Below are 55,037 nucleotides of genomic sequence, written 5' to 3'. Positions count from 1 at the left end.
GTGGTGGGCTCACCTGCCTACTTCGCGGCGCACGGCCGGCCGCAGACACCTGTCGATCTGGCAAAGCATCGCTGCATCCGAGCCCGCATGCCTGCCGGGCATATCTACCACTGGGAATTCGAACGCCACGGCGAGGCGGTCAGCATCGACGTGGAGGGGCAGGTGACGCTGGGCCAGCCCGACCTCATGCTGGAAGCCGCCCGCGCCGGCCTGGGGCTGACCTACCTGACCGAGTTCAACGTGGCGGAGGATCTTGCGGCCGGCACGCTGGAGCGCGTCCTGGAGGACTGGAACCCTCCCTTCGACCGGCTGTGCCTGTATTACCCGGGCCGACGCCACGTGCCGGCCACGTTGCGTGCGCTGATCGACCTCATCAGGGAGCGTGACTGAGCGCATGGGCCAAGGGTCATGGCAAACCTTTGCGAAGCGGGCGGCATCCTATCCGCAAGATTCCACGTCCCGGATGACCCATGCATCGCCGCTTCGCCCTGTTCGCCACGCTCTGCCTCGCTGCTTGCTCGGTCCACGCCGAGGTAACGATCGACGGCCACATCGACCCGACGGAATGGGCGGGCGCGCAACACATCACCGACTTTCGCGACACCCAGCCCAAGACCGGTAAGCCTGGCAGCCAGCCGACCGAGGCCTGGGTGCTGTCCACACCGAAAGGCCTCGCCGTGGCCATCCGCGTCACGCAGTCCGCCGATGTTCCACGCTCGAAGCAGCAGACGCGCCGCGACGAGGATGCCCTCGTCGACCGCATCAACGTCATGGTCGACTTCGACGGCGATGGCCGCGTCGGCTACGACTTCGAAGTGCGCTCGCAGGGCGGTGTCGCGGACGAGGTCATCACCAACGAATCCGACTTCAGTTACGACTGGGACGGTCGCTGGGACCACGCGGTCAGCGAAGACGCGGAAGGCTATTCGGTGGAAATCCTGATTCCCTGGTACATCGCGCCGATGCGCCGCGCCGAGGGCGACAACCGCCACATCGGCCTCTATATCGACCGGGTCATTGCTGCGACGGGTGAGCGCATGGCATGGCCGGCGATCAGCTTCGACCAGGGCCGTTTTCTTTCCAGTTTCCAGAAAGTTTCGTTGCCCTCCTACTCGCAATCGCTTTTCGCGGTGACGCCTTACCTGGTCGGACGGGTGGACCGTGGCCACGGCGGCGCATCCTTCCAGGAAGGTGCGGACATCGTGTGGAAACCGAACGGACAGACGCAGCTGACGGCCACGATCAATCCCGATTTCGGTCAGGTGGAGAGTGACGACCTCGTCGTGAACTTCTCGCCGGAAGAAACCTTCTTCACCGACAAGCGCCCGTTCTTTACCGAGAACCAGGGTATTTTCGACTTCAGCCTGCTCGACGATTACTCGCAACTGGTCTATACGCGGCGTGTCGGTGGCGAGTCCGATGATGGCCATGGTCCGGCGGATATCTCGGCTGCAGTAAAGGTTAATGGCAGCGTGGGCGACACCAGCTATGGCATCCTCACCGCGCAGGAAAAGGGTGATGACGGCCGCACGTTCGGTGCCTTGCGGCTCACCCAGACCGAGGGCACGCAGACCTTCGGCATGCTTGCCACGCGGGTGAATCATCCCTTCCTGGATCGTGATGCAAATGTCCTTGGTTTCGATCACCGCTGGCAACCGAGCGAGACGTTTACCCTTACCAGCAACATCGTCGGCAGCAAGATCGACCAGCCGCAGGCGAACGCATCCGGACTGGGCGCGACCAGCATCGCGTTCTGGGAGATGACGCCGGTATGGAGCCAGCAGTGGCTGGGCATGTACTTCGGGCATCGGCTCGACATCGACGACTTCGGCTATCTCCCGCGTAACGACATGGCATACCTGCATTGGGAAGTGCGGCAACGCGTGACCGATCTGCCGGCGGACTCTGCGTATGCTTCGCATCTGTGGCGCTACCGCGTCTCCGCGCAGGACAACACGGAAGGGCGGCGCATCTCCCGCCGCTTCCGCATCCAGCGTGACAGCCGGCGTCGCGATGGCGGTGATGAAGAGTGGCGGCTCGACGCGTTCACCGCAGCCTACGATGACCTGCTCACCCGCGGCGGTAACCCGTTGCATACGCCGCCAACCGCCAAGCTCACCTATGAGCGCGAGAGTCCGCGTATCGGCCACTGGAGCTGGAAGGACGAGGGCTTCATCGGTGGCAACCAACTCACCGGATACCACCGTCTCTCCTACTACTTCAAGTTCACCCCGACGTACTTTATTACCGATGCCTTTAGCGTCTTCGCCGGTGCAAGCTACGAGTGGGACCCGAACTGGTTGATCTGGCAGGACCGCGGTTCACAGGTGTCGAACCTGGTTGGCTCGTTCGACGGCCGGACCGTCGGCATCGACAGCGGTGTGAACTGGAATTTCGGCAACAAACAGGAGCTGCGCGTGAAGCTGCAGACCCTGGCCGTCGGCGCAAAGTTACGCCAGGCCTACGAGATCGACCCGGAAGGGCGTGCCGTGCCTTCAAACGAGCACGTAGACGGGCTGGGCGTGGCCAACCTTGGCTTCCAGATCCGCTACCGTTACGAGATCGCGCCACTGTCCAACCTCTACATCGTCTACAACCGTGGTGGTTATCAGCAGGACACGGAGGACGAGCTGGGCTCGCAGTTCCGTCGCGGCTTCGGACTGAAGGACATCGAGGAAGGCCTTGTGAAGGTGGCCTACCGGCTGGAGTTCTGACGTTCTTCACGTGGGCTATGGCATTTCTCCGCCATGCATCAGTCCAGCACCCGTGCCGCGCGCGATCCGCTCAATCCTGTGCCCGGCCGTAGCATCGGCGAGCACGGGATCATCGGCAACCTCGACACCACGGCGCTGGTCGCCAGCGACGGGACCATCGATTTCATGTGCTGGCCCCACATGGACAGTCCTACGGTTTTCGCGGGTCTGCTGGATCCGGAGAAGGGTGGCGAGTTCACGGTAACGCCCGATCTGGCCGACGCACGCACGATGCAGCTGTACGTGCCGGAGACGAACATCCTGATGACCCGATGGATGGCGGCGGCGGGTAGCGTGGAGCTCACCGACTTCATGCCGCATCCGGCGACCGATCCACGCGTGCCGGTAAGCGTGCTGCGCTGCATCCGCGTTCCGCGCGGCAACGTGCGCATCCGCGTGAACTGCCGTCCACGGCTTGGCTATGCCCGTAGCGTGCCGCAGGTGGGAGTTTACGGCGACACGGTCGTGTTCCACGACGGCCCGCAATCGCTGCGCCTGGGGTCGTCGGTGCCGGTCATGATCGATGACGACCAGGGCGGCGCACACGCCGAAGTTGAACTGGGCCCGGGTGACGAGGTGTGGTTTGTCCTTTGCGACGAGGCCCATGATCCGCTCGATGCCCTGGAGTGCAGGGCGGCGTTCGACGACACCGCTGAGGCATGGCGACGCTGGACGCGAAAATCCAGTTATCGTGGACGCTGGCGCGAGCGCGTCGATCGTTCGGCCCTCGTCCTCAAACTGCTGACGTCGCACCAACACGGATCGATCGCTGCAGCGGCGACGTTCGGTCTGCCGGAAGCGACGGGCGAAGGGCGAAACTGGGATTACCGCGCCACCTGGATTCGCGACGCGTCGTTCACCGTTTACGCCTTCATGCGGCTCGGCTATATCGAGGAGGCGGAGCACTTTCGCCGATGGGTCGAAGCGCGTCTGACGGATCTGGACGAGCACGCCGAGCTGCGCATCATGTACGCGATCGATGGTAGCGAAGCGGCCGACGAGGACGTCCTGGATCATCTCTCCGGCTATGCGGACTCCCGGCCCGTGCGGATCGGCAATGCGGCGCGCAGCCAGACCCAGCTCGATATCTTCGGCGAGCTGATGGATAGCCTTTACCTGGCCAACAAATACGGCCGGGCGATAAGCCGCTCCGGCTGGTTGCACGTGGTGCGCATGGTCGATCACGTGCGTCGCCATTGGAAGGAGGCCGATGAGGGCATCTGGGAGATCCGCGACGCGAAACGTGAGTTCCTGCATTCGCGGCTGATGTGCTGGGTGGCGCTCGATCGCGCGGTGCGTCTGGCCAGCAAACGCTCGCTGCCCGGTCCCATCGTCGAATGGGCGGCCGAGCGCGACCGTATCGCTGAGGACATATGGACCCACTTCCGGCATCCCGAACACGGCCACTTCGTGCAGGCGAAGGGCGGCACCGACCTGGATGCCTCCCTGTTGATGATGCCGCTGGTTCGTTTCGTGTCTGCCACCGACCCGGTCTGGCTCGCTACCCTGGACGCCATCCGCGACCAGCTCACCGACGACGGCATGGTATTCCGTTACCGCAACGACGACGGGCTGGAGGGCGGCGAGGGCGCGTTCACCACGTGCACGTTCTGGTACGTGGAATGCCTGGCGCGCGCCGGTCGTCTGCACGAGGCGCGCGAGATCATGGCGCGCGGCGTGCTGTATTCGAACCACCTCGGGCTGTTCTCCGAAGAGCTGAGCCTGCGGGGCGAACAGCTCGGCAATTTCCCTCAAGCCCTGACGCATCTTGCGTTCATCAGCGCGGCGTTCTATCTGGATCGCCAGCTGACGGACCCCGACGGGCAGACCTGGCAGCCCTAAACGAGCTGCAAGTCGCGTGGCTTCGCTCCCGGGAACACCTTGGCGAGGTCGGCATCGGACAGCCCGTACGTGCGGCGCATCAGACCGCCGAGCACATCGCGGTAGTTGTTGAGCACGGGGTAGTCGCGGTTCTGCAACAGGCTCCCTGCGTTCACCGCGACCTGTTGACCGGCGACACGGCCGCCGTTGACCTTGCCGCCGAGAACCCAGTACGTCGTGCCGTGACCGTGATCGGTGCCCTTGTTCCCGTTCTCGCGGAAGGTGCGCCCGAATTCAGATACGACGACGACGACGGTGTTGTTCCACTCGGCCTCACCGAGGCCATCGGCAAAACTTGCAAGTCCCTGCCCGAGATTGTCGAGGTTGTTGGCGAGCTGACCATCGGCTCCGCCCTGGTTCACGTGGGTATCCCAGCCGCCCACATCCACGAAGCCGAGCCGGAAGCGATCGCGCATGAGCGTGGCCATGCGCTGGCCCTGCTGCGCGAAGCCGCGTGCGTTAACCGCGCCGCGGCTGGCAGCGACCATCTCGGTCTGCAGATCCTGCGACACCTGCTGGCGAAGTTCCAGTCCGTCGGTAGCCGCTGCCTGCAACGACGTGCCCTCGTACATGCTGGCAAGAATCTTCGACTGGCGGTCGTCGAAAACCGCCTTGCTGCCGCCCTTGAGTGAGATGTTCGGAATGTCGCCGGCACCGCGGAACGATAGCGGCAAGGCATCCGTGAAGGCGATCGGCGGCGAGCCGCGCAAGACGCCCGAAAGACGGCCCATGAACCCCGAGCCGTAGTTGCGCGCATCTCCCGCTTCGCCGGCTTCGATATTGTCCTGGGTCTCGAAGTGACTGCGTGAGAGATCGTCTGTGCCCGAGAACGGAATAAAGGCGAGCTGTCGCTTATCCCACAAGGGGCCCATGGATGCGGCGAGTGCCGGCGTGAGGCCCCAGTTCGCATCGAGCGCACGAACGGCTTTCGGATTGCCCGTATCGGGCTTTGCCAGCGCGATGCTAGGCCGCGATTCGTAATAGAAATCGCTTGAATAGGGCACGAGCATGTTGTTGGCGTCGTAGCCACCGCGGAGGAATACCAGCAGGAAACGCGGTGACGATGCGGGCGCGGCAAACACCTTGCCACCCAGCATGAGGGCGGGCACGGTAGCGGTGGCGGCTAGCAGGAACTGGCGGCGATCCATGGGAGGCCTCAGCGGTAGTTGAAGTCGGGGGACGAGAGCAGGAAGGTGTTCCATTCCTGCTGAGATGTGGCCTGGGTGAGCGCATCGCGCGTCTTCGGTGCCAGGTACGGCTCGATGGTCGCGTAGTACGTCGGTGTGGTCAGCTGCGGAAAACCGCCGCGAGCATGGGTGCCGGCTTCGTCAAGGTCGAACAGGTGATTCGCGCCGCTACCGATCGATCTCGCGATCTCGAAGCGCTTGGCCACCTGGCCAGAACTGGACCATTCCGAATCGTTGGTCGGCCAGCCATCCGGCGTGATCCGGCCGAACGGCGCCTGGCCGAGCTGGCTGATCCAGTTCACCAACGGGCGCGGGTTAGCGACGGGCTTGCCGTCGTAGGCCAGGCGCATCGTCGAGACAAGGAACTGGGTCGGATCCTTATAGCGCTTGCCAAGCGACGCCGTGAACGCCTTCGACGTCAGCATCGTGTCCATGACGGCGGCGATATCGCCGTCCGTGTGACGAAACGTCTTGGCCATGGCCTTGACGAGCTCGGGCGGCGGATCGTTGGCGACGAAGTACTGCGCCAGCTTCGTCGAGATGAAGGTCGCGCACGCCGGCTGGCTCACGATGAGGTCGACGGCCTTCTCCACTTCGTCGAAGCCGCCGCCCTTGATCGGCTTGCCGAGCAATAGCTTGTCGCTGAAGTCGTGACGGTTCGGATTGAACTCGAAGACGCCTTCCTGCACGTAATACGCTTGCATGTCGGGCTTGAGCTTGCGCGGCTGGCCGTCGAAGTTCACGCCCACGCCCGTGAGGATGCGTGCGAGGTTCTGCACGTCGTCCTGGCTGTAGCCGCTACCAACGCCAAGCGTATGCAGCTCCATCAGCTCGCGCGCGTAGTTTTCGTTGATCTTGTCGCGTGCGTTCTGCACGTTGTCCAGATACTCCAGCATGGCGGGGCTCTTCAGCGTGGCCATGACCAGGTCGCGGAATTTGCCCAGTGCATGCGGCCGGATGGTGTTCTGCGCATAGTCGGCGACCGCCCAGCGCACACGACCCTTTTGCTGGAATACGCTGAAGTGGTTGAGCCAGAACCAGACCATCTGCTCGCGCAGCTGGTTCTCGTCGTAGATGGCGTAGAGCAACTCGGTCGCCTGTGCTTGCTGCGCGTACTCGTTGCCCTGTTTCTGCAGGGCCTTCTTCGCTTCCTGTTTTCCATCGCCATCGGGCATGGCGTTGATATCGCGGTACTGGTCGCGTACCTGCGCCACCAGGGTCGCCATGGGTGTCCTGGTGACATCGAAGCCGTCGATCTGCGCGCGCACGTCGGCAGGAAGGCCATCCGCTTTGGGATGCAGTTGCCGGTCGAGGAAACGCCGCCGACCGAGGTCGCGGTAGCTCGCGATGGTTGCCGAGTCCACACCAAAGGTCACCCGGTCCAGCCAGGCGACGTCTTCCTTCGACAGGGCATCGTCGCGCGCCGCGGCAGGCAAGGCGACGAAGGCGAAAAGTACGGCAGCGGCCAACGCTCGCATGGAACCTCCGGTTTCGGTGTCGCTACACCTTAAACGGGTGCCGGCGCCGAAGGTTTACCGCCACCTGACCGCAAGAACCTGTGACCTGGCCCGCTGCTGCGGGATCGCCGATGAATCGGCTCCTACATTTCTATTTCGTCGTCGCCGATGAATTCGATGGCGGCCTCGCGGTTGCCGGCCGTTTCCTCGGCGACCTCACGCACGCGCTCGCCGACTTTATCGTTCGGCACTTCGACCTCAACGGTGAAGGTGCGGGAACCGACATCGTCGGATAGTTCGCTCGAGCTGGAATCGTCGCGGACGCCCATGCCGAAGTCGTCGATCTCTTCCACGCGTTCCACGCGGTCGATGCCGTGGATGGCGGTGACGACGTCGTCGAAGATGTCGCGGTCGCCGGTAATGCGGAGCTGGATGCGGGGCATGGGGTTCTCCTCGATCAATGACCTCCGATGCTGCGGCCGGGCATGTATGCCCGAAGTGTAGGCCCGGCTAACATGGGCGTTTTCGGCGGCTGTACACCATGCCCAAGTCCTACGACCAGGCCTATTTCGACAAGTGGTACCGGAGTGCGGACCACGCCGTGGGCTCGCCCGCCGAGCTTAACCGCAAGGTCGCCATGGTCCTCGCCCAGGCCGAGTTCTATCTTGGCCACCCGGTACGCAATGTTCTCGACATCGGTTGCGGCGAGGCACCCTGGCGGGCCGTCCTGCGGAAGATGCGGCCCGGGATCGAATATCGCGGGCTCGAGGCAAGCGAATACGCCGTGGCGCGTTACGGCCGCTCGCGAAACATCGGCTATGCGCGTTTCGGCCAGCTCGCCGAGTTGCGCTTCGATACCCGCTTCGACCTGATCGTCTGCACCGATGTGCTGCATTACCTCAAGCCCGCGGAAATCCGCGCCGGCCTGACCGGTATCGGCGAGATGCTCGAAGGCCTGGCCTTCCTGGAGCTCTATACACGCGAGGACGATCCCGGTGGCGATCGCGAAGGTTTCCTGTCACGACCGGCCCGCTGGTACCGGGCCGCGTTCAACGAGGTGGGGCTGCTTCCCGTCGGTTCACAGTGCTATGCCGGGCCGCGTCTGTCTCGCCACGTGGCATCGCTCGAGACGCTCTGACCCCTCAGGTACTGAAGAACCAGCCTGCCGTCGCCAGCGCATTGTTGGCGGCGTGGGCCACGAAGCCGGGCCAGATCGACCCGCTGCGCACCCGTAGCCATGCGCAGAAGACACCGACCAGGATCAGGTTGGGCACCGCATACCAGAGCCAAGCCAGATCGGGCAGGTGCACCGCGCCGAAGACGATGGCGGAGATCGCGACGGCCCAGCCGTCACCGAGGCGCGTGCGTAGCACCGAGAGCAGCGCACCGCGGAAAAGCACTTCCTCGACCAGCGGGCCGACCAGCACGACGGCCGGGAGCAGGGCGACCCGCATGCCGACGTGCGCGCGATCCGCGATGTCGGTTACTGTCTGGCTCACGTCGTGGTCGCCCGCCAGGAACTGGGTGAGCAGGCCGCCCAGCAGCGGCGCGAGGATGCCGAGCGCCGTGCCGATCACCACGTAGCGCCCCGGCGGCTCGGTGAAGCCGAGACCACCGCGGCCGCCGTCGACCGTTTTTGCCGCCCAGCGTCGCACAATCCATGTTACGACCACCCCCGCGGCGCACAGGAGCGTAAGGATCACCACCACGATCAGCCGATCGGGCTGGTCCGGCACGGCCGTGGGGAAGGTCCGGGCGATCAGCTGGGAGGCGCCCCCGAACGCGCCGCCGAAGCCCGCCTGCAGCGCGAAGTAGGCAAGGATGGTCAAGGCCGTCTCGATCGTCCCGGGCGTTCGTGCCGGCACGTCGGAGGGGGTGGGGGCGGTGTCCAGGGGAGCGGAGGAAGGCGAGAGATCGTGAGGCATGAGCCACCGTAGCCGACGGCATGGGCGACCGCAACGGCGCTTCTGGCACAGACCGTCATGTGCCCCCTGTATAGTGTTGCGTCCCTTCCGGAGGAAACCGGGCGCCTTCCGCGCCGACCCATGTTCGCTTTCGACTGGCTTGCCGACCCTTCGGCCTGGGCGGGTCTTCTCACGTTGATCGTGCTGGAGATCGTTCTCGGTATCGACAATCTCGTCTTTGTCGCGATCCTCGCCGACAAGCTTCACGCCCGCCAGCGCGACCAGGCGCGGCTCATGGGTCTCGGCCTGGCGCTGGTGATGCGCCTGTGCCTCCTCGCCGCCATGTCATGGCTGGTCACGCTCACCCGCCCGTTGTTCAGCTGGAACGGCTTCGGCCTGTCCTGGCGCGACCTGATCCTCGTGATCGGCGGCGCCTTCCTGTTGTTCAAGGCGACCCTGGAACTGCACGAGCGCCTCGAAGCCGACGATGACAACGACGGCAAGGCCGCGCGCCGCGCCAGTTTCTGGCTGGTCGTGGCGCAGATCGTCATCCTCGATGCCGTGTTCTCGCTGGATTCGGTGATCACCGCGGTCGGCATGGTGGACCACCTGTCGATCATGATGATCGGCGTGGTGATCGCGATGGGCCTGATGATTACGGCGAGCAAGCCGTTGACCGTGTTCGTCAACGCGCGCCCGACGATCGTCATCCTCTGCCTGTCCTTCCTGCTGATGATCGGCTTCAGCCTGATCGCCGAAGGCTTCGGTTTCCACATTCCCAAGGGCTACCTGTACGCCGCGATCGGCTTCTCGATCATGATCGAGGCGTTCAACCAGACCATGCGGCGCAATCGCCGGCGATCGCTGCTGGTGGGTGGCCGGATCATGCGTGACCGCACGGCGAAGGCCGTGCTGCGTCTGCTGGGCGGTGCGCCGGACGACGAAGGCGACAACGGCAAGAGCACGCCTGCCACCGAGACCAACGACACGAGTGTGTTCGGCAAGGACGAGCTGGAGATGGTGCAGGGCGTGCTCGACCTCTCGCAGCGTCCGGTCCGCTCGATCATGACACCGCGTACCGAAATCGTCTGGGTCGATCCTGGCGAGGACCTGCAGACCTTGTTGACCGAGGCACGCGAGTCGTCACATCACTGGATGCTCGTCGCCAACGGCGATCTCGACCAACTGGTCGGCGTCGTATCGTCGCGCGACCTTCTCGCCAGCCTTGCCGACCACGGGCGCCTGGAAACCGAACGCGTCGTGCGCAAGCCCATCACGGTGCTCGAGTCGCTCAGTGTCCTTCGCCTCATCGACGAATTCCGTCGTGCGCCCCTGCAGGTGGCCCTGGTGGTCGACGAATACGGCAGCATCCTCGGCCTGGTGACACCGGCCGACGTGCTTGAAGTGATTGCGGGTGAATTCCCCGACGAGACCAGCGAGGGCGATCCGTCAGCGGTGAGTGAGCCGGACGGCGCGTGGCTGCTCGACGCAAGCCTGGATGTGCGTCGTGTGGAGCACCTGCTCGGCCACCGGCTGCCGGGAGCCAGTGACGGCAACTTCTCCACCCTTGCCGGTTTCGTGCTGCAGCAGCTGGGCCGTCTGCCCAGCGCCGGCGACCGCTTCGAAACCGACGGCCTCGCCTTCGAGGTCACCGCGATGGAAGGCGCCCGCATCCAGCGCGTTCGCGTGCTGGCACTGGCCAAAGACGACGAATGAACCGGTCAGGCGGCGGCTTCCTCGGCCGGCGCCGCATTGTTCTCCATGATGGCCATGCCGATCCCACCGGCGGCCATCAGCATCAGCACTGCCCAGGCGATCATCGACACCATGTAGCCCGGGCCGCGGCGCGAGGCTTCGCGTGCATAGGCCCAGGCGTACCAGACGCGGCCGACGAGCCAGATCAGCCCGGCGATGCCGGCCCAGAGCGGGTCGGCGTATTGGGCAGCCAGCCAAAGCGCGGGGATGAACATCACCGCGTTCTCCAGGGTGTTCATCTGTACCCGCCAGGCGCGTTCGAACGCCGGGTCGCCGGAGATGGATGGCGCCTTGATGCCGTAGCGATGACGCGCCCGACCCACCAGCCACACGGTGGCGAACATCAGGAGCAGGGTGAGCAGGGTGACGACGGCGGGGAGCTGACTGGTCATGAAACCTATCCGGAGGAGCGTATTCAGCCGCCGAGTCTAGCGGTTCTGGTCCATGCGATCATGCCGACCGTGTCTCGCTCCGGGGACACACCCATGGGAGGAGGGCGCCATGCTCTGGCAAAAAGGCCGTAGAAGCGACAACGTGGAAGACGCGGGTGAAGGCGGTGGTGGCGGAGGCCCTTCCTTCGGAGGGCGGGGTCTCGGCATCGGCGGCATCATCATCCTGGCTATCCTTGGCATGGTGTTCTACAAAGACCCCACGGCTCTGCTCGGGCAGGGCGAGCCCGGTGCGGCACCCCAGCAGCAAACGCAGTCGGCACCGCACCAGGCGGCGTCCAGCGACCCTCAGGTGGACTTTGTCCGCGCCATTCTCGGCGAGACCGAAGACACCTGGGGTGAGATATTCGCGGCCAACGGCCAGACCTACGAACGCCCGAAGCTAGTGCTGTTCCACGGCGGTGTGCGCACGGCCTGTGGCTCGGCCTCGTCGGCGGTGGGACCGTTCTATTGCCCGGGCGACAAGAAGGTCTACCTCGATCTGGATTTCTTCCAGACCATGCAGCAGCGGTTTCATTCGGCGGGCGACTTCGCCCGTGCGTATGTCATTGCCCATGAGGTTGGCCATCACGTGCAGAACCTCGTCGGCGTGTTCGACAAGGTGAGCGATGCGCGCCGTCGTGGTGCCCGTATGGAAGGTGCCACAGGGCTTTCGGTGAGGCAGGAACTTCAGGCCGACTGCTTTGCCGGGGTATGGGCTAACAAGTCCCAGCAACGCCAGCAGTGGCTGCAGTCCGGCGATGTCGAGTCGGCACTCAACGCGGCCACCGCCATCGGCGACGATACGTTGCAGGAGCAGTCGCAAGGCAGGGTCGTGCCCGACTCGTTTACGCACGGCACCTCGGCGCAGCGCGTGAAGTGGTTCAAGACGGGTCTCGCATCCGGTGACATCGGCAAGTGCAACACTTTCTCCGGTTCGATCTGACACAAGCGACGTATGACCCATCCCTGTCTTCTCTGTGGCGCGTGCTGCGCAACGTTTCGTGTGGCCTTCCACTGGATGGAAACCGATCTCGCCGGCGGCATCGTGCCGTCGGCGCTGACCGAAAACCTCGATCCGCACCGGGTCAACATGCACGGCACCAACGCCTATCAGCCGCGCTGCAAGTCGCTGGTAGGCGAGGTGGGTGTGGCTGCGCACTGCGGCATTTATGAAGTGCGTCCGTCGCCCTGCCACGACCTGAAGCCGGCATGGGAAAACGGCGAGCCCAGCCCGCAGTGCGACAAGGCACGCATCAAGCACGGCATGCAGCCGCTCACGCTCGCTGACTTCGGGCGTTGATCTGGCGCGTTGGAAGCCGCGAGGTTGCGTGTGTTCGAGCAAACAACCAGCACAATGCAGCACCGCTTTTGTAGGAGCCGCTTCAGCGGCGAGCCCTCAGCGGTCATCGTCGCGAACGATAAAAAGGTTCTTCGCGGAATGCCGGGGACGCCGAAGACGGTGAGGCGCAGAGCCTTCGGCGTGTAGACGTGGCGGCGCAGAGCCTTCGGTGCGCAGGCGTAGCGGCGCAGAGCCTTCGGTGCCCACCCTCGCTGCTCAGACACGTCCTCCGCGTTTCGTACCGGAAAGTCCGCTGCGCGGACCATGTTCTTATTGGCCTGCGGCCGCTCCACTTGTGCGGAACTCGCCTCGAGGGTGGGCACCGAAGGCTCTTCCCATCCCTGAGGTTCGTGTGGGTCGAGCCGAAGCAACGCTGCTTCGGCTGCTGGCTCGTCGGCATCGCGGAACGGTCAACCGCGTCGCGCCGGTCGCGATCGTCCGCGCGAGGCGGCGCAGTGGCGAGGAAGGCGCTCCCCGAGCCGGAATGGTCGTACCAGCGCGACTGCCGTGACAGCCGACTTCGGCGGCCACCCCGCCCAACGGCTCTCCTTCCACTGAACCGTATCGTCGTGAGAGACCTTGGTGTCCACCCTCGAGGCGAGTTCCGCACAAGTGGAGCGGCCGTAGGCCAGTTAAGTACATGGGCCGCGTGAGCGGCCTTCCCTTTCGAACGCGGAGGACGTGTCTGAGCAGCGAGGGTGGACACCAAGGTCTCCCCGCGAGACGCCCAAGTGTACGAAGCGACGGCGAAGCCAAGCCCGCGAGGCCGAAGGCGAGCCATGCGCGAGTTGCGAGTTGCGAAAGAATGCCCCGCCCGAAACCCGAGCGCCCGGGCCCCGGTAATCCGCGAAGAACCGCAAAAAAGGCACCCGAAGGTGCCTTTTTTGCGGTTACTCAGTAATCGCGCTTCTTGCGCGGCGGCTTGCCGCCACCGGGACCGGCTGCGCCGCCCGGACCACCGGGGCGTGCACCCTGGGGACGGAAGCTGCGCTGCGGCGGACGCGAAGCGTTGCCGCCGTTACCACTCTGCGGGGCTTCGACGCCGTCCCACTCGGCGATCTTCAGCTGCTGCTGGGCGACCCACACCTTCTTCAGGTGGGTGAAGATCTCCGGCGGCATGCCCTCCGGCAGGTCGATCAGGCTGTAGTCGTCACGGATGCTCACGCGACCGATGAACTTGGCCTCGACGCCGCCCTCGTTGGCGATGGCGCCGACGATGTTGCCCGGCTTGACGCCGTGCTCGTGGCCCACTTCGATGCGGTACGTGCGCTTGCCGGCTTCCGTGGTGTGCGGACGCGGCTGGCGCATGCCTTCGCGAACCGGACGACGGTCGTTGAAGTCACCACTGCCCTCGCTGCGCGGACCGCGATCGCGGTCGAAGTCGCGCTGAGGACGCTCGCGATCGAACTCGCGCGGCGGACGCTCGGTGTATTCGCGCTTGGCCGGCGGCTCGAGCAGCAGCGGCTGGTCGCCCTGGGCGATCTTGGCCAGTGCCGCGGCGATTTCGGTGGCGGGAATGTTGTGTTCCTGCTCGAACTTCTCGACCATCTGCTGGAACAGGCCGAGGTCGCCCTGCGCCAGCGTATCGGTGATCTTCTGGTTGAACTTGTTGATGCGCGTGTCGTTGACCGCTTCGATCGTCGGCAGCTGCATCTGTTCGATCGGCTGACGCGTGGCGCGCTCGATCTGGCGGAGCAGGTTCTTCTCGCGCGGGGTGACGAAGAGGATCGCCTCACCACTGCGACCGGCGCGGCCGGTACGGCCGATACGGTGCACGTACGACTCGGTGTCGTGCGGGATGTCGTAGTTCAGCACGTGGCTGATGCGCTCGACGTCGAGGCCGCGAGCGGCAACGTCGGTCGCGATGAGGATGTCGAGCTTGCCGGACTTCAGGTTGTCGATCACGCGCTCACGCTGCGCCTGGGCGATGTCACCGTTGATCGCGGCGGCCAGGAAGCCCCTTGCCTGCAGCTTGCTGGCGAGTTCTTCGGTGGCCTGCTTGGTACGGGTGAACACGATCATCGCGTCGAAGCTTTCGGCTTCGAGGATGCGGGTCAGCGCGTCGAGCTTGTGTATGCCGCTGACGAACCAGTAACGCTGGCGAATGTTCGCCGCGGTCGTGGTCTTGTTCTTGATCGTGATCTCGATCGGGTCTTTCAGGTAGGTCTGCGCGATGCGACGAATCGGCGCCGGCATGGTCGCGGAGAACAGGGCGACCTGACGGGTTTTCGGCGTGGCCTGCAGCAGCTTTTCGACGTCGTCGATGAAGCCCATGCGAAGCATTTCATCGGCTTCGTCAAGCACCAGGAAGCGCAGGCCGGAAAGGTCCAGCGTGCCCTTGTCCAGGTGGTCGATGACGCGACCCGGCGTGCCGACGATGACCTGCGCGCCGCGCTTGAGACCCTGCAGCTGCGGGCCGTAGCTCTGGCCGCCGTAGATCGGCAGGACCTGGAAGCCGGGCATATAGGTGGCGTATTTCTGGAAGGCTTCGGCGACCTGAATGGCGAGCTCGCGGGTGGGCGCGAGAACCAGCGCCTGCGGCTTGCCGGGTTTCAGGTCGATGCGCGACAGCACGGGCAGCGCGAAGGCAGCGGTCTTGCCGGTGCCGGTCTGCGCCTGGCCGATGACGTCGCGGCCTTCGAGCAGCGGCGGAATGGTGGCGGCCTGGATCGGCGACGGCACTTCGTAGCCGACTTCGGCCAAAACGCGCATCACTTTTTCGTCGAGCGCGAGCGCGCTAAAGCCGGGCTGAGCCGGAGCGTTATCTGTATCGGGGGATGACATGGCGACCTCGAAGAGGGGGCGCGGCGGCGGAAGCGGCGCCGGGCAGTAGCGGTATTGTAGCAGCGATGGGCGCCCGGTGAGGCGGGCCATAGCCACTTGTTGCGTCGGCGTTACACTTCCCGGTCAGCTTTCGTACGGAGAGAAGGGCATGACGACGATCGAGACGGTCTCGGAACAACGCTGCTTCGGCGGCATCCAGGGGTTCTATTCCCATGCATCCGAAGCGTGCGGCGGTACGATGCGTTTTGCGGTTTTCATGCCTCCTGCGGCCGAAAACGGGCCTGTTCCTGTCCTGTGGTACCTCGCCGGTCTGACGTGTACCGCTGAAACTTTTACGATCAAGGCCGGCGCGCAGCGAATCGCTGCGGAGCTCGGCATCGCGCTAGTGATGCCGGATACGAGCCCGCGGGATACGGGCTTCCCCGGCGCCACCGGCGACTGGGAATTCGGTGAGGGCGCAGGCTTTTACCTGGACGCCACCGAAGCACCGTGGTCTTCACGTTTTCGCATGTACAGCTACGTCGTCGACGAACTGCCCCGCGTGGTGGCGGAACGATTCGCATTGGACATGAGCCGGCAGGGCATTTTTGGCCATTCCATGGGCGGACACGGTGCATTGACCATCGCACTGCGCAATCCCGGCCGTTACCGTTCGGTGTCAGCGTTCGCACCTATCGTCGCGCCCGCCAGCGTGCCGTGGGGCGAGAAGGCATTCCCGCGCTATCTCGGTGAGGATCGCAAGGGCTGGGCCCTGCACGATGCCACCCAGTTAATCAGGGACGGCGCCCGTTTCGACGGCCGGATCCTGATCGACCAGGGTGAAGCGGACGGCTTCCTGACGAAGCAACTGCAGCCCCAGCGATTCGAGGCGGCCTGCGAAGAAGCGGGCCAGCTGCTCCAGTTGCGCATGCAGCCTGGCTACGACCACAGCTACTACTTCATCCAGACCTTCGTGGAAGACCACCTGCGCCACCACGCGAAGGCGCTCGCTGCATGAGCGAACCCATCCGCATGCGGACGCCAAGAACGGTGATCCGCCTTCTCGATCCGGAAGAGGCCGAATTATTGCGCCGCTACCGTGTGGAGAATCGCGAGCACCTGCGACCGTGGGAGCCCTTGCGGACCGAAACGCACTACACCGCGGAAGGCTGCCGGCTCGCCATCGAGGCGGGCCTCGAAGCGGCGAGGGCGGATCGCGGATTTCCGTTCGTCGTACTGACGCCCGACGGCAGCGAAATCATCGCGACATTCACACTTGCCAACGTCGTCCGTGGCGTCTTCCAGGCCTGCCATCTCGGCTACGGCATCGCGCGAAAGCACGAAGGCCAGGGCCTCATGGTCGAAGCCCTGGACGCCGCGATCCGTTATGCGTTCGGCCCTCTGGACTTCCATCGCGTGATGGCGAATTACATGCCGCGCAATGACCGGAGTGGCCGCCTTCTCGCGCGTTTAGGCTTCGAGAAGGAAGGCTATGCCAAGCGCTACCTGAAGATCGAGGGGCTGTGGGAAGACCACGTGCTTACCGCGAAGATCAGGGCGCAGGGCTGAGCGAACGATCAGGCCTTGTTGGTGGCCGGACCCGTACGCTGACGACGACGCTTGTGGTTGCCGGTGTTCTCGCCGGTACCTGCGGGCGAATGGCTGTGCGGACGGTGCGACGACGGCCGGCCGGCCGTGCCACCCGCGCTGCCACCACCGGCTGCGCCCTGGCGACCCTGACCGTTCGACGGCGAACGGCCCTGGCCGCCTGCCGAGCGACCCTGACCACCACCCGAGCGGCCCTGGCCGACCTGGTTGCGCGAGGCCTGCGGCTGGCGCGGCTGCTGCTTTGGACGCGGCGCACCGGAATCCATGCGCAGCGGCGTGCTCGGCTCGAAGCCGGGGACGTTGCTGACTTCGAGATCGGTCTTGAGCAGACGACCGATGTCGCGGAGCAGGCCCGACTCGTCATGGCTGACCAGCGAGATGGCCTGGCCTTCAGCGCCCGCGCGGCCGGTCCGGCCGATGCGATGCACGTAGTCCTCGGCCACCATCGGCAGGTCGAAGTTGATCACGACCGGCAGCTGGTCGATGTCGATACCGCGCGCGGCGATATCGGTCGCCACGAGCACGGTGACGCGGCCGGTCTTGAAGTCGGACAGGGCGCGCGTACGGGCGTTCTGGCTCTTGTTGCCATGGATGGCAGCGGCCTTGATGCCGGCCTGTTCCAGGTGGCGTACGAGCTTGTCGGCGCCGTGCTTGGTGCGGCCGAAGACGAGCGTCTGGCGGCGGCTGTCCTGCGACAGGATGTGCAGGAGCAGGTCGCGCTTGTTCGCCGCATCGACCGGGTGCACGCGGTGCGTGACCAGGGTCGCGACGGAGTTGGCCGGCGTGGTCGACACTTCTTTCGGGTCGCGCATGAACTGCTGCGCAAGTGCCTTGATTTCCGGCGCGAACGTAGCCGAGAACAGCAGCGTCTGACGCTGGCGCGGCACGGCGGCGAGGATGCGCTTGAGTGCCGGCAGGAAGCCCATGTCGAGCATGCGGTCGGCTTCGTCGAGCACCAGGATGTCGACCTTGGAAAGGTCTACCGAGCGCTGCTGCATATGGTCGATCAGGCGGCCCGGCGTAGCGACGACAACGTCGACACCGCGGCGCAGTGCCTGCAGCTGGTTGCCCATGCCAACGCCGCCGAAGATGACGGTGCTGGAGAGGCGCACGTACTTGCCGTAGTCGCGCAGGTTTTCCTGCACCTGGGCGGCAAGCTCGCGGGTCGGGGTGAGGATCAGCGCGCGGATCGGGCGACGCGTGTCGCCACGGTCATCTTTGGAAAGCAGCTGCAACAGCGGCAGTGCGAACGCGGCGGTTTTGCCGGTACCCGTCTGGGCGGCGGCCATGAGGTCGTTGCCGGCGAGGACAAGCGGGATCGCTGCGGACTGGATCGGGGTCGGCTTTTCATAGCCGGCTTCGGAAAGGGCGCGCAGCAACGCGGGCGCAAGGCCCAGCGAATCGAAAGACATGGAGTGAAGCTCCTGCGTGACTCGAGCGTTCCCTGGAACCGCACTACGAGTCGATGGATTGGCGGCCGCTAACCATGACGAAGACAGCAGGCTGGCCGGTGTCGAGCGCGCTTCCGAGGGTGGGGGAACGGGCGGGAGATTCTCCACGCCGGGGGTCCGCAAGGGAGTCGGAGCGCAAGCACGACCCGCCGAGTATACCTTATTGCGGCGCACAATGCCCAATGGCGGCTGACCGCCCGATCAGTTCTGCCGGGAAGCCGTCATCAGGTAGCTGTTATAAGGCGTCCGCCCGAACAGCGGCCGGAAATCCACCCGGATCCCCCGCGGCTCCAGCACCCCGCGAATATCGTCTTCGGTCGGAAAATACTGGGCCCCGCCAGGGATCCAGCCCACCGCCTCGATGAATTTCTCCTCCCACACGGTGGCCCGATAGCGCCAGGTACCGTCCCGGATCACGTTGCGCAGGATCAGTACGCCGTCGTCGGCAAGGTGGTCCACGGCGTAGGCCAGCAGATCCGCCTGGCGGTCCTCTGGCAGGTAATGCAGGACATCGAGCATGGCCACGTGCCCGCGGATGGCCTGGGGCGTGGTGGCATCCACCTCGCTGAGGGAAATGCTCGCACCCAATCCTGCCCGGTCCGCGGCAGCCCGCCCCATGGCGATCTTGTCGGGGTCGTGATCGAGCCCGAGGTAGCCATCCAGCGCGTCGCAGGCATGCAGGTAGTGGCCGAGGATGCCCAGGCCGCAGCCGATGTCCAGCAGGGGCAGGCGCCGACCGGCGATGGCGGTCGCCGTGGCGGCATAGACGGGGTCGGTGGCCAGTTTGCCGTGGATGTAGATCCGGTCGCGGCGGCGACTGAACCGCGAGGCGATGCGTCGCCGTGTGCGGCTTTCAGGAGTCATAAGCGTAATTTCCGTCCTGGAAAGAGCCGGGCACGTGTGCCGTACCCGGCCGATTCGGAATAACTAGTGCTTCTGAAGCGGATTATCCTTCGACAGATACGCGTTGTATTCCTTCTCGTCGATCTTCCCGTTGTGGTCCATGTCGTTGTCGCCGATGTGCATGCGAAGCTGCTTCAGGCGCTCGTTATCCTTGGGGATATCGCCGCGCGTGATGTACTTGCCGTCCTTGGAGATATCCGAGAACGCTGGCGCATCGTTGGGGCCGGCGGTGTCCTGCGCAATGGCGGTGCCGATGCCGAGGCCGGCGATCAGGGCGAATGAAACGAGCGAGTACGAAAACTTCATGAGTCCTCCGTCTGTCGTGGAAAGGCGTCCGTCGAGGGACGACGCGCCCCAGTGTAACCACGCCTCGTGGTCCCGTCGTCAAGCGGTCGTTGGATTTTCGCCCGCTGTGTTAACTTCGGCGCCGCCCGAATCCGCGTTGAGGAATATCTGATGCCGCTTCCCGCCGCGCTGCGCGAACTCGATTCGACCCAGCGGCACACCGTCATCGCCAGCTTTCTTGGCTGGACCCTCGACGCGTTCGATTACTTCCTGCTGACCTTCGTCATCCTCGCCGTGGCGACGGAGTTCCATGTCTCCAAGCAGGAGGTCACCTACGGCCTGTTCCTGACCCTGGCCGCCCGGCCGATCGGTGCGCTCCTTTTCGGCCGGCTTGCCGACCGCTACGGCCGCCGCCCCGTGCTCATGTTCGACATCGTGCTGTTCTCGGTGCTCGAGGTAGCCTGCGCGTTCGCGCCGACGCTTGGTGTCCTGCTTGGCCTGCGTTTCCTCTTTGGCATCGCCATGGGCGGTGAGTGGGGTATCGGCGCGTCGCTGGCGATGGAGTCCATTTCGGCTAAATCGCGGGGTTTCGTGTCGGGCCTGCTGCAGAGCGGCTACCCCTGCGGCTTTTTCCTCGCCGCCCTGGCCAACTGGTTGCTGGTCGACCACATCGGCTGGCGTGGCCTTTTCATTGTCGGTGCCGCGCCCGCGCTGCTCGTGCTGTACATCCGCCGCAAGGTGCCCGAATCGCCGGTATGGGAAGGTCGGCGTACCGAGGCCCGCGAAAGCGTGTTCGTCTCCATGCGGGGCAACTGGAAGCGGTTCGTCTACATGATGCTGCTGATGGCGGCCTTCAACATGTTCAGCCACGGCTCGCAGGACATGTACCCGACCTTCGTGCAGGAGACGCTGAAGATCCCGGCTGGCTCAGGTACGGCCTTCATGCTCACCGCGCTGCTCAACCTCGGCGCGTTGTTCGGCGGCCTGACCTTCGGCTCCCTCTCCGAGCGCATTGGCCGGCGCAAGGCCATCATCATCGCTGCCCTGTTGGCTATCCCCGTGATCCCTCTGTGGACCTACGGCGGTTCGTTGCTCTTCCTGGGCCTGGGTGCGTTTCTCATCCAGGTCATGGTGCAGGGCGCCTGGGGCGTCGTGCCCACCCACCTCAACGAGCTCTCGCCGGACGCCGTGCGCGGCACCTTGCCCGGCTTCGCCTACCAGATGGGCAACCTTTTGGCGGCCATCACGGCGACCGCCCAGACCTGGATAGCGGGCCAGCGTGGCGGTGATTTCGCATTCGCCATGTCCACCTGGATCGGCGTGGTGGCGCTACTGCTGGCGCTCCTCACCTGGCTGGGGCCGGAGGCCCGTGGCGTGGGATTCTGAAAGAAGCGTGATCCGGCGTGACGCCGGGCCTCGCGGCCGGTAAAATGCCCGGTTTTCATCCGGTAGAAACGATCATGCAGGCTGGCAAGGACAAGGTCATCTCGTTCCACTACACCCTCACCGTCAATGGTGAGCAGGTCGAAAGCTCGGTGGAGGGTGGTGAGCCGCTCTGGATCCTGCTCGGTCACGGCCAGCTGATCCCGGGCCTGGAAGCCGGCCTCGAGGGCAAGTCCGTCGGTGACACCTTCGACGTCACGATCGAGCCGGAGCAGGGCTACGGTCCGCGCCAGGACGGCCTGACCCAGCGCGTCCCGAAGAAGTACTTCCCGCAGCAGGGCAAGGGCCTCAAGGCGGGTGCGTCGACCGTCCTCTCGCTGAAGGAAGGCGGCAGCCGCGTCGTCGTCGTGCAGAAGATCGGCTCGAGCGTCGTCGACGTCGACCTCAACCACCCGATGGCCGGCAAGACCCTGACCTTCCACGTCGACGTTCAGAGCGTCCGTGACGCGACGCCGGAAGAGATCGAGCACGGCCACGCGCATCCGAACGGCGACGCTGCGCACTGATCGACTCGCTCAGCGCAACACGAAAGGCACCTTCGGGTGCCTTTTTTTTGGGCTCTTCGCGGACTACCGGGGCCCGGGCGCTCGAGTTTCGGGCGGGGCATCTTTCGCACCGCGCACCTCGCACCTCGCGCATGGCTCGCCTTCGGCCTCGCGGGCTTGGCTTCGCCGTCGCTTCGTACACTTGGGCGTCTCGCGGGGAGACCTTGGTGTCCACCCTCGCTGCTCAGACACGTCCTCCGCGTTCGACAAGGAAAGGCCGCTCACGCGGCCCATGTACCTACTGGCCTACGGCGGCTCCACTTGTGCGGAACTCGCCTCGAGGGTGGACACCAAGGTCTCTCACGACGATACGGTCAGCGGGAAGGAGAGCCGCTGGAGTGCGTGTGGCCGCCAACTCGGACCGTTACGGCGGTCGTGCAGATAAGTCATTCCCGGCGCGGCGCGCGTTTTCCTCGCCGCTGCGCTGCCTCGCGCGGACGATCTCGACGGGCGCGCTGGGGGTCGAACGTTTGGCGATGGCGATGGCGACGAGCCAGCAGCCGAAGCGGCGCTGCTTTGTCGGCTCGACCCGCACGAACCTCAGGGATGGGGAGAGTCTTCGGTGCCCACCCTCGAGGCGAGTTCCGCACAAGTGGAGCGGCCGTAGGCCAATAAGAACACGGGCCGCGCAGCGGCCTTTCCGGTACGAAACGCGGAGGACGTGTCTGAGCAGCGAGGGTGGGCACCGAAGGCTCTGCGCCTCCACGTCTGCACGCCGAAGGCTCTGCGCCTCACCGTCTTCGGCGTCCCCGGCATGCCGCGAAGAACCTTTTTTTCTGCCTACGGGTTGGGAGTGAACGTATTCGGCAAAGGAGCCCGATCGGTGCCGAATCGGCCCTTTCTTCAGTCAAACGGGTGCGATTATCGCGCTGCACGCGGAATCCCGCGGGCATATCCCTCAGACAAAGGACACTCCCATGAAAAGCATCCTGCGCGTTGTATCGCTCGTCGTCGTCTCCTTCGCCGCTACGTCCGCCTTCGCAGCCGGCGCTCCGTCCTCCACAGCCCAGCGCATCCAGAACGCCAGCGTGGCCGCGCAGGCAGCGCAGCCGTCGGGCCGCACCGCCCCGGCGGTTCTCGTGAAGTGCACCAATCCGCGCGAGTGCAGCGTGGGCTGAGCGTCAGGTCGTCGAGCGGCGCGACCCACCCTGAATCTGGGTCGCGCCGCTTATTTTCCGGCGTTTACCGCTTGATCGAAGGGTGCGACAGGCTTCGATCCAAAGCCGTGTGCGACCTCTTGATTCCCACGATCAGGCTGCCAGAGATCACCAGGGCAAGGATCACCTGGGTACGGATCATCGCCGGATCCAGGAGCGTCGCCGATGTCGTGGCCAGGGCGATGCTGCTGAGCATTCCTGTGATCGCCGTTCCCTTCCAGCCATGCCGGGCCGTCAGCGCGATGACCGGGACAGCCATGCCGAGGCGCAGTACATCCAGGCTGAGGCCGGACGACACGGAAGCGACCGCCGCAAAGACGAGCAGCAGCGGCAGCGCACCCAGGGCGACGTCGCGGGTCAGTCTGCTTTCGAAGAAGCGTTTCCAGGAAAGGTTCTCGCGGAACCCTTCCCTGAGAACCAGGAGCATCGGTGCCAGGCTGAGCGCCCCGAGGTAGGCGCCGAGGACGTACGCCAGAAGATCGATCAAGGCTTCGGAACGCCATGCGTCCCACCCATCCGGGGTCACGATCAGCGCGGCGAACACGGCCAGATCGGTTCGCACCGCGGTAATCAGGGCGCAGACGAGGGTGGCGAACAGGATCGTGGTCGCGTTGAGCTGCCCGTTGGCGTCATAGAGCGGCATCTTCTCGCGAATGGCCTTGACGAAAGGCATGCACAGCGGGATGAAGGGGATGGAGGAGACGCAGGTCCACGCCCAGCCGAAGTCTGCTTCGTGGAGGAGGGCATTCTGCACGACCGGCAGGGACTCCCCGAGAATCAGGGCGGGCCAGAACCGGTAAGGGACGAGCAGCAGACAGCCCAGGCGAAGCCCGGCGGTGAGAATCCAATGCGAATAGGAGAAATACCGGGTCACCTCGTAGCACGCGGCATACGCGGCGGCCACGGCCAGGATCTGTCCCCATGATGCTCGCTCGCTCGTGGCTCCCTGCATTCTGCTCGCTCCCCAGCGATGTCCTCTCACGTCGTTAATTCGAAATACCCAGCCCCGGGCGCTGCCGGCCCGCGTCATGCCGCATGATGTGGGCGCGCGGAGGGAATGGGAAGGCCGCCCGGCGACAATTCCCCCCGATTGCCGAATTTACATCATCCTAGACCTTCGGCCACCGCCATGCGTGTACGACCACGGCAGCGGTCAGCAGCACCTCGATGACACCAAGAACGAGGTAGAACGCCGGCGCCCCGGGCATGGTCAGCAGCATGATCAGCGTATAAAACAGGCCCAAGACGACGTTCGCCCAGCGGCAGAGGCTGGCTGGCAGCGCCAGGGACCCGAAGATCATCAGCGCCGGGACCGCCATCAGCAGGCTGACGCCCACCAGGATGCCCGGTGTCGTCGGCCCTAACGGGCCGAAGTTGCCGGCGATCATGTCCTGAATCCGGCCGGCGGCGAACAGGCCGAAGTAGTCACCGTAGATGTAGCAGGACATCAACGAGGCCCATAGGCCGGCCAGCTTGATTCGTACAGAGGGTTTGGCGTCTTGCAACATACTCATTGGGTTTTGTTCCCGGTCAGGATGAAACGCCGCGCGCCGAAGACGAGCAGCCAGAGCATGAAGGCGACTTCGCCCAGCTGGAGGGGGAAGCACGCCGTGTCGAGGCTGTCCGAGAGCTGCGGCATGACGAAACCCGCGAAGCTCTGTGCAACGTAGGCAAACGCATTCAGCATCAGCCACACGGCCAGTACGCGCGGAAGGAAACCACAGCGCCAGACAAGGATGGCCAGGGGTATGAGCCACAGTCCCCACAACATTTCGGCAGCGGTGATGACTTCGCGGTGCACGCGCAGGAACAGCATGGCCAGCGATTCGCGCTGCGCCTGGCTGAAGGCATCGAGGAAGGGGGCCCCGCGTACCAGGACCAGAGCCGCGGCATCGTTGGCGGTGTTGATGAAATAGATAGCCGACGGCAGCAGGCCGCCGAAGATCACCATCGTCACGGCTAGCGTAGGCCCCGCGGACTTGAGCAATCGGTGGAGCGCCAGCACAACGAAAATCAGCATGGTTCCGATGAACAGGTCGCCAAACATGCCCCAGCGAAACAGCGTCTCGTGCGCGGCGATGTTCGTAGCGGTTTCAGCCGGGTTACCGCTCACCAGGAGCGCGCTCGGTATATAGATGAGGCGGAGCGGACCCACCAGGCAGATCAGCAGGTACGTGAATCCGGCCAGGCGAGCGTCCCTGTTGAGCGGTGTCATGGCGATCCCCTTCGCGACGGTGGTCCGACCAAGGGAAGGTGCGCTCGTCTGACGTTGCTGCCACGTGCCGGAAGTCGTGCCAGATAACGAAAACGGCGCCCGAAGGCGCCGTCCGTTGAATCGCTTGGCAGAAGGAGCGCTTAGGCGACCGTCTTGCCGTTCACCGAGATATCGACATCGACATTGCCGCGGGTGGCGTGGGAGTAGGGGCAGACCTTCTCATGAGCGGTCTTGACGATCTCCAGCGCGGTGGCGTCGTCGACACCCGGCAGGCTCACTTCGAGCTTCACCTTGATGCCGAAGCCGGAGTCGTTGCGCGGGCCGATACCGACCGAGCTGGCGACCGAGGCGCCGTCGACCTTGACCTTCTGCTGGCCGGCGACGAAGCGCACGGCACCTTCGAAGCAGGCGGCGTAGCCAGCGGCAAAGAGCTGTTCGGGATTGCTGCCACCGCCATTGCCACCCATTTCCTTCGGCAGGCGCAGGTCGAGCTTGATCAGGCCGTCGTCGCTTTCGACGTGACCTTCGCGGCCACCGGCGACCTTGGCGTGGGCGGTGTAGAGGACTTCTTTGAGGTTCGAGAGGTTGCTCATGATCAATGTCCTTGGCGTTCGTGATGGGAGAGGGCGCCGGGTTGCCGGGCCACGAGAGATAGTTAAGCACGCAATTAAATAGCGCGCAATTTAAATCACGTGAAGAATGGGTTCTCGTTGCCGTCCGTTCAGTTTAGGACGCGGCGACCGTAGACGAAGTTTTCCTTCCAGTACGCGCCGTCGAGGTCGTCGAGACGTACGGTACCGCCGGAATTGGGTGCGTGCACGAAGCGGCCCTTGCCCACATAGACCCCCACGTGGGTCACATGTCCGCGGCCGAAGAAGACCAGGTCGCCACTGGCGAGCTGCGACTCGTCGACCTTGGGTTTGTCCAGCGCGGCCATCTCGCCGGAGGTCCGCGGGAGGCGCACGCCGGTCGACGTCAGGTAGATGTAGTTGATCAGACCGCTGCAGTCGAAGCCGCCCTGCGGTGTGTTCCCGCCCCAGCGATACGGTGTGCCAACGAGGCCGATCGCACGAAACAGAACGTCATTGGCCGCGTCGGCGGGCGGCGCCTCGGCCGGGCGGTTGGACCAGGAAAGATTCTTGGCCAGGGGCACGGCGGAGGCCGGATTTCGCTGCTGTGACGATGAACGCCTGGGCGGCGCACTGCTGCATGCCACCAGGAGGCTCATCGCCACCGCGAGCGCGAACGGGGCGAGGAAGCGGGCGGGGCGGAGCGAAGGAAGTGGAGCAGCGGCGAACATCGGGCGTTTCCCCCTGTAGGAGCAGCGCGTCGAGGTTATCAAATCAATAGGTTGCGTGGAATACCTCGCAAAGAGCACGAATTCATCCGGCGGACAGGCCGCGGGGCCGCAGCCGGCCGTTAAACTTCGTGCATGGATAGATCCCGAAGCGACGTTCTGATCATGGGCGGGGGAGTGATTGGCCTGGCCTGCGCGCTGTACCTGCTCAAGGCGGGAGCGAGCGTGCGGGTGTTGGAGCAGGGCTTGCCCGGTAACGGCGCCTCGCATGGCAACTGCGGCACGATCACGCCCAGTCACGCGGGCCCGCTGACCATGCCGGGCATGATTGGTACGGCGCTCCGCTCGCTGCTGCGCCGTGATGCGCCTCTTTACGTGAATCCCCGCCCGGACCCGGCCCGGGCACGCTGGCTGCTCGACTTCGCCCGTCACTGCACCTGGCGCGATTACCACTACGCAGGCGAGGCACGAGGCGCGATTCTCAACCGTTCACGGGCCTTGCTCGGCGAGCTCATCGCCGACGAAGGCATCGTTTGCGAATTCGAGGAAGTGGGGGAGCTATACGTTTACCGCGACGCCCGGACGATGCAGGATGACCGCCCGCACGTGGAACTCCTGCGCCGCCTTGGGATGGATGTGCAGGTCCTGGCAGGCGATGACGTACTCACGCTCGAGCCCGCCCTGCGCGAAGGCGTGGTGGGCGGCCTGCTCCACCCCGGTGATGCCCGGCTGCGCCCGGATCGCTACGTGGCCGAACTGGCCCGGCGGGTGCGTGAGCTCGGCGGAGCGATCGAAACCGGCGCGCGCGTGGACGAGTTCGTCCTGGAAGGCACACGCATTTCGCACGTGCGTACGACCGGCGGCGTGTTCAGCGGAGACCGCGTGGTGATGGCGCTCGGCGCATGGTCTCCCCTGGTCGGCAAGCTGCTCGACATCCGCCTGCCGATGCAGCCGGGCAAAGGCTATTCGCTCACCTGGGACCAGCCGCCCGAGCGCGTGCCGACGCACTCGCTGGTCCTTCGTGAGGCTGCTGTCTGCGTCACGCCATGGGCGTCCGGCTTCCGCCTCGGCAGCACCATGGAATTCTCCGGCTTCTCGGAAGGGCTCAACCCTGTTCGCCTGGATGCGCTGCGGCGCGGTGCCGCGACTTACCTGCACGAACCCGAAGGGCGTGGCGAGATCGTGCCCTGGTGGGGCTGGCGGCCGATGAGTGTGGACGAGCTGCCGATCATCGGTCCGAGCGCGCACTGGTCGAATCTCACCTATGCCACCGCCCACGGCATGCTCGGCATCAGCATGTCCGCCGCCACCGGTGAGCTGGTGGCGAGCCTGCTGTCCGGGCCTGCGCCGGTTCTCGACCCCACGCCCTATTCGCCAGCCCGCTTCGGCCTCTGATCGCCCGCTTCGCCGATGAATCGGCTCCTATAACAGCGGCCGCGTGTTTGCTACGGTGGCGCATTGACCCTGCTGGAGCGATGCATGACCGTGGAAGCCTTCGACCTCATCGTGATTGGCGGTGGCTCGGGTGGTCTCGCCGCCGCGATCCGCGCCTCGAAGCTCGGTGTGAAGGTCGCGCTAATCGAGCCAGGCGAACTCGGTGGCACCTGCGTGAACGTTGGCTGCGTCCCGAAGAAGGCCATGTGGTACGCGGCCCAGATGGCCGAAGCGCAGTACATCGCGATGGACTACGGCTTTCACGACACGCCTGGCAGCCTGGACTGGCCACGCTTCATCGAGCGGCGCCAGGAATACATCGACCGCATCCACGGCAAGTACCAGCAGGCGCTCGACCTGGGTCACGTTACCGTCGTGCGAGAGACCGGGCGTTTCGTCGGCAAGGGAAGGGTGCGTGCGGGCGCACGTGAACTGACAGCACCGCACATCATCATTTCGACGGGATCGAAAGCGAAGCACCTCGACAAACCGGGCTTCCACCTCGCCATGGACTCGGACGGCTTCTTCGACCTGCGAGCCTGCCCGCGCCGCGCCGCCATCATCGGCGGTGGTTACATCGCCGTCGAGCTGGCGGGCGTGCTTCGTGCGCTCGGCTGCGACGTGCACATGTACGTTCGCGGCCGCCTCATGGGAGGCTTCGACGAGGAGATGGCGTACGGCCTTGGCGAGGAGATGGAGCAGCACGGTATTCGCGTTCACTACGAGTGTCAGATCGTGGCAGCGCACGAGGCCGATGGCATGATCCTTCTCGACTGCGATCGCGGGGATCATCCTGGACCCTTCGAGGCCCTCATTGTCGCCATCGGCCGCGAGGCGAATACCGCGGCGCTCGACATCGGGACCATTGGCCTGGCCACCACCGGGGTGGACGGACACATCGCGATCGACGACTGGCAGAACACCAACGTCGAAGGGGTTTATGCCGTCGGCGATGTGACCGAACGGATGGCGCTGACCCCGGTGGCTGTGGCGGCGGCGCGTAAGCTCGTCGACCGCCTGTTCGGCGGCAAGCCGGAATCGAAGCTCGACTACCAGAACATTCCCAGCGTGGTCTTCTCCCACCCGCCCCTGGGCACGATCGGCATGTCGGAGCAGCAGGCTCGCGAGGCCTACGGCGCCGATGTGCACCTCTACAAGCAGTCTTTCGTACCGATGCAGCTGGCACTGGCCCGACGGCCTATCACCACGCGGTTCAAGCTGATCTGCGTGGGCAAGGAATCGCGGATCGTCGGCATGCAGATGCTGGGCCCGGGCGTCGACGAGATCCTCCAGGGCTTTGCCGTGGCGATCAAGATGGGCGCCTGTAAATCCGACTTCGACGATACCCTGGCAGTCCATCCGACATCGGCCGAAGAGATGGTGCTGATGGGCGATCGGGTCCCCGGATGAGCGTTACACTCTGCCCATGATTCCCTACACCCTTCATCGCGGCACCGCGCCGCTCCTGGTCAGCCTGCCGCACAACGGTAGCGCTATTCCCGATGACATGGCCGCCCGCATGAAGCGCCGGGCGCGGGGTTCGGTGGACACCGACTGGCATGTTGCCGAGCTTTACGACTTCGCCCGCGAAATGGGGGCGAGCGTGATCAAGCCCTTCGCCTCCCGTTTCGTGGTGGACCTGAACCGCCCGGCCGATGGCCACCTGCTTTATCCGGGAAAGAACGAGACCGGCCTGGTTCCCACGGTGCTGTTCGACGGTCGCGAGATCTACCGGCCCGGCGCCGAACCCGATGCCGCCGACATTGCCGACCGCGTCGAGCGCTGGTGGAAGCCGTATCACCAGGCCCTGGCCGGTGAGCTGGCCCGCCTCAAGGCCGAGTTCGGGCATGTCGTTTTGTGGGAGGGCCATTCGATCCGCAGCGAAGTGCCCATGCTCTTCGACGGACGCCTGCCCGACTTCAACCTCGGCACCGCCGATGGCGCCAGCTGCTCACCTGGCCTGCAGGCGCGCGTTGCCGCCGTGCTGGAGCGTCAGGAAGACTATTCGTTCGCCGTGAACGGCCGCTTCAAGGGCGGCTACATCACCCGCCATTACGGCCGCCCGGCCGAAGGCGTGGACGCCATCCAGCTCGAGCTCGCCCAGCTCAACTACATGAACGAAGATTCGTTCGAGTATTTACCGAAGAAGGCCGCACAGGTGCAGGTGCTGATCGGCGACATGCTAAGGGTGTGCCTCGAGGGCGCTCGCCGCCCAGTGGCCGATGATGCCCGATAGGGCTCACCAAGGGTCCTAGCCCCGGTCCCTCCTACCGAGCGGGGGCGGGTTGCCGAGCAGAGGGTGCAGGTTACCGAGCGGAGGGTGCTGGCTGCGGTGCATGCGCAACGCACTTCAGTTCGATCGCAATCGGTGTCGGCAGGGCTGTGATCCCCAGCGTCGTACGACACGCATCGACCCCCGCGAACGCCTCGGCGTAAAGCCGATTATATGTAGCGAAGTCACGCGCCATGTCGGTGAGATACACCGTCACATCCACCAGATCCTCAAAGCGCGAACCGCTGGCATGCAACACGGCGCGCACATTCGCGAACACCTGCCGGCACTGCGCCTCGATGTCGTAGGACACCAACTTGCCGTCGGCATCGACGACGTTGCCTGGCACCGCGTTGGTGGCGGGGATGCGCGGACCCACGCCAGACAGGAAGAGCAGGTCGCCCACGCGTCGCGCGTGCGGATAGGCACCTACGGGAGCCGGTGCGCCTTCGGCGCGGATGACATCATTGCCCATGGTCGATGCAGACATTCCTGGCCTCGGTAAAGAAACGCATGGCTTCGAAACCGCCTTCGCGGCCGACGCCCGATTGCTTCGTGCCGCCGAACGGCGTGCGCAGGTCGCGCAGCATCCAGCAGTTGACCCATACGATGCCGAAGTCGAGCTTCGCCGAGAACCGGTGGGCACGTGACACGTCGCGCGTCCACACCGAGGCGGCCAGCCCGTAAGGCGTACCGTTCGCGATGGCCAGGGCATCCGCTTCGGTGTCGAAAGGAATCAGCGTGACGACGGGTCCGAAGATCTCTTCCTGGTTCGTCGCCGCTTCGGGTGCCAGTCCTTCGATGACGGTCGGCTGGACGAACCAGCCTTCGGCGCAGCGGCCCTCGACGACGACGCGTTCGCCGCCCGTCAATAGCGTGCCGCCTTCATCCACCGCGCGCGCGATGCAGCCGATGACCTTGTCGAAATGTGCCTTGGAGACCAGGGCGCCGAGCTGGATCGAGGCGTCCTTCGGGTCACCGACGCGCAAGGCGCGAACGCGCTCGAGATAGGCCTCGCGAAAGCGATCGTAGATGCCGCGTTGGACAAGCAGGCGGGAGCCGCACAGGCAGATCTCGCCCTGGTTGGCAAAGCCGGAGCGCACGATCGTGGCAAGCGATGCCTCGGAGAAATCGAAGTCGTCGAAAACGATGGCCGGGTTCTTGCCACCCAGTTCGAGCGACACTTTTTTCAGTTGCGGTGCCGCGGCGCTCGCGATGGCAATGCCCGTCCGGGTGCTGCCTGTGAATGAAATGGCCTTCACCGTCTCGTTCGTGACGATGGCCTCACCGACGGCGGGGCCACTGCCGTGGACGATGTTGAGGACGCCCGGCGGAAAGCCGGCCTCGCTGACCAGCGTGCCGAGAAGCCATGCCGTATACGGCGTGACCTCGGACGGCTTGGCGACGACGGTGTTGCCGGCGGCGAGGGCGGGTGCAATCTTCCAGGTGAAGAGATAGAGCGGCAGGTTCCACGGACTGATGCAGCCGACGACGCCGAGCGGCAAGCGCAGGGTGTAGTTGATCGCGCCATGCTCCATCGCGTGGGATTCACCGCTCCACTGGCCAGCGGCCGCCGCGAAGAATCGCAGGTTGGCGATGGCGCGGGGGATATCGAGGGAGCGGGCGAGGGCGAGTGGCTTCCCGCTGTCCTGCGATTCGGCTTCGGCGAACGACGCCAGGCGGGCTTCGATGAGGTCGGCCAGTCGGTGCAGGCATCGTCCGCGTGCTTCGGCAGGCGTTTGCGCCCAGCCCGGCGCGGCGCGGGAGGCGGCTGTCACGGCCTCCGCGACATCGGCGGCATCGGAGTCCGGGCACTGGGCGAACGGCTGGCCGATGGCAGGGTCGACGCTGTCGAGGTAACGGCCGGCACGCGGCGCGCGCGACTGGCCATCGATGAGGTTGGCGAGGATATGCATGCTGCGCTTCAGTTGAGGCTGCGCGTGCGCCCGCCATCGACGGCGAGGCTCACTCCGTTGACATAGCCGGCGGCAGGGCTGGCGAGGAAGGCGATGACGGCCGCCACTTCCGCGGGATCGCCGAAGCGCGCCGCTGGCACGCTGGCGAGCAGGCCGCGCTCGACTTCATCACGGCCGCGCCCGGCCTTGACGCTCGCCTCGACCAACGCCTCCAGGCGCGGCGTACGCGTGTAGCCGGGAAGCACATTGTTGACGGTGATGCCGTCGGGTGCGACTTCGGCCGAGAGGGTCTTGGCCCAGCCAGCCACCGCGGCGCGGACCGTATTGGAAACGCCGAGGTTGGGAATCGGCTCTTTCACCGAGGTGGAGATGACGTTGACGATGCGCCCGTAGTGCGCGGCACGCATGCCGGGCAGGCAGGCCCGCGTGACGACCTGCGCGCCGAGGAGGTGTTGGCGGAAGGCCACCAGGAAGGCCTCGGGCTCGGCATTCCATGCCGGACCGGGCGGCGGGCCGCCACTGTTATTGACCAGCACGTGCACGGCGTTGAGATGCGCCGCCTCGGTGACGGCCGCGGTCAGGGCTTCGGTGTCGAGCATGTCGACGGCGATGTGGCGATGTTTCTGGCCGGGGTGAGTCGCCGGCAATTCGGCCGCCAGTGCGATCAATGCATCGGCGGAGCGGGAGAGCAGCGTGACGCTCGCGCCGAGCTCGGCCAGCTCGAAAGCGGTGGCGCGGCCGATGCCCTGGGAGGCGCCGCAGACCAGCGCGTGACGACCGGTGAGGCGAAGATCCATGCGTGCTCCCTGGTTGGGTGGCGGCCTTTCAGGCCTGTCTCATCGCCCACCACTGTAGCGCCATCGCGGCGAACCAGCACGGCCAGGCGAACCAGGGCGCACGACGCCACCAGCGCTGCCAGCGGTTGAGGTCGTCGTCGTTGAACAAGGCAGGTGCGTCGGAGCGCAGCACGCGTCGCATGCGCAGCCAGTTGGCCATGCCGTTCGGCCGGCCGGTGTCGGCCTCGGTGATGGTCTTCCACTGGTCCGGATAGCGCTGCCGCAGCAGTGACGTGAAACGCCACTGCGCGATGAAGTGGAAGACGAAAGCGGCCACGGCGCCGAGCAGCAAGAGGAGATACAGAAGGACGGCGGTCTGCATGCTGGCTCAGCTGTCCTTTTCTTTCTTCTTCTGGTCCTGGCCGAGGATATCGGTCGTGACCACCTGGCGGATCGTGGAAATCACGCCATTGCCCGGCTGGGCCTTGTCGCAGACGGCGTTGCTGATGGCTTTCTTGTAGGTATCGTTCTGCATGCCGACGAACAGCACGCCGTCCGGGCCGTGTGGAATCTTGAAGCTGCCCGCTGCGGCCATCTTCACCGGCGCCTCCGCCGAGAAGTTGCTGGGCGATTGCTCCCAGTAGGTCTGGCTCTTCTGCTGCTTGGCCGACGAATAAACCACGATGTACCGCGCCTTGTCGTCCTCGACCTTGAACTTGCCGAAGGCGCCCGTCGTCTCGTTGGTCCAGCCCATGTATTCGCAGAGCTGGATGTCTTCGGCATGGAGCGGCTGGAACGCGTCGTCGAGCACCACGACCGTGGGCGCGAACAGGTAGCTCGAGCTCAGCCAGCGGCCGTTGAGTTCGGCCTTCATCGCGACGGTATAAGGCATCTGCGCGCCTGCCGGCAGGCGGAACGCCAGGAAGTAGCTGCGGTCGCCGTTGAGGTTGGCGACCGGGCTGTCTTTGTCCAGCGAGAAGCGCTGCGGCTGCCAGGGCAGCATGTCCTGATAGGACAGGTCGGCAAAGCTGCCGCAACAGGGCGTGGCGTTGTCGAGTGCCTTGCGTGCGACATCGACCGCGTTCGACGGGTTTTCCGGCGGACGGAAGTTCGGCGGCACGATGGCTTTCATCGTATGGCAGGCCGCGAGCGTGAGCATCGCGGCGGCGAGGAGCAGGGAACGGAGCAGGGAAGGGGGCATAAGGGTTGTGGTTCTTAGAACTCGGCACTCCCTGCCGCGCGGGGATAGGGGATGGCGTCGCGAATATTTGCGAGGCCGCAGACGTAGACGAGCAGGCGCTCGAAGCCAAGGCCGAAGCCGGCATGCGGCACGGTGCCGTAGCGGCGCAGGTCGCGGTACCAGTTGTAGACCTCCTTATCGAGGCCGAACTGGTCCATGCGGCGGTCGAGGTAGTCCAGGCGCTCTTCACGTTGCGCACCGCCGATGATCTCGCCGATGCCGGGCGCGAGGACGTCCATGGCCGCCACGGTCTTGCCGTCGTCGTTGAGGCGCATATAGAACGCCTTGATCTCTTCGGGGTAGTTCATGACGACCACGGGGCGGCCGATATGTTCCTCGGCGAGGTAGCGCTCGTGCTCGGTCTGCAGGTCGATGCCCCAGGCGACCGGGTGTTCGAACTTCTTGCCCGACTTCTGCAGGATCTCGACGGCCTCGGTGTACTGGATGCGCTCGAACGGCTTGGCGATGAACGCTTCCAGGCGCGAGATCGCGTCCGGCTGGATGCGCTCGGCGAAGAAGGCCATATCGTCGGCGCGCTCGTCGAGCACCGCCTTGAAGATGCCCTTGAGGAACAGCTCGGCCAGGTCGGCCATGTCGTTGAGGTCGGCGAACGCGACCTCGGGCTCCACCATCCAGAACTCGGCCAGGTGGCGGGTGGTATTCGAGTTCTCGGCGCGGAAGGTGGGGCCGAAGGTGTAGACCTTGCTCATCGACAGGGCGTAGGCCTCGACGTTGAGCTGGCCGGAGACGGTCAGGAACGCTTCGCGGCCGAAGAAATCCTTGCGCCAGTCGATGCCGCCCTTGTCGTCGCGCGGAAGATTGGCCAGGTCCAGGGTGGACAGGCGGAACATGTCACCGGCGCCTTCGGCGTCCGAGGTGGTGATGATCGGCGTATTGATCCAGAAAAAGCCCTGCTCGGTGAGCAGGCGGTGGATCGCCATCATCATGGTGTGGCGTACACGGGTCACGGCACCGAAGAGGTTGGTGCGCGGGCGCAGGTGGGCGACCTCGCGCAGGAACTCCATGGAGTGCTGCTTGGGCTGGATGGGATAGGTGAGCGGATTCTCGACGAAGCCGGTCACCTCGATGCGGGTGGCCTGAATTTCGTAGGCCTGGCCCTTGCCCTGGGAAGGGACGAGCTTGCCCGTGGCGATGATGCCGGCGCCGGCCGAGAGGCGTTTCACGTCCGTCTCGTAGTTGGCCAGGTCGGCGGTGGCGACCACCTGGATCGGGGCGAAGCAGGAGCCGTCGCTCACGTTCACGAAGGACAGGCCGCCCTTGGATTCACGCAGGGTGCGGACCCAGCCGCGTACAGTGACTTCGTGCTCCGCTGCGGTCGTGCCGCCAGCGAGGGCCTGCTTGACGCTTACCACCGTCATCGATTGAAACTCCAGAAAAGGCACCGCACATTAATGAGGGCGCATGGGACGCGACCCTGCATGATAATGTAAGGGCCACGTGAACGGCAGCGTTCTCCCGATATACCACGGTAAAAAAACGTCTTCATGAGCATTCAGATCACTCCCGCCGCTTCCGACCGCATGCGCGCCTTCCTCGACAAGGCCCCCGAGGCCGCGGGCGTGCGCTTTTCCGTCAAGCGGATGGGCTGCTCGGGCTTCGGCTACGTGGTCGATCTGGCCGGCGCCATCGCCGCGGACGACCAGGTCATGGATATCGACGGTATCCGCGTGGTGGTCGACCCCAAGAGCCTGCCCCTGGTCGAGGGCACCCTGATCGACTTCCAGCGCCAGGGCCTCAACGCTTCCTTCGTCTTCCACAACCCCAACGCCACGGGTGAGTGCGGCTGCGGCGAATCTTTCACCGTCGCCTGAATAGGGACATGTGGGAGCCGATTCATCGGCGAAAAGCCTACGAAGCGGTATAGCCGCGCGCCATCGCCGGCATAGCCGGCTCCCACAAAGAGCCGCCTCCAAGCCCTGCACCCTTGCGGCAACCCCCGGTTTCTCCTTACAATGCGCGGCTGGCTCTCCCCAAAGGAGGGTCTTCTTGCCTCACCGCACGTTGCGGGAGGCTGCCATCCCCGCAAGGGGTGCATCCACAAGGAGTCACCATGCGTCATTATGAAGTTGTGTTCATGGTCCACCCGGACCAGAGCGAACAGGTGCCTGCCATGATTGAGCGCTACAAAGCGCTGATCGAAGGCGACAACGGCAAGATCCACCGCCTCGAAGACTGGGGCCGCCGTCAGCTGGCTTACCCGATCGCCAACCTCGCCAAAGCTCACTACGTGATGCTGAACATCGAGGTTTCGCAGAACGCCCTGAACGAGCTCGAGACGGGCTTCCGCTTCAACGACGCCGTCCTGCGCCACCTCGTGGTTCGCCGCGACGAAGCCGACCTCGAGCCGTCCTTCATCCTTAAGAGCAAGGAAAAGGACGAGCAGAAGGGTTCGCGTCGCCGTGACGACGACGACGGCAGCGACGATCGCCGCGGCGGTCGCGATAACGACAACGATCGCGACAGCGACGACTAATCGGGGATCACAGCCATGTCTAAATTCTTCCGCCGCCGCAAGTTCTGCCGTTTCACCGCCGAAGGCGTCAAAGAGATCGATTACAAGGATCTCAACACCCTTCGTCAGTACGTCACGGAGAACGGCAAGATCGTCCCGAGCCGCATCACGGGCACGAAGGCACGCTACCAGCGTCAGCTGGCGACCGCGATCAAGCGCGCTCGCTTCCTCTCGCTGCTGCCGTACACCGACAACCACGACGTCTGATCACCCTGCGCCCTCCCGTTATCGGTGAGGGCGCCCGGGTTCAGGCATTTCGGACAACCGTCCTGGCTGCACGGGGCCCATTCCGTGCTAACGAAAAGTAAGGAAATACCATGGAACTCATCCTCCTCCAGAAGGTGAAGAACCTCGGTGACCTCGGCGACAAGGTCAGCGTCAAGCCGGGTTACGGTCGTAACTTCCTCCTTCCGACTGGCAAGGCCGCTCGCGCGACCGCCGCCAACCTCGAAGCGTTCGAAGCACGTCGTGCCGAGTACGAAGCAAAGGCCAAGGAGCATCTCTCCGGTGCCGAGGCTCGTGCCGCCAAGCTCGACGGCGCCGAGGTCACGATCGAAGTCAACGCTTCGCCGGAAGGCAAGCTGTTCGGCTCGGTCACGCCGCGTGACGTTGCCGAAGCCCTGACCGCGAAGGGTCTGGAAGTCGACAAGAGCGAAGTGATCCAGGCCGAAGGCCCGTACCGCAATGTCGGTGAGTACGATGCAGTTGTCGTGCTCCACGCCGACATCCAGCAGACGGTCAAGGTCAAGGTGGTCGGCGCGTAAGCTCCGAAACCCCCTGAGATCCTCGGAAGCGGGCGCCGAAAGGCGCCCGTTTTCGTTTCGCCCACAGGTTATCCACAGACTTATCCTCTCACCGGGTGAGACATCCCCGCGTATCATGGCCACACGGCCAGGCTGTCCCGGCCAGGGGCGCCGTCAGCAACACGAGGTATTCCATGTCCTTCAATCCCGAGCGCGGTGAGCGCGGAGACCGCAAGCGTCGTCGTGAGCCCACGCCGTTCGACTCGCTGCGTATTCCTCCGAATTCGATCGAGGCCGAGCAGGCGGTGCTGGGCGGCCTCATGCTCTCGCCCGATTCGCTGGACAAGGTGGCCGACAAGCTCACCGACGACGATTTCTATCGTAAGGACCACCGCCTCATCTGGCGCGCCATCAACGAGCTCGCCAACAAGGGCATGCCCTGTGACGCGATCACGCTCGGTGAATGGTTCGTCGCCAACGACCTCTCCGAGATGGTCGGTGGCGCGACCTACCTTATGGAGCTGGCCAACTCGACACCCAGCGCGGCGAACATTGGCGCCTATGGCGACATCGTGCGCGAGAAGTCCGTGCTGCGCATGCTGATCGATGCCGGCACGTCCATCACCGAGGATGGTTTTCGTCCCGAGGGCAAGAGCGTCCAGGAAGTGATGGAGCTGGCCGAGCAGCGCGTGTTCCGCATCGCGGAATCCGGCGCGCGCGGCAAGAAGGACATCGTCTCCGTACGCGAAGCCGTGGGCGAGGCGTTCCGCATGCTGACCGAGCGCTACGAAAAGCGCGGCCAGCTCACCGGTATCTCCACCGGCTTCACCGATCTGGACGAACTGACCTCGGGATTGCAGCCGTCAGATCTCATCATCGTCGCGGCACGCCCGTCGATGGGTAAGACCGCTTTCGCGCTGAATCTCGCCGAAGCCGCGGCGATGCGCGGCAAGAAGGCCGTGGCGGTGTTCTCGATGGAAATGTCCGCCTCACAGCTGGCTTTCCGTTTGATCTCGTCGCTCGGCCGTGTGCATGCGCAGCACCTGCGCAACGGTGACCTTGCCGAGGAGGACTGGCCGCGCGTCACCTCGGCCATCACCATGCTGTCGGATGCCAAGATCTTCATCGACGACACGCCCGCCATGTCGCCGGTGGAAATGCGTTCGCGTTCGCGCCGCCTGCAGCGCGAGCATGGCCTGGGCCTGATCGTGATCGACTACCTGCAGCTGATGCAGGTGCCGGGCAACAGCGAGAATCGCGCGACGGAAATCTCGGAGATTTCCCGCGGCCTCAAGGCGCTGGCGAAGGAACTCAACGTGCCGGTGATCGCGCTGTCGCAGTTGAACCGATCCCTCGAGCAGCGCGCGGACAAGCGCCCGATGATGTCCGATCTTCGCGAATCCGGCGCAATCGAGCAGGACGCCGACGTCATCATGTTCATCTACCGCGACGACTACTACAACAAGGAGTCGCCGGATAAGGGCCTGGCCGAGATCATCATCGGCAAACAGCGAAACGGCCCCACCGACACCGTGAAGCTGGCCTTCCTCGGCCACTACACCAAGTTCGAGAACTGGGCGCCCGACTCCTACGTAGGTACCTTCGACTAAGCGTCGCCTCGGCTCCGATCTCTGTAGGAGCCGATTCATCGGCGAACGGGTGCTCGCGGCACCCTGGCCCGCTGCCGCGGGATCGCCGATGAATCGGCTCCTACAAAAAGCGGCGAGTTTGCTCGGTTAGGCGTACGCTTTCCCTGCCGAAGCGGGGGTGCGCATTGAACACCGACCACTACGATGTCCTGATCATTGGTGCGGGGCTTTCCGGTATCGGGATGGCCTGCCGGCTGGCTACGGCTTGCCCAGAAAAGCGCGTCGGCATCATCGAGCGACGCCACGCCATCGGCGGCACGTGGGACTTGTTCCGCTACCCGGGCGTTCGTTCGGACTCGGACATGTTCACCTTCGGCTACGCCTTCCGGCCGTGGAACGAACTGAAGGTGCTGGCCGATGGCCCGTCGATCCGCGACTACGTCGTGGCGACCGCGCGCGAATACGGCATCGAAGGCAAGATCCGGTTCGGTCTGAGCACGACTCATGCGTCATGGTCTTCCGTCGACTCTCGTTGGACCGTGACCGCCGTCGACGAGCTTGGCGAGAAGCAGGTGTTCACCACCGGCTTCCTTATCGGATGCACAGGCTATTACGCGTACGACCGTGGCTACATTCCGGCCTTTCCCGATCTCGACCGCTACCAGGGACGTTTCGTCCACCCGCAGCAGTGGCCGGAGGATCTCAACTGGGAAGGCAAGCGCGTGCTCGTCATCGGCAGCGGCGCGACGGCCATCACCCTCGTCCCTGCGCTTGCGGCGAAAGCGGCGCATGTCACCATGCTCCAGCGCTCGCCGGGCTACGTGTTTTCCGTGCCTTCGCGTGATGCCATCTCGGCCGCGTTGTTGCGCGTACTGCCGGAACGCGTGGTCTACGCGATGGCGCGCCAGCGCAACATCGCCCTTCAACGGCTGCTTTATCGCGCGGCGATGCGCTGGCCGAAGCGGGTGCGCGCGCTACTGCTGGCCGGTGTGCGTCGACGCCTCGACGGCGCAGCCACGCTTGCCGATTTCTCGCCCGCGTACGACCCGTGGACGCAGCGGCTCTGTGTCGTTCCCGACAACGATCTGTTCGACGCGTTGCGCGCGGGCAGGGCATCGGTGTGGACCGATTCGATCGCCGGGTTCACCGAGACCGGTGTGCGCTTATCGTCGGGAGCGAGCATCGAAGCCGACATCGTCATCTCTGCGACGGGATTTCACTTACAGGTGCTCGGCGGCATGACGCTCGATGTGGACGGTATTGCCCGCGATCCGGGCACGCTGATGACATACAAAGGAGTGCTGCTTGATGGCATTCCCAATGCCGCCGTGTTGTTCGGTTACATCAATGCGTCGTGGACGTTGAAGGTGGACCTCGCCGCGCAATATGTCTGCCGGCTGATTCAGCGCATGGACGAACGTGCCGTCGATGTCGTCGTGCCGCGGGCGCCGCCAGGACAGGCGCTGGATGTGTGCATCCTTGACGCGCTTACATCGGGTTATGTAACTCGGGGAGAGGGTACGTTGCCCAGGCAGGGCAGGGATGCCCCGTGGCGCGTCACACACCGCTATGAAGTCGACCGACGTGTGCTGCTGGAGGACCCGGTCGACGATGCTTGGCTCGAGATGTCCTGAGGCTTCGTGACCATGATTTTGATAGCCGTCACGGTTTCGCTAGGAAACGGCCTGCGCGCTTCTGAAGCAGAGTGACCAGTTCTGGAGCCATATAGTCGTAGTCGTCGGGGATATCCAGGCAAACGACGCGTTTTCCCTTCAGTGCCTGACCGAAGCCGTTACGCAGTTTCGCCTGGTGGCGGCTTTCCATGACGACGATGACGTCGGCCCAGCGCAACTGTTCCGCCGAGACTGGCACCTCGGCGTCCTGGTTTACGCCGGCGGAGTCGGTTTCCACGCCGGCATACGTCGCAAAGACGTGCTCTGCCGTCGGGCTGCGCAGCCTGTTCTTCGCGCAGATAAAGAGAACTCGCGTCATGGCTGGTGCGTCCACTCTGGAGGGTTGCAGGCGGCGGGTCGTTTCGCCGACTATCGGCGCGGGGTGATTTTATCTTCAGGGGATGGAACCATGCGCTGTTTTGCGCGTCGTCGTCGTGCCGCCTGAAAGGCCACCTTCCTTACGAACGGGCCGCTAGCGAGGTAATGACGATGCGTATGGTGATGTTCCTCGCGGCGATGTGCTTGGCGGGGTCCGCGCTCTCGGCGCCGCAGCAGGCTCGGATCTCGCTACCTGACAACCCGACGCCCGACCAGCGCGCCGACATCGAGCAGCGTCTGAATGACTGGCCTTTGCTCGCGCGCTTCGCAAAGGATAACGCCACGTATCCGCCGCCGAAGCCAGGCGAAAAGCGCGTCGTCTTCTTCGGCGACTCGATCACCGATTTCTGGGGAAGGCGGGTCGGTGAGTTCTTCCCCGGCAAGAACTACATCAATCGCGGTATTAGCGGGCAGACGACGGCGCAGATGCTCGTGCGCTTTCGCGCGGATGTCATCGCACTGAAGCCGGCGGTCGTCGTTATCCTCGCTGGCACGAACGACATCTCGGGCAATACCGGCGCATCGTCCATCGAGATGATCGAGGACAACCTTTCCTCGATGACCGAGCTGGCGCGCGTCCATGGCATCCGGGTCGTCATGGCTACCCTCCTGCCGGTGAGCGACTACGTGGACCCGATGCAGTCGAGGCGGCGCCCGCCACCCCGGATTCGTGCGCTCAACGACTGGATTCGTGGATACGCGGAGCGCGAGCACCTGGTGCTTGTCGACTATTACCCTGCCATGGTCGATGCGAGCGCCGCGCTGAAGACAGAACTCACCGACGATGGACTGCATCCGAATGCACAGGGCTACGCCGTGATGGCGCCGCTTGCCCAACGCGCCATTCAGGCGGCGCTCGTGAAAGGCAGACGCTGAGCGAGGGCTCGCCTTACAGCGTGTCAGGGCGAGACCACGTTGCCTTGTTGGGCGAGCGGGCAATTCGTCCTGGCAAGGCCCGACAGACCTGTCTTATGGCTGTCCATAGCATCGTTGGCTCATTCGATCGCCTTCTCCCGCGTACGTCCGGGCTGGGCGAGGGTCGTTCAGGGCCGGACGTATCAGGACAGGATCGACCATGGAAATTTCCTTCAGGCACGCCGCGCAGGCGTCGCTTGCGCTTGGCGCTATCTTTTCGTTGACAGCATGTACCGCCGCGAATCCTCTCGTTACCCGAACGCAGAAGGCGCATGAGGCGAAGGTCGCCGCGATCCCGAAGTGTGCGCGCAAGCTCGGGACGATTTCGGTCATCGAGCCGGAAGGCGACATCCATTGGTGGACGCAGCAGCAGTTGCCGTCGCCGACCAAGCTGATCAAAGTGTTCGTCAATAAGTCCGGCTGCTTCACACTGCTGGATCGAGGCATGGGCATGAACGCTGCCATGCGCGAGCGCGCGCTCGCCGCGGGCGGTGAGCTGCGCGGCGGAGCCAACATCGGCAAAGGCCAGGTCAAGGCAGCGGACTATGTCATGGTTCCCGACCTCGTCTCGACCAATGCCAACGCAGGAGGTAGCGCGCTAAGCGCCCTGGCAGGCGGTCTGATCGGCGGCGGCGCCGGCCGCCTCGTCGGTGCCATCAATATCAGCTCGAAGACCTCCGATGTCGTACTCACCGTGACCGACGTCCGTTCGTCCGAGCAGGTCGCGATGACCGAAGGCCACGGTGAGAAGAACGATATCGGTCTCGGTGCGAGTGGTGCGTTCTTTGGCAGTCAGGGCCTGGGCGGCGCGGGCATCGGCGCATATGCCAACACCACGATCGGACAGGTCATCAGCATGGCCTACCTCGACGCCTACACGAAGCTGGTCAACGAAATGGGCGGGATGCCTGGCAACGCGTCGGCGGCGAACTCGCGTCAGTCCGGCACGGTCCGCGTCGCCACGCGGATGTTTCCGAGCTCCAGCATGAAGGGCAAGGCGGTACGCTCACTCGATCCCGGCATGACGGTGTATCCGACCGGCGACAAGGTCGGCGTCATCTGGGAAATCGAAGACGAGCACGGCAACCGCGGCTGGATCTCGTCGGAGAACTTCGACCTGGCAAGGTGACGCCCGAGGTGCGGACGATTCGTTCGCACCTCGGTACGGGGGCGAGGTGGAACATGTCATCATCCCTTGCTACCATTTGGCACGTAAGGGTTGCGCTCGCAGGGGGGGCGGCTCGACAGGGGAGCATCAGGGATACGACGCGTTGCCGTGAATCGACCGGCTTCATGACAGGGGATGTCCACATGGCGCAGCTTGCAGTCCGAATCCGCAGATCTTCAAACCACGTTTCGTCCACGAGCGCCGCGAAGGCCTGTCCCTTCGTCGTGCCTGTCGTGGTCTTGCGGCTGCTCTTCGTCCCGGTCCGGGGAGAGTGGCGTTCGTTCGACTCACCGGATCACTTAGGGGCTTGATGATATGGAAGGCACGAGAACTCGGCGTATCGCCGGTGTAATGGCGTTGGTGACGATGGCGTTGGCGGTTCCGGCTGCCCAGGCGCAGATCAAGAGCGCGCAGACCCTGCGCGACGAGAAGATGACCGAAATCCCGACCTGCGCGAAGCCGCTCGGCACGCTGGCGGTGGAAGAGCCGGAAGGTGGTGTGAGTTGGTGGACCGCGCAGCAGCTGCCGGCGCCGTCGAAGCTCATCAAGGTTTTCGTGGCCAAGTCGCATTGCTTCACGCTGGTGGACCGCGGCGCGGGCCTGAACCAGGCCATGAAGGAGCGCGAGCTTGGCGCGAGCGGTGAGCTTCGCGTCCAGTCCAACGTCGGCAAGGGCCAGATCAAGGCTGCCGATTACGTCATGGTTCCCGACCTCGTGTCGAAGAATGACGACGCAGCCGGTGGCGGCGTGGGTGGTGTCCTGGGTGGCCTGATGGGCAGCAAGGTCGGCCGCATCGCCAGCAATGTGAGCTTCAAGACGAAGACCGCTGACGTCACCCTGGCCATCACCGACGTGCGTTCCAGCGAGCAGGTCGCCCTGGCGCAGGGCCAGGCCAAGAAGACCGACCTCGGCATCAACGCCTCCGGTGCGCTGTTCGGCAACTCCGGCGTCGGCGGCGCGGGGGTGGGCGGTTACGCGAACACCGAGATGGGCCAGCTGATCACGATGGCTTACCTCCAGGCGTATACGGATCTGGTCGGCCAGCTTGGCGGCCTCAACGGCAACGCTTCGGCGAGCAACGCCCAGCAGGCTGTCACCGTGACCAAGCCGGGTCGCCTGCTGGCGAATGCGAAGGGGACCGGAACGGCCGTGCGCACGCTGGACCCGGGCATGATGCTTTATCCCACCGGCACCAAGGACGGCATGATGTGGGAAGTGCAGGACGAACTGGGCAACAAGGGCTGGGTCTCCTCGGCGCTGATCGAGCTGTCCAAGTAACATCGTGGCGATGACGGGCGCCTCTCATGCGGCCCGTCATCGCCACCCCTGCGCCACACGGTTGCCCGCTGGATGCGGCTAGACTGCGCGGTCAGCCACCGCAGCGTCGTCCGCCACCAAGCTCATGAGCCGTACCACTGTCGCCACCATTCACCTGGGTGCCCTGCGCCATAACCTCGCCCGTGTCCGCGCCCTGGCAGGGGATGCCAGGGTCATGGCCGTGGTGAAGGCCGATGCGTATGGGCATGGCCTGGAGCGCGTGGCCCGGGCGCTCGAAGGCGACGCGGAAGCCTTTGCCGTGGCGGCCATCGCCGATGGTCTGCGCCTCCGTGCGGCCGGTCACCGGCAGCGCATCGTCGTGCTCTCCGGTCCCGATACCCCTTCCGACATTGCGGAAATGCAGCGCCTCCGGCTGGAAGCACTGATCCACCACGACGCCCAGTTGCCCTGGCTGGCCCGGGCCGAGCCGGCGCGCGGGCCCTTGCGTGTATGGATAAAGGTTGACACCGGCATGCACCGGCTGGGCTTCGCGCCGGCGCGTGCCCGCGAAGTCCATGCCGCTTTGTTGGCGATGCCCGCGATCGATGGCGAGATCGGACTCATGACGCATTTCGCCTCGTCAGAAGAGTTCGAAGGGCGCGACACGGCCTTGCAGATCCAGCGCTTCAGGGAGGCAACCGCCGGACTCGACGGTCCGCGTGCGCTTTCGAACTCCGCGGCGGTGCTGGGCTGGCCGGATGCCCGTGGGGACTGGGTGCGTACGGGCGGTTTGCTCTACGGACTTTCCGTGGTGGAAGGGCGCTCCGGCGCGGATTTCGGGTTTCGCCCGGCGATGACCCTGTCGACACGTCTGGTCGCGATCAACCATCTCGCGAAGGGCGAACGGGTCGGCTACAACGGCACGTACGAATGCCCTGAAGATATGGCCATCGGTGTGGCCGCCATCGGCTACGGCGATGGCTACCCGCGCAGTGCCGCGGCGGGTACGCCCGTGTTGGTGAACGGACGACAGGCGCCGCTCGTCGGCCGCGTCTCGATGGATCTCATCACGATCGATCTACGTGGCGTGCCCGATGCCCGCACCGGCGACCGCGTAACCCTCTGGGGCGAAGACCTGCCCGTCGAGACGGTGGCGGCCGCGGCGGGTACGATTTCATATGACCTGACCTGTGGCATGACGCGTCGCGTACTCTTCGTCGAAGACGAAAGCTGAGCGTTCGCGTATCGCTCCGTGCGACACGGTCGCGCTATATAGCTCCCTCACTTCCGGAAGATCACGACACGATGGCCAAGGCCAAGACCGCCTACGTTTGTACCGAATGCGGCGCCGAGCACAGCAAGTGGCAAGGCCAGTGCGCCGAATGCGGCGTGTGGAATGTCCTCTCCGCCTTCGTGGTTGAATCGGCCAAGCCTGCGGCCGTGGTGTCGATCGGTGCCCAGCGGGGTGGCTACGCCGGCGCCGCCGCCGGGTCACCGAAGATCACGGCGCTGACCGAGGTGCTGCTCACGGCGGAGGCGCGCACGCACACCGGCATCGGCGAGCTCGATCGCGTGCTTGGCGGTGGGCTGGTGGAAGGCTCCGTCGTCCTCATCGGCGGTGACCCCGGCATCGGTAAATCCACCTTGCTGCTGCAGATGCTTGGCACCCTGGGTGCGGTATTGCCCAGCCTGTACGTCACCGGCGAAGAATCCCTTTCCCAGGTGGCCGCTCGCGCCCAACGCCTCGACCTGCCGCTCGCCCCGTTACATGCGCTGGCGGAGACCTGCATCGAACGCATCCTTGAGCAGGCGATGACCGCGCGACCGCGTGTGCTCGTGATCGACTCCATCCAGACGATCTGGACCGAAATGCTTACCGCGGCGCCGGGCTCGGTGAGCCAGGTGCGCGAATCGGCGGCAAAGCTCACGCGTTTCGCCAAGGAAACCGGCACGTCCGTTTTCCTGGTCGGCCACGTCACCAAGGACGGCGGCATCGCCGGCCCGCGCGTACTCGAGCACATGGTCGATGCAGTGCTCTATTTCGAAGGCGAATCCGGTAGTCGTTTTCGCGTGCTGCGCGCCTTTAAGAACCGCTTTGGTGCGGTGAATGAGCTCGGCGTCTTCGCCATGTCCGAGAAGGGCCTGCGCGAAGTGTCGAATCCGTCGGCCATCTTTCTTTCATCGCACGCCGGTCCCACGCCGGGCAGCGCCGTCATGGTGACCCGTGAAGGCACGCGTCCGTTGCTGGTCGAAGTGCAGGCACTGGTCGACCAATCCTCGTTGGGCAATCCGCGTCGCGTCGTGCTCGGTCTCGAGCAGAACCGTCTGGCCATGCTGCTGGCGGTACTGCATCGGCATGGCGGTATTGCGGCGTACGACCAGGACGTCTTCGTCAATGTGGTCGGTGGCATCCGCGTGCAGGAAACCGCATCCGACGTGCCCGTGCTGATGGCCGTGCTTTCGAGCCTGCGTGATCGCGCGCTACCGGAGAAATCCATCGCCTTTGGCGAGGTCGGTCTCTCAGGCGAAATCCGTCCCGTGCCCAATGGCGAGGAACGCCTCAAGGAAGCGGCCACGCACGGTTTTCGCCGCGCCGTTGTGCCCGCGGCGAACGCGCCGAAGAAAGGGCGTGTGGGCGACATGGAGGTCATCGGCGTAGAACGCCTGTCGCAGGCCATCGACGCCTGCCGCGAATAACCACGCTTCTGTAGGAGCCGATTCATCGGCGATGGGTGTTAGCGGCAAACTGGCCCGCTGCCGCGGGATCGCCGATGAATCGGCTCCTACAAAAAGCCGGCGTTAGCCGGTGCGGTGCAGGATCAACTCCAGCACCAGCTTGGTACCGAAGAAGGCCAGTAGCAGCACACCCATGCCGATAAGGGTGAGGTTCACCGCGCGCGTCCCACGCCAGCCGTGACGCCAGCGGCCCCAGAGCAGGACGCTGAAGACGATCCAGGCGACGATCGACAGCACGGTCTTATGCACCAGGTGCTGGCTGAACAGGTTGCCGACGAACAGCGTGCCGGTCACCAGGGTCAGCGTAAGCAGCACGAAGCCCACCGCGATGAGGCGGAACAGCAGTACTTCGGTGAGGGTGAGCGGGGGCAGGGCGCGCAGCCAGTGGCCGAACTTGCTCCGCCGCAAGGCACGTTCCTGGATAGCCAGGAGGATCGCCAGGGCTGCGGCGATCGAGAGGATGCCAAATGCGAGCACCGCAATCGTCACGTGCAACTCGATCTGCCAGGTCATGGCTTCCGGCGCGGTACTCGGCGCGATGAACGCGTCCATTGCGAGGAATACCGCCGACAGCGGGAAGATCAGGATGCCAAGCCCCGCCACAGGGCGCGACAGGTTCACCACCAGCGTGAGTGCCGAGGCAATCCAGGCCACCAGGGACAGGGCGGCGAAGAAATGCAGGTCCAGGGTACCCCGGTGGGCGCTCAGCAGGAGTCCGGCGTGGGCCAGCGCGGCCAGAGTCGCCATGGTCATGCCGATGCGCGCCAGCGGCTGGCCACCCGTCATCAGCGGTCGTGCGAGCACGCCTGCAGCGGACAGGTAGAGGGCAATGGCGGCGAGCGCGAGGATGGCGACGATCATGGACGCGCAGTGTGGCATAGCGGCCCTGTATCGTGAATGCGACACGTTGGCATTGCCCGTCGTACGGCAGCGGTCCAGTCCGGCTATAATCCGTCGTTTACAGCATTCATCGACTCGCCATGTTCGAATCGCTCAGCAACCGCCTCTCCGATACCGTCAACCGCCTGCGTGGTCGCGGCCGGCTGACCGAAGAAAACATCCGCGAGACCCTGCGCGAAGTCCGTATCGCCCTGCTCGAGGCCGACGTGGCCTTGCCGGTGGTGAAGGCGCTGATCGAGCGCGTGAAGGTCCGCGCCGTCGGCCAGGAAGTCCTCAAGAGCCTGTCGCCGGGCCAGGCACTGGTCAAGGTCGTCAGCGACGAGCTGACCACCGTCATGGGTGTGGCCAATACCGAGCTGAACCTCGCCGCCACGCCGCCGGCCATCGTGCTGATGGCGGGTCTGCAGGGCGCGGGCAAGACGACCACGGTCGCCAAGCTCGCCCGTTTCCTCAAGGAGCGGAAGAAAAAGCGCGTCATGGTCGTCAGCTGCGACGTGTATCGTCCGGCCGCCATCGAGCAGATGCGCACGTTGGCCGAGCAGGTCGATGTCACCTTCTTCCCCTCGGAAGCGGGTCAGAATCCGGTCGACATCGCAAAGGCCGCGGTCGCCGCCGCCCGTCGCGAGGTGATGGACGTACTGCTCGTCGATACCGCAGGTCGCCTGCATATCGACGAAGCGATGATGGATGAGATCAAGGCGATACACGCCGCGCTCAATCCCATCGAAACGCTTTTCGTGGTCGATTCCATGACCGGTCAGGACGCGGCCACGACGGCTAAGGCCTTCTCCGACGCGATCCCGCTCACCGGCGTGATCCTGACCAAGACCGACGGCGACGCCCGTGGCGGCGCCGCGCTGTCGGTGCGCTACATCACCGGTCGTCCGATCAAGTTCATGGGTGCCGGCGAAAAGACCGACGCCCTCGAGCCGTTCCATCCCGATCGTCTTGCTCAGCGCATCCTTGGCATGGGTGACGTCCTGTCGCTCGTCGAGGAAGTCGAGCGCAAGGTCGATCAGGAGAAAGCCCAGAAGCTGGCCGAAAAGGTCATGAAGGGTAAGCGGTTCGATCTCAACGATATGCGAGATCAGCTCGAGCAGATGTCCAACATGGGCGGTCTGGCCGGTCTCATGGACAAGTTGCCGGGCATGGGTAACCTCCCTGACAACGTCAAATCCAAGGTCAACGACAACGAATTGAAGCGCATGGTCGCGATCATCGGGTCGATGACCAAGAAGGAGCGCCGGCACCCGGATCTCCTCAACGGTTCACGCAAGGCCCGTGTGGCCCGTGGTTCCGGCACCCAGCCCGCCGACGTCAATCGTCTGCTCAAGCAGTTCATGCAGATGGAAAAAATGATGTCCAAGCTGTCCAAGGGCGGCAGCAAAGGCCTCATGCGCCAGATGCGTGGCGCCATGAAGGGCATGGGTGGTATGGGCGGAATGGGCGGCGGTATGCCGCCGATGCGCTGAACCCCTTCCATTTTCTACAACTTTCGCTAAAATGCCGGGTTTACCGCGCCCGCATCTAGCGCGCGCCTGCCGGCATATCGGCAATTCTGGAGCTCGTAATATGGTTAAGATTCGTCTTTCGCGCGGTGGCGCCAAGGGCCGTCCGTTTTATCACGTCGTCGTGACCGACCAGCGCAACAAGCGCGATGGTCGCAACATCGAGCGCGTGGGCTACTACAACCCGGTCGCTTCGGGCGCTGATAAGCGTCTCGAGCTCGACGTTGCCAAGGTCCAGGCCTGGGTGGCGAAGGGTGCACAGCTGACCGATAAGGTGCGTGCTCTCGTGAAGGAAGCCGGCAAGCTGGCTGCTTGATGTCGACAGGGCTCGGTAAGCGCGTCCGGCTCGGACGCATTGTCGGGCTCTACGGCGTGCAGGGTCAGGTCAAGCTCGAGAGCTGGACCGAACCCCGTATTCAGATCTTCCAATACCAGCCATGGCTGCTGACCGCGCCGGGCGTGGAAAAGGAGATCGACGGGATCCGCGGACGCGCGCAAGGTAAGGGCCTCGTGGCCACCCTTCCGGGCATCGAGGATCGCGACCAGGCGACCGCACTGATCGGCTGCGAAATTACGGTTTCGCGTGACGTGCTGCCGCCGCCCGCACCGGGCGAGTTCTACTGGACCGATCTCGAGGGTCTCGAGGTCGTTACCACGGAGAATGTCGTCCTGGGACGGGTGAACCATCTTTTCGCCACCGGCGCCAATGACGTCATGGTGGTGAAGGACGGTGAAAGGGAGCGACTTATCCCGTTTGTCCAGGGCCCCTACGTGCACTCCATCGATTTCGATGGCCAGCGCATCGTGGTGGACTGGGACCCCGAGTTCTAGAGCAACGATTCCAAGTCATGCGTATCGATGTGGTCTCGTTGTTTCCCGATTTCGTCCGCCAGTCGGCCGAGGTCGGGGTGGTCGGCAGGGCGCAGCAGCGCGAGTTGTTACAGGTGGAAACCTGGAACCCCCGCGACTTCGCTCCCGACAGGCATCGCACCGTGGACGGTCGCCCCTTTGGCGGTGGGCCGGGCATGGTGATGCTGATCGACCCTTTGCGAGCGGCGCTCGCGGCGGTTCGTGAGGCGGCACCGGAACCGGTGCACGTGATTTACCTCAGCCCGCAAGGTGCGCGGCTGACGCAGGGTAAGGTCGAGGCGCTGGCAAACATGCCGCGAATCGCCCTGGTCTGCGGACGTTACGAAGGCGTGGACGAACGCCTGCTGCAGCATGAGGTCGACGAGGAGCTCTCAATCGGCGATTATGTGCTGTCTGGCGGGGAGCTTGCCGCAGCGGTGATTATCGATGCGGTGGGTCGTCTTCAGGACGGTGCGTTGAACGACGCGCAGTCCGCCCAACAGGACTCCTTCTCGGATGGCCTGCTGGATTGCCCGCATTACACCCGTCCCGAGCATCACGATGTTTGGGGCGGCGTGCCGGAGGTGCTGCTTTCCGGCGATCACGCGGCTATTCGCCGCTGGCGTCGCAAGCAGTCGCTGGGTCGTACCTGGCTGCGCCGGCCGGACTTGCTAACGCAGCGTGCGCTCGATGATGAATCGAGGGCATTGCTGGATGAATTCCGCCGTGAATACTCACACGGCTAAACGGTGCGGCCGATATCGACCGCCGTAACTGAAATTGACAGGTGTGCCATGAACAAACTTCTCCAACAGTTCGAAGCCGAGCAGATCATCCGCCAGCTGCCGGATTTCGGTCCTGGCGACACCGTGGTCGTCAACGTCAAGGTTAAGGAAGGCGCCCGCGAGCGCGTCCAGGCGTTCGAAGGCATCGTTATCGCCAAGCGTAGCCGCGGCCTGCACTCCGCCTTTACCGTGCGCAAGATCTCGCACGGCACCGGTGTCGAGCGCGTTTTCCAGTCGCACAGCCACGCTATCGACTCGGTCGAAGTCAAGCGCAAGGGCAAGGTCCGCGGCGCCAAGCTGTACTACCTCCGTGGTCTGGAAGGTAAGGCTGCCCGCATCAAGGAAGACGTCGCCGCCGCCGCTGCCGCCAAGGTCGCGAAGAAGGCTGCCGCTGCCGCCGCCCAGTAATCGGGTTGCAGTACGCGCCAAGAAAAAGCCCGCGAGCAATCGCGGGCTTTTTTGTTGTCTGCCCGCCGGTGGCGGGCAGGGTGCTTTTCTGTAGGAGCCGATTCATCGGCGATCCCGCGGCAGCGGGCCAGGTTATCGCAGGCCCATCGCCGATGAATCGGCTCCCACATGGGCCTTATACGGGCATGTATTCCTCGGCCAGCACCTTGGCCGGCTCCTGCAGGAAGTTGCCCTGCACGAAGTCCACGCCGCAGGCGAACAGCAGCGACGTACTCACGGCGTCCTCGACCCATTCGGCGACGGTCTGCTTGCCCGACGCGTGGCCTTCCTTGCAGATCTCAGCGATTTTCTTCTGGTTTTCCGGGTGCTGCGGCAGGTCGGTCATGAAGCTGCGGTCGATCTTCAGGAAGTCGGCCTCGACGTGGTTGAGCATCTGGAACGAGTTGAGGCCCGAGCCAAACTGCTCGATGGCGAACGCGCCGCCCGCCTTGCGCCAGCCGGCCACGAACTCCTGGGTGGGCCGCAGGCTGGTCAGTACCTTGGACTCCGGCATCTCGATGACCAGGGTGCTGCGACGCAGCTTGGCGGTTTCGAGGCGACGGCAGAGCCACGGCAACAGGTCCGGATCTTCCAGCGACTGCAGGGTCATCTTCACGAAGTAGGTCGTGGTGAGCCCGTCGTTTTCGCGGTGTGCCAGCGCATCGATGGCATGGCCCAGCACCCAGCGGTCGATCGCCGGGAGGAGGCCGTTGCGCTCGGCCACGGGGAAGAAGTACGAGGGCAGGACATCGCCCTTCGGACCGCGCATGCGCACCAGGATCTCGTAGAACTCGCCGGCGGCATCCTGCAGGCTGATGATCTGCTGGTGGTACAGCCGCAGGCCATCGGTCGACAGCGCATGGCGAACGAGGTCGAGCCAGTACTGCTCGCGCTCGGCGTCCGCCTTTTCGCGGGCGCTGGGATCGTGCAGCTCGACGCGATTGCCGCCCTGGTTCTGGGCGTTGCGCAGCGCCGCGCTGGCCTGTTCGAGCACCGCCTCGGTGCTGGCATTCTTCTCGGCTATCAGCGTGCCGCCGATGGTGATCGTCACGTTGAGCGAGCGCGTGCCCGCGTCGATGATGTGCTCGGCGATGCTGGTGCGCAGGCGCTCGGTGAGCGCGGCGTGCTCGAGGTCGCCCCGCGGCGCCAGGATCAGGCCAAGGGTATGGTCGCCCAGCACGCCGGCAACGTCTTCCTCATCGATGGATTCGTTGATCTTTGCGGCGATCGCAGCAAGCAGCTTGTCCGCATTGCCGATACCCGCGCTGCCGACGATTTCTTTCCAGTTGTCCGGCTCGAGCAGGAGCATGGCCTGCCCCTCGCGCCCGGCGGCCGCGGCAGCCACGGCCTCGTCGATGTGCTCGAGCGTGCGCGCGCGATTGAACAGGCCGGTTACCGAGTCCCGCTGCAACTGCGCCACGAGGGCAGCGTCTACCATCTGCTGGCGGAACACGATCTGTAGGCAGGCTTCGCCTTCGAACGTGGCGTGTGCGAAGTCGACCAGGGCCTTGAACGTACCCCCGTCGTCGCGACGGGCCAACAGCTCCAGCGGAGGCGGTGCTTTCTCGCCCTTGGACAGGCCGCGCAACACGCCTTTGAAGTCGTCGGCGTGGGTCCCGGCAATCAGGTCCAGGATCGGCAGGCCGAGGATGTCGTCGAACTCGGCGAAGCCGAAGGCTTCGAGGTAGGCCTGGTTCACGCGGACGTGCATGCCCTCGTGGACATAGGCAATGGCGTCACGCGAGGAATCGAGCAGGGAGTCGCACCGGCGCTCGGTCTCGCGCAGCGAGGTTTCCAGACGGCGCACCTGGCGCCGGGTGGAAAGTGCCTCGAACTCGCGCAGGACCACGGCCAGGACCTGGTCGGAGCGTTTGCGCAGCGCCACGCCACGCGTGCCACCGGCGAAGAGGTCGGCCACGCTGTCGTCGCTGAGGCTGTTGACCACGGCGATGAGTGCGAGGTCGCGTCCGCTCGCGTCCAGCTGGCGGGCGACCGCCCCGGCGTCGATGCCCGGCACGCCGGGATTCATCAGCACCAGGTCCGGCACCAGTTCGTCCAGGGCGGCCTGGATTTCCGCCGTGCTCGTCGCGCGTGCGGGACGCACGGCGATACCGCCATTGCGCAGTACGTTGATCAAAAGCTCGGCGTCTTCCACCGAGTCTTCGATGAAGAGAATCCTGATGACGTTGTCGTGTTTCATGCCGTTCCGAAAAGCCGCTTGCTACCCCGCGAACCGTGACGGCCCGCTCCCCCCAACGCGGTCCGGCCAGGTCATGCTGGTCGGATGATGCCCATACTAGCGCGCGAATTCGGCAACGGGGCGTTTGGAAGGATCACCCTGCAGTTCACGCACCAGTTTTGGGACGAGGTAGCCAGGAAGCTTGCCCCGAAGCACTTCCATGAGCGCCAGGGCGCGTTCGTCGGATACCTCGAAATGCGCGGCCCCGGCGACCTTGTCCAACTGGTGCAGGTAGTAGGGCAGCACGCCGGCAGCGAACGACCGCTCGCACAACGCAACGAGGGTATCGGCGTTGTCGTTCACTTCCTTTAGCAGCACCGACTGGTTGAGCAGGGTGGCGCCTGCCGCCCGGAGGCGGGCGCAGGCGGCATCCACCGTGGCATCGAACTCGTTGGCGTGATTGGCATGCAGAACGACCACCTTCTGCAGGGGTAGGGCGGCCAGCCAGTCCGTGAAGTCGTTGTCGATGCGCTCGGGCAGCACCACCGGCAGCCGGGTGTGGATGCGCAGGCGGATCACGTGCGGCATGTCCGCCAGCCCACGCGTGAGTTCCGCGAGCTTGTGCGTGGCCAGCGATAGCGGGTCCCCGCCCGACAGGATCAGTTCCCGGATGCTTGGGTCCGCCTTGACATGGGCCAGGGCGTCACGCCACTGGGCTGCTGCCGCGATTTCCTCGCCGTAGGGAAAATGGCGGCGGAAGCAGTAACGGCAGTTGACGGCGCAGCTGCCGCTGGCGATCAGCAGGGCGCGGCCGTCGTACTTGTGGAGCAGGCCGTGGCCGGCCCGCGAGGCCATGTCGCCCACGGCGTCCACCGTGAAGCCCGCGACCACGTCGTGCTCGGCACGGCGCGGCAGCACCTGGAGGAGCAGGGGGTCGGTGGGGTCGCTGTGGCGCATGCGGGCCACGAAACCCCGCGGGACGCGCAGCGGAAAGCCAGCATCGTCCGGCGGCAGGAGGTCGGTCCGATGGCCGAGACCTACGGCCTGCAGCAGTTCTCGCGCGTCCGTAATGGCGTCCCGCCATAGCTCGCGCCACCCCGTAACGGGCGACGATAGGCGGGAAGTAGGGCTTGCGGTTATCATTGCGGACCTTGGATCGGGCTCTGCAGCCCGTGACAGACCCTATTTTAGCCGCCCAGCGGGGCGGATATAACTCTGGAGCAGATACAGATGGGCATGCTTGGCCTCAACGACGTCAAAACGGGCAAGAAGATCATCCACAACGGCGATCCCTGGATCATCACCGAAGCGGAGTTCGTCAAGCCGGGCAAGGGCCAGGCGTTCACGCGCATTCGTATCCGTAAC

At 64.8% G+C, this 55,037-nt stretch carries 56 protein-coding genes (2 of these 56 running past the window's edge); 32 read left to right on the top strand and 24 right to left on the bottom strand.

The window, feature by feature from the left end; all coding sequences use genetic code 11:
* The 3 genes from HB634_RS09895 to HB634_RS09885 all read left to right on the top strand — a co-directional run.
* Positions 1 to 390 carry the final stretch of a LysR family transcriptional regulator gene (locus tag HB634_RS09895; RefSeq protein ID WP_213948442.1) on the top strand. 498 nt of this gene lie to the left of the window's left edge, so the window shows 390 of its 888 coding nt (coding positions 499-888); its start codon lies off the left edge, out of view; it ends in the stop codon at positions 388 to 390.
* A gap of 80 nt (positions 391 to 470) precedes the next feature.
* Positions 471 to 2,714, top strand: a complete 2,244-nt coding sequence (locus HB634_RS09890) for a DUF5916 domain-containing protein (RefSeq protein WP_213948441.1) — start codon at positions 471 to 473, stop codon at positions 2,712 to 2,714.
* A 33-nt stretch (positions 2,715 to 2,747) separates the two neighbouring features.
* Entirely contained in the window at positions 2,748 to 4,595 is a 1,848-nt protein-coding gene (locus tag HB634_RS09885) for a glycoside hydrolase family 15 protein (RefSeq protein WP_213948440.1), read from the top strand.
* On the opposite strand, the gene HB634_RS09880 is transcribed toward HB634_RS09885, so the two are convergent.
* The 3 genes from HB634_RS09880 to HB634_RS09870 form a co-directional block, all read right to left on the bottom strand.
* Positions 4,592 to 5,782 (bottom strand): DUF1501 domain-containing protein, encoded by a 1,191-nt coding sequence (locus tag HB634_RS09880; RefSeq protein ID WP_213948439.1) that lies wholly within the window; start codon positions 5,780 to 5,782, stop codon positions 4,592 to 4,594. The two genes, HB634_RS09885 and HB634_RS09880, sit on opposite strands and share 4 nt — an antisense overlap.
* 8 nt (positions 5,783 to 5,790) lie before the next feature.
* Complete coding sequence (locus HB634_RS09875) at positions 5,791 to 7,299, bottom strand: DUF1800 domain-containing protein (RefSeq protein ID WP_213948438.1); 1,509 nt, start codon at positions 7,297 to 7,299, stop codon at positions 5,791 to 5,793.
* Positions 7,300 to 7,421: 122 nt separating this feature from the next.
* Complete coding sequence (locus tag HB634_RS09870) at positions 7,422 to 7,721, bottom strand: hypothetical protein (RefSeq protein ID WP_063572435.1); 300 nt, start codon at positions 7,719 to 7,721, stop codon at positions 7,422 to 7,424.
* 98 nt (positions 7,722 to 7,819) lie between these two features.
* On the opposite strand from HB634_RS09870, the gene HB634_RS09865 reads away from it, so the two are divergent.
* Entirely contained in the window at positions 7,820 to 8,416 is a 597-nt protein-coding gene (locus tag HB634_RS09865) for a class I SAM-dependent methyltransferase (RefSeq protein WP_213948437.1), read from the top strand.
* Between the two features lie 4 nt (positions 8,417 to 8,420).
* On the opposite strand, the gene HB634_RS09860 is transcribed toward HB634_RS09865, so the two are convergent.
* The gene (locus tag HB634_RS09860) at positions 8,421 to 9,203 is read right to left on the bottom strand and encodes a CPBP family intramembrane glutamic endopeptidase (protein ID WP_213948436.1); all 783 of its coding nucleotides are present in this window, start codon (positions 9,201 to 9,203) and stop codon (positions 8,421 to 8,423) included.
* A 120-nt stretch (positions 9,204 to 9,323) separates the two neighbouring features.
* Here HB634_RS09860 and HB634_RS09855 point away from each other — a divergent pair, with 120 nt between their 5' ends.
* Positions 9,324 to 10,898 carry a TerC family protein gene (locus tag HB634_RS09855; protein ID WP_063572438.1) on the top strand — a complete coding sequence of 525 codons (1,575 nt, stop codon included), beginning with the start codon at positions 9,324 to 9,326 and terminating at the stop codon, positions 10,896 to 10,898.
* 5 nt (positions 10,899 to 10,903) lie between these two features.
* Here HB634_RS09855 and HB634_RS09850 read toward each other — a convergent pair whose 3' ends face one another.
* Positions 10,904 to 11,329, bottom strand: a complete 426-nt coding sequence (locus tag HB634_RS09850) for an MAPEG family protein (RefSeq protein WP_063572439.1) — start codon at positions 11,327 to 11,329, stop codon at positions 10,904 to 10,906.
* 109 nt (positions 11,330 to 11,438) lie between these two features.
* Here HB634_RS09850 and HB634_RS09845 point away from each other — a divergent pair, with 109 nt between their 5' ends.
* Together HB634_RS09845 and HB634_RS09840 are read left to right on the top strand one after the other, a co-directional pair.
* On the top strand, positions 11,439 to 12,311 hold the full coding sequence (locus HB634_RS09845) for a neutral zinc metallopeptidase (RefSeq protein ID WP_213948435.1): 873 nt from the start codon (positions 11,439 to 11,441) through the stop codon (positions 12,309 to 12,311).
* Between the two features lie 12 nt (positions 12,312 to 12,323).
* Complete coding sequence (locus tag HB634_RS09840) at positions 12,324 to 12,668, top strand: YkgJ family cysteine cluster protein (protein ID WP_213948434.1); 345 nt, start codon at positions 12,324 to 12,326, stop codon at positions 12,666 to 12,668.
* A gap of 933 nt (positions 12,669 to 13,601) precedes the next feature.
* Here HB634_RS09840 and HB634_RS09835 read toward each other — a convergent pair.
* Positions 13,602 to 15,491 (bottom strand): DEAD/DEAH box helicase, encoded by a 1,890-nt coding sequence (locus HB634_RS09835; protein WP_213948433.1) that lies wholly within the window; start codon positions 15,489 to 15,491, stop codon positions 13,602 to 13,604.
* A gap of 148 nt (positions 15,492 to 15,639) precedes the next feature.
* On the opposite strand from HB634_RS09835, the gene fghA reads away from it, so the two are divergent.
* Complete coding sequence (gene fghA / locus HB634_RS09830) at positions 15,640 to 16,488, top strand: S-formylglutathione hydrolase (protein WP_218625448.1); 849 nt, start codon at positions 15,640 to 15,642, stop codon at positions 16,486 to 16,488.
* Complete coding sequence (gene rimJ / locus HB634_RS09825; RefSeq protein WP_213948432.1) at positions 16,485 to 17,039, top strand: ribosomal protein S5-alanine N-acetyltransferase; 555 nt, start codon at positions 16,485 to 16,487, stop codon at positions 17,037 to 17,039. The genes fghA and rimJ overlap by 4 nt, the downstream gene beginning before the upstream one ends.
* A gap of 8 nt (positions 17,040 to 17,047) precedes the next feature.
* On the opposite strand, the gene HB634_RS09820 is transcribed toward rimJ, so the two are convergent.
* From HB634_RS09820 to HB634_RS09810, 3 genes are all read right to left on the bottom strand, one after another.
* On the bottom strand, positions 17,048 to 18,490 hold the full coding sequence (locus HB634_RS09820) for a DEAD/DEAH box helicase (protein WP_213948431.1): 1,443 nt from the start codon (positions 18,488 to 18,490) through the stop codon (positions 17,048 to 17,050).
* 240 nt (positions 18,491 to 18,730) lie between these two features.
* Positions 18,731 to 19,393 carry a class I SAM-dependent methyltransferase gene (locus tag HB634_RS09815; RefSeq protein WP_213948430.1) on the bottom strand — a complete coding sequence of 221 codons (663 nt, stop codon included), beginning with the start codon at positions 19,391 to 19,393 and terminating at the stop codon, positions 18,731 to 18,733.
* A 63-nt stretch (positions 19,394 to 19,456) separates the two neighbouring features.
* The gene (locus tag HB634_RS09810; RefSeq protein ID WP_063573596.1) at positions 19,457 to 19,738 is read right to left on the bottom strand and encodes a hypothetical protein; all 282 of its coding nucleotides are present in this window, start codon (positions 19,736 to 19,738) and stop codon (positions 19,457 to 19,459) included.
* Between the two features lie 150 nt (positions 19,739 to 19,888).
* Between HB634_RS09810 and HB634_RS09805 the strand changes: the two genes are divergently transcribed.
* From HB634_RS09805 to HB634_RS09795, 3 genes are all read left to right on the top strand, one after another.
* Entirely contained in the window at positions 19,889 to 21,103 is a 1,215-nt protein-coding gene (locus HB634_RS09805; RefSeq protein ID WP_213948429.1) for an MFS transporter, read from the top strand.
* Positions 21,104 to 21,177: 74 nt separating this feature from the next.
* Entirely contained in the window at positions 21,178 to 21,666 is a 489-nt protein-coding gene (locus tag HB634_RS09800; RefSeq protein ID WP_063573598.1) for a peptidylprolyl isomerase, read from the top strand.
* A 956-nt stretch (positions 21,667 to 22,622) separates the two neighbouring features.
* The gene (locus HB634_RS09795) at positions 22,623 to 22,823 is read left to right on the top strand and encodes a hypothetical protein (RefSeq protein ID WP_063574382.1); all 201 of its coding nucleotides are present in this window, start codon (positions 22,623 to 22,625) and stop codon (positions 22,821 to 22,823) included.
* 64 nt (positions 22,824 to 22,887) lie between these two features.
* On the opposite strand, the gene HB634_RS09790 is transcribed toward HB634_RS09795, so the two are convergent.
* The 5 genes from HB634_RS09790 to HB634_RS09770 all read right to left on the bottom strand — a co-directional run bounded on the left by HB634_RS09790 (position 22,888) and on the right by HB634_RS09770 (position 26,377).
* Entirely contained in the window at positions 22,888 to 23,814 is a 927-nt protein-coding gene (locus tag HB634_RS09790) for an MASE1 domain-containing protein (RefSeq protein WP_213948428.1), read from the bottom strand.
* Between the two features lie 157 nt (positions 23,815 to 23,971).
* A complete protein-coding gene (locus tag HB634_RS09785; RefSeq protein ID WP_063573836.1) occupies positions 23,972 to 24,376 on the bottom strand; it encodes a DUF6326 family protein in 405 nt (134 codons plus the stop codon).
* A complete protein-coding gene (locus tag HB634_RS09780; RefSeq protein WP_063573835.1) occupies positions 24,373 to 25,077 on the bottom strand; it encodes a DUF4386 domain-containing protein in 705 nt (234 codons plus the stop codon). The genes HB634_RS09785 and HB634_RS09780 overlap by 4 nt, the downstream gene beginning before the upstream one ends.
* 140 nt (positions 25,078 to 25,217) lie before the next feature.
* Positions 25,218 to 25,670 carry an organic hydroperoxide resistance protein gene (locus HB634_RS09775; RefSeq protein WP_063573834.1) on the bottom strand — a complete coding sequence of 151 codons (453 nt, stop codon included), beginning with the start codon at positions 25,668 to 25,670 and terminating at the stop codon, positions 25,218 to 25,220.
* A 128-nt stretch (positions 25,671 to 25,798) separates the two neighbouring features.
* Complete coding sequence (locus HB634_RS09770; RefSeq protein ID WP_063574371.1) at positions 25,799 to 26,377, bottom strand: C40 family peptidase; 579 nt, start codon at positions 26,375 to 26,377, stop codon at positions 25,799 to 25,801.
* A 132-nt stretch (positions 26,378 to 26,509) separates the two neighbouring features.
* Between HB634_RS09770 and HB634_RS09765 the strand changes: the two genes are divergently transcribed.
* The 3 genes from HB634_RS09765 (at position 26,510) to hutG (ending at position 30,044) form a co-directional block, all read left to right on the top strand.
* Entirely contained in the window at positions 26,510 to 27,769 is a 1,260-nt protein-coding gene (locus tag HB634_RS09765) for an FAD-dependent oxidoreductase (RefSeq protein ID WP_213948427.1), read from the top strand.
* Between the two features lie 84 nt (positions 27,770 to 27,853).
* A complete protein-coding gene (gorA, locus tag HB634_RS09760) occupies positions 27,854 to 29,218 on the top strand; it encodes a glutathione-disulfide reductase (RefSeq protein ID WP_157503999.1) in 1,365 nt (454 codons plus the stop codon).
* Positions 29,219 to 29,234: 16 nt separating this feature from the next.
* Positions 29,235 to 30,044 carry an N-formylglutamate deformylase gene (hutG, locus tag HB634_RS09755; RefSeq protein ID WP_213948426.1) on the top strand — a complete coding sequence of 270 codons (810 nt, stop codon included), beginning with the start codon at positions 29,235 to 29,237 and terminating at the stop codon, positions 30,042 to 30,044.
* Between the two features lie 70 nt (positions 30,045 to 30,114).
* On the opposite strand, the gene HB634_RS09750 is transcribed toward hutG, so the two are convergent.
* Genes HB634_RS09750 through asnS form a run of 6 tightly spaced genes read right to left on the bottom strand, consistent with a single transcriptional unit; the run spans position 30,115 to position 35,391 of the window.
* Positions 30,115 to 30,555, bottom strand: a complete 441-nt coding sequence (locus HB634_RS09750; protein WP_063571729.1) for a Rid family hydrolase — start codon at positions 30,553 to 30,555, stop codon at positions 30,115 to 30,117.
* A complete protein-coding gene (locus HB634_RS09745; protein ID WP_213948425.1) occupies positions 30,545 to 31,996 on the bottom strand; it encodes an aldehyde dehydrogenase in 1,452 nt (483 codons plus the stop codon). The genes HB634_RS09750 and HB634_RS09745 overlap by 11 nt, the downstream gene beginning before the upstream one ends.
* An 8-nt stretch (positions 31,997 to 32,004) precedes the next feature.
* Positions 32,005 to 32,793, bottom strand: a complete 789-nt coding sequence (locus HB634_RS09740; protein WP_063571731.1) for an SDR family oxidoreductase — start codon at positions 32,791 to 32,793, stop codon at positions 32,005 to 32,007.
* A gap of 28 nt (positions 32,794 to 32,821) precedes the next feature.
* Positions 32,822 to 33,154, bottom strand: a complete 333-nt coding sequence (locus tag HB634_RS09735; protein ID WP_063571732.1) for a hypothetical protein — start codon at positions 33,152 to 33,154, stop codon at positions 32,822 to 32,824.
* Between the two features lie 6 nt (positions 33,155 to 33,160).
* Positions 33,161 to 33,973 (bottom strand): MalM family protein, encoded by an 813-nt coding sequence (locus HB634_RS09730; RefSeq protein WP_063571733.1) that lies wholly within the window; start codon positions 33,971 to 33,973, stop codon positions 33,161 to 33,163.
* A gap of 14 nt (positions 33,974 to 33,987) precedes the next feature.
* The gene (gene asnS / locus HB634_RS09725) at positions 33,988 to 35,391 is read right to left on the bottom strand and encodes an asparagine--tRNA ligase (RefSeq protein WP_213948424.1); all 1,404 of its coding nucleotides are present in this window, start codon (positions 35,389 to 35,391) and stop codon (positions 33,988 to 33,990) included.
* Between the two features lie 126 nt (positions 35,392 to 35,517).
* On the opposite strand from asnS, the gene HB634_RS09720 reads away from it, so the two are divergent.
* The 6 genes from HB634_RS09720 (at position 35,518) to HB634_RS09695 (ending at position 40,511) form a co-directional block, all read left to right on the top strand.
* Entirely contained in the window at positions 35,518 to 35,844 is a 327-nt protein-coding gene (locus tag HB634_RS09720; protein WP_063571735.1) for an iron-sulfur cluster assembly accessory protein, read from the top strand.
* A gap of 239 nt (positions 35,845 to 36,083) precedes the next feature.
* Entirely contained in the window at positions 36,084 to 36,506 is a 423-nt protein-coding gene (gene rpsF / locus HB634_RS09715; RefSeq protein WP_107915513.1) for a 30S ribosomal protein S6, read from the top strand.
* 15 nt (positions 36,507 to 36,521) lie between these two features.
* Entirely contained in the window at positions 36,522 to 36,752 is a 231-nt protein-coding gene (rpsR, locus tag HB634_RS09710) for a 30S ribosomal protein S18 (RefSeq protein ID WP_029214018.1), read from the top strand.
* 110 nt (positions 36,753 to 36,862) lie between these two features.
* A complete protein-coding gene (rplI, locus tag HB634_RS09705; protein WP_213948423.1) occupies positions 36,863 to 37,309 on the top strand; it encodes a 50S ribosomal protein L9 in 447 nt (148 codons plus the stop codon).
* A 173-nt stretch (positions 37,310 to 37,482) separates the two neighbouring features.
* A complete protein-coding gene (locus HB634_RS09700) occupies positions 37,483 to 38,898 on the top strand; it encodes a replicative DNA helicase (RefSeq protein WP_213948422.1) in 1,416 nt (471 codons plus the stop codon).
* Between the two features lie 164 nt (positions 38,899 to 39,062).
* Positions 39,063 to 40,511: an NAD(P)/FAD-dependent oxidoreductase gene (locus tag HB634_RS09695; RefSeq protein ID WP_213948421.1), complete on the top strand. Its 1,449-nt coding sequence runs from the start codon at positions 39,063 to 39,065 to the stop codon at positions 40,509 to 40,511.
* Positions 40,512 to 40,539: 28 nt separating this feature from the next.
* Here HB634_RS09695 and HB634_RS09690 read toward each other — a convergent pair whose 3' ends face one another.
* Positions 40,540 to 40,869 carry a low molecular weight protein tyrosine phosphatase family protein gene (locus HB634_RS09690; protein WP_213948420.1) on the bottom strand — a complete coding sequence of 110 codons (330 nt, stop codon included), beginning with the start codon at positions 40,867 to 40,869 and terminating at the stop codon, positions 40,540 to 40,542.
* Positions 40,870 to 41,039: 170 nt separating this feature from the next.
* On the opposite strand from HB634_RS09690, the gene HB634_RS09685 reads away from it, so the two are divergent.
* The 5 genes from HB634_RS09685 to radA all read left to right on the top strand — a co-directional run bounded on the left by HB634_RS09685 (position 41,040) and on the right by radA (position 46,965).
* Complete coding sequence (locus HB634_RS09685) at positions 41,040 to 41,804, top strand: SGNH/GDSL hydrolase family protein (protein ID WP_345777478.1); 765 nt, start codon at positions 41,040 to 41,042, stop codon at positions 41,802 to 41,804.
* 199 nt (positions 41,805 to 42,003) lie between these two features.
* Positions 42,004 to 42,972 (top strand): CsgG/HfaB family protein, encoded by a 969-nt coding sequence (locus HB634_RS09680; protein WP_213948419.1) that lies wholly within the window; start codon positions 42,004 to 42,006, stop codon positions 42,970 to 42,972.
* 354 nt (positions 42,973 to 43,326) lie between these two features.
* A complete protein-coding gene (locus HB634_RS09675; RefSeq protein WP_063572369.1) occupies positions 43,327 to 44,289 on the top strand; it encodes a CsgG/HfaB family protein in 963 nt (320 codons plus the stop codon).
* A gap of 124 nt (positions 44,290 to 44,413) precedes the next feature.
* Entirely contained in the window at positions 44,414 to 45,502 is a 1,089-nt protein-coding gene (gene alr / locus HB634_RS09670) for an alanine racemase (RefSeq protein WP_213948418.1), read from the top strand.
* Between the two features lie 71 nt (positions 45,503 to 45,573).
* Complete coding sequence (gene radA / locus HB634_RS09665; RefSeq protein WP_213948417.1) at positions 45,574 to 46,965, top strand: DNA repair protein RadA; 1,392 nt, start codon at positions 45,574 to 45,576, stop codon at positions 46,963 to 46,965.
* A 102-nt stretch (positions 46,966 to 47,067) separates the two neighbouring features.
* Here the strand turns inward: radA and ccsA are convergent, their stop codons facing one another.
* The gene (gene ccsA, locus HB634_RS09660; RefSeq protein ID WP_213948416.1) at positions 47,068 to 47,865 is read right to left on the bottom strand and encodes a cytochrome c biogenesis protein CcsA; all 798 of its coding nucleotides are present in this window, start codon (positions 47,863 to 47,865) and stop codon (positions 47,068 to 47,070) included.
* 119 nt (positions 47,866 to 47,984) lie between these two features.
* Here ccsA and ffh point away from each other — a divergent pair, with 119 nt between their 5' ends.
* The 5 genes from ffh to rplS all read left to right on the top strand — a co-directional run bounded on the left by ffh (position 47,985) and on the right by rplS (position 51,454).
* A complete protein-coding gene (gene ffh, locus HB634_RS09655) occupies positions 47,985 to 49,376 on the top strand; it encodes a signal recognition particle protein (RefSeq protein ID WP_213948415.1) in 1,392 nt (463 codons plus the stop codon).
* Between the two features lie 100 nt (positions 49,377 to 49,476).
* Positions 49,477 to 49,728 (top strand): 30S ribosomal protein S16, encoded by a 252-nt coding sequence (gene rpsP, locus HB634_RS09650; protein WP_063573145.1) that lies wholly within the window; start codon positions 49,477 to 49,479, stop codon positions 49,726 to 49,728.
* On the top strand, positions 49,728 to 50,243 hold the full coding sequence (gene rimM / locus HB634_RS09645) for a ribosome maturation factor RimM (protein WP_063573146.1): 516 nt from the start codon (positions 49,728 to 49,730) through the stop codon (positions 50,241 to 50,243). Before rpsP ends, rimM begins: the two co-directional genes overlap by 1 nt.
* Positions 50,244 to 50,260: 17 nt before the next feature.
* Entirely contained in the window at positions 50,261 to 51,007 is a 747-nt protein-coding gene (gene trmD / locus HB634_RS09640; RefSeq protein WP_063573147.1) for a tRNA (guanosine(37)-N1)-methyltransferase TrmD, read from the top strand.
* A gap of 48 nt (positions 51,008 to 51,055) precedes the next feature.
* Complete coding sequence (gene rplS, locus HB634_RS09635; RefSeq protein WP_046981446.1) at positions 51,056 to 51,454, top strand: 50S ribosomal protein L19; 399 nt, start codon at positions 51,056 to 51,058, stop codon at positions 51,452 to 51,454.
* Between the two features lie 175 nt (positions 51,455 to 51,629).
* Here the strand turns inward: rplS and HB634_RS09630 are convergent, their stop codons facing one another.
* On the bottom strand, positions 51,630 to 53,693 hold the full coding sequence (locus tag HB634_RS09630; protein WP_213948414.1) for an EAL domain-containing protein: 2,064 nt from the start codon (positions 53,691 to 53,693) through the stop codon (positions 51,630 to 51,632).
* A 96-nt stretch (positions 53,694 to 53,789) separates the two neighbouring features.
* On the bottom strand, positions 53,790 to 54,815 hold the full coding sequence (epmB, locus tag HB634_RS09625; protein ID WP_213948413.1) for an EF-P beta-lysylation protein EpmB: 1,026 nt from the start codon (positions 54,813 to 54,815) through the stop codon (positions 53,790 to 53,792).
* 87 nt (positions 54,816 to 54,902) lie between these two features.
* Here epmB and efp point away from each other — a divergent pair, with 87 nt between their 5' ends.
* Positions 54,903 to 55,037, top strand: partial view of an elongation factor P gene (gene efp / locus HB634_RS09620; RefSeq protein WP_213948412.1) — the 5' portion only. It continues 444 nt past the right edge of the window; the window shows 135 of its 579 coding nt (coding positions 1-135); it begins with the start codon at positions 54,903 to 54,905; its stop codon lies beyond the right edge, outside the window.

It is taken from the genome of Luteibacter sp. dw_328 (assembly GCF_018449605.1).
Lineage (GTDB): Bacteria > Pseudomonadota > Gammaproteobacteria > Xanthomonadales > Rhodanobacteraceae > Luteibacter.
Note: the sequence above shows the minus strand (reverse complement) of the source record. Positions and strands in the feature narration are given on the sequence as shown.

Bases quoted from the DNA above. Each gene is read 5' to 3' on its own strand.
- HB634_RS09890 (WP_213948441.1), top strand. From the start codon at position 471: ATGCATCGCCGCTTCGCCCTGTTCGCCACGCTCTGCCTCGCTGCTTGC.
- HB634_RS09885 (WP_213948440.1), top strand. From the start codon at position 2,748: ATGCATCAGTCCAGCACCCGTGCCGCGCGCGATCCGCTCAATCCTGTG.
- HB634_RS09880 (WP_213948439.1), bottom strand. From the start codon at position 5,782: ATGGATCGCCGCCAGTTCCTGCTAGCCGCCACCGCTACCGTGCCCGCC.
- HB634_RS09875 (WP_213948438.1), bottom strand. From the start codon at position 7,299: ATGCGAGCGTTGGCCGCTGCCGTACTTTTCGCCTTCGTCGCCTTGCCT.
- HB634_RS09870 (WP_063572435.1), bottom strand. From the start codon at position 7,721: ATGCCCCGCATCCAGCTCCGCATTACCGGCGACCGCGACATCTTCGAC.
- HB634_RS09865 (WP_213948437.1), top strand. From the start codon at position 7,820: ATGCCCAAGTCCTACGACCAGGCCTATTTCGACAAGTGGTACCGGAGT.
- HB634_RS09860 (WP_213948436.1), bottom strand. From the start codon at position 9,203: ATGCCTCACGATCTCTCGCCTTCCTCCGCTCCCCTGGACACCGCCCCC.
- HB634_RS09855 (WP_063572438.1), top strand. From the start codon at position 9,324: ATGTTCGCTTTCGACTGGCTTGCCGACCCTTCGGCCTGGGCGGGTCTT.
- HB634_RS09850 (WP_063572439.1), bottom strand. From the start codon at position 11,329: ATGACCAGTCAGCTCCCCGCCGTCGTCACCCTGCTCACCCTGCTCCTG.
- HB634_RS09845 (WP_213948435.1), top strand. From the start codon at position 11,439: ATGCTCTGGCAAAAAGGCCGTAGAAGCGACAACGTGGAAGACGCGGGT.
- HB634_RS09840 (WP_213948434.1), top strand. From the start codon at position 12,324: ATGACCCATCCCTGTCTTCTCTGTGGCGCGTGCTGCGCAACGTTTCGT.
- HB634_RS09835 (WP_213948433.1), bottom strand. From the start codon at position 15,491: ATGTCATCCCCCGATACAGATAACGCTCCGGCTCAGCCCGGCTTTAGC.
- fghA (WP_218625448.1), top strand. From the start codon at position 15,640: ATGACGACGATCGAGACGGTCTCGGAACAACGCTGCTTCGGCGGCATC.
- rimJ (WP_213948432.1), top strand. From the start codon at position 16,485: ATGAGCGAACCCATCCGCATGCGGACGCCAAGAACGGTGATCCGCCTT.
- HB634_RS09820 (WP_213948431.1), bottom strand. From the start codon at position 18,490: ATGTCTTTCGATTCGCTGGGCCTTGCGCCCGCGTTGCTGCGCGCCCTT.
- HB634_RS09815 (WP_213948430.1), bottom strand. From the start codon at position 19,393: ATGACTCCTGAAAGCCGCACACGGCGACGCATCGCCTCGCGGTTCAGT.
- HB634_RS09810 (WP_063573596.1), bottom strand. From the start codon at position 19,738: ATGAAGTTTTCGTACTCGCTCGTTTCATTCGCCCTGATCGCCGGCCTC.
- HB634_RS09805 (WP_213948429.1), top strand. From the start codon at position 19,889: ATGCCGCTTCCCGCCGCGCTGCGCGAACTCGATTCGACCCAGCGGCAC.
- HB634_RS09800 (WP_063573598.1), top strand. From the start codon at position 21,178: ATGCAGGCTGGCAAGGACAAGGTCATCTCGTTCCACTACACCCTCACC.
- HB634_RS09795 (WP_063574382.1), top strand. From the start codon at position 22,623: ATGAAAAGCATCCTGCGCGTTGTATCGCTCGTCGTCGTCTCCTTCGCC.
- HB634_RS09790 (WP_213948428.1), bottom strand. From the start codon at position 23,814: ATGCAGGGAGCCACGAGCGAGCGAGCATCATGGGGACAGATCCTGGCC.
- HB634_RS09785 (WP_063573836.1), bottom strand. From the start codon at position 24,376: ATGAGTATGTTGCAAGACGCCAAACCCTCTGTACGAATCAAGCTGGCC.
- HB634_RS09780 (WP_063573835.1), bottom strand. From the start codon at position 25,077: ATGACACCGCTCAACAGGGACGCTCGCCTGGCCGGATTCACGTACCTG.
- HB634_RS09775 (WP_063573834.1), bottom strand. From the start codon at position 25,670: ATGAGCAACCTCTCGAACCTCAAAGAAGTCCTCTACACCGCCCACGCC.
- HB634_RS09770 (WP_063574371.1), bottom strand. From the start codon at position 26,377: ATGTTCGCCGCTGCTCCACTTCCTTCGCTCCGCCCCGCCCGCTTCCTC.
- HB634_RS09765 (WP_213948427.1), top strand. From the start codon at position 26,510: ATGGATAGATCCCGAAGCGACGTTCTGATCATGGGCGGGGGAGTGATT.
- gorA (WP_157503999.1), top strand. From the start codon at position 27,854: ATGACCGTGGAAGCCTTCGACCTCATCGTGATTGGCGGTGGCTCGGGT.
- hutG (WP_213948426.1), top strand. From the start codon at position 29,235: ATGATTCCCTACACCCTTCATCGCGGCACCGCGCCGCTCCTGGTCAGC.
- HB634_RS09750 (WP_063571729.1), bottom strand. From the start codon at position 30,555: ATGGGCAATGATGTCATCCGCGCCGAAGGCGCACCGGCTCCCGTAGGT.
- HB634_RS09745 (WP_213948425.1), bottom strand. From the start codon at position 31,996: ATGCATATCCTCGCCAACCTCATCGATGGCCAGTCGCGCGCGCCGCGT.
- HB634_RS09740 (WP_063571731.1), bottom strand. From the start codon at position 32,793: ATGGATCTTCGCCTCACCGGTCGTCACGCGCTGGTCTGCGGCGCCTCC.
- HB634_RS09735 (WP_063571732.1), bottom strand. From the start codon at position 33,154: ATGCAGACCGCCGTCCTTCTGTATCTCCTCTTGCTGCTCGGCGCCGTG.
- HB634_RS09730 (WP_063571733.1), bottom strand. From the start codon at position 33,973: ATGCCCCCTTCCCTGCTCCGTTCCCTGCTCCTCGCCGCCGCGATGCTC.
- asnS (WP_213948424.1), bottom strand. From the start codon at position 35,391: ATGACGGTGGTAAGCGTCAAGCAGGCCCTCGCTGGCGGCACGACCGCA.
- HB634_RS09720 (WP_063571735.1), top strand. From the start codon at position 35,518: ATGAGCATTCAGATCACTCCCGCCGCTTCCGACCGCATGCGCGCCTTC.
- rpsF (WP_107915513.1), top strand. From the start codon at position 36,084: ATGCGTCATTATGAAGTTGTGTTCATGGTCCACCCGGACCAGAGCGAA.
- rpsR (WP_029214018.1), top strand. From the start codon at position 36,522: ATGTCTAAATTCTTCCGCCGCCGCAAGTTCTGCCGTTTCACCGCCGAA.
- rplI (WP_213948423.1), top strand. From the start codon at position 36,863: ATGGAACTCATCCTCCTCCAGAAGGTGAAGAACCTCGGTGACCTCGGC.
- HB634_RS09700 (WP_213948422.1), top strand. From the start codon at position 37,483: ATGTCCTTCAATCCCGAGCGCGGTGAGCGCGGAGACCGCAAGCGTCGT.
- HB634_RS09690 (WP_213948420.1), bottom strand. From the start codon at position 40,869: ATGACGCGAGTTCTCTTTATCTGCGCGAAGAACAGGCTGCGCAGCCCG.
- HB634_RS09685 (WP_345777478.1), top strand. From the start codon at position 41,040: ATGCGTATGGTGATGTTCCTCGCGGCGATGTGCTTGGCGGGGTCCGCG.
- HB634_RS09680 (WP_213948419.1), top strand. From the start codon at position 42,004: ATGGAAATTTCCTTCAGGCACGCCGCGCAGGCGTCGCTTGCGCTTGGC.
- HB634_RS09675 (WP_063572369.1), top strand. From the start codon at position 43,327: ATGGAAGGCACGAGAACTCGGCGTATCGCCGGTGTAATGGCGTTGGTG.
- alr (WP_213948418.1), top strand. From the start codon at position 44,414: ATGAGCCGTACCACTGTCGCCACCATTCACCTGGGTGCCCTGCGCCAT.
- radA (WP_213948417.1), top strand. From the start codon at position 45,574: ATGGCCAAGGCCAAGACCGCCTACGTTTGTACCGAATGCGGCGCCGAG.
- ccsA (WP_213948416.1), bottom strand. From the start codon at position 47,865: ATGATCGTCGCCATCCTCGCGCTCGCCGCCATTGCCCTCTACCTGTCC.
- ffh (WP_213948415.1), top strand. From the start codon at position 47,985: ATGTTCGAATCGCTCAGCAACCGCCTCTCCGATACCGTCAACCGCCTG.
- rpsP (WP_063573145.1), top strand. From the start codon at position 49,477: ATGGTTAAGATTCGTCTTTCGCGCGGTGGCGCCAAGGGCCGTCCGTTT.
- rimM (WP_063573146.1), top strand. From the start codon at position 49,728: ATGTCGACAGGGCTCGGTAAGCGCGTCCGGCTCGGACGCATTGTCGGG.
- trmD (WP_063573147.1), top strand. From the start codon at position 50,261: ATGCGTATCGATGTGGTCTCGTTGTTTCCCGATTTCGTCCGCCAGTCG.
- rplS (WP_046981446.1), top strand. From the start codon at position 51,056: ATGAACAAACTTCTCCAACAGTTCGAAGCCGAGCAGATCATCCGCCAG.
- HB634_RS09630 (WP_213948414.1), bottom strand. From the start codon at position 53,693: ATGAAACACGACAACGTCATCAGGATTCTCTTCATCGAAGACTCGGTG.
- epmB (WP_213948413.1), bottom strand. From the start codon at position 54,815: ATGATAACCGCAAGCCCTACTTCCCGCCTATCGTCGCCCGTTACGGGG.